The 49,442-nt window shown below is 62.7% G+C and carries 34 protein-coding genes; 19 read left to right on the top strand and 15 right to left on the bottom strand.

Annotated elements, in window-relative coordinates:
* The 5 genes from VHX65_09935 to VHX65_09915 form a co-directional block, all read left to right on the top strand.
* Window positions 1–198: hypothetical protein (locus tag VHX65_09935; protein HEX3998858.1), on the top strand; the 198-nt coding region annotated here is incomplete at its 5' end.
* A 1-nt stretch (window position 199) separates the two neighbouring features.
* On the top strand, window positions 200–1,051 hold the full coding sequence (locus tag VHX65_09930; protein ID HEX3998857.1) for a hypothetical protein: 852 nt from the start codon (window positions 200–202) through the stop codon (window positions 1,049–1,051).
* A gap of 13 nt (window positions 1,052–1,064) precedes the next feature.
* The gene (locus VHX65_09925; GenBank protein HEX3998856.1) at window positions 1,065–2,534 is read left to right on the top strand and encodes a formylglycine-generating enzyme family protein; all 1,470 of its coding nucleotides are present in this window, start codon (window positions 1,065–1,067) and stop codon (window positions 2,532–2,534) included.
* Between the two features lie 16 nt (window positions 2,535–2,550).
* Complete coding sequence (locus VHX65_09920; GenBank protein ID HEX3998855.1) at window positions 2,551–3,459, top strand: hypothetical protein; 909 nt, start codon at window positions 2,551–2,553, stop codon at window positions 3,457–3,459.
* An 86-nt stretch (window positions 3,460–3,545) separates the two neighbouring features.
* Complete coding sequence (locus VHX65_09915) at window positions 3,546–4,976, top strand: hypothetical protein (protein HEX3998854.1); 1,431 nt, start codon at window positions 3,546–3,548, stop codon at window positions 4,974–4,976.
* Window positions 4,977–5,396: 420 nt separating this feature from the next.
* Here VHX65_09915 and VHX65_09910 read toward each other — a convergent pair whose 3' ends face one another.
* From VHX65_09910 to VHX65_09900, 3 genes are all read right to left on the bottom strand, one after another.
* A complete protein-coding gene (locus VHX65_09910; protein ID HEX3998853.1) occupies window positions 5,397–7,196 on the bottom strand; it encodes a hypothetical protein in 1,800 nt (599 codons plus the stop codon).
* Window positions 7,193–8,035: an ABC transporter ATP-binding protein gene (locus VHX65_09905; GenBank protein HEX3998852.1), complete on the bottom strand. Its 843-nt coding sequence runs from the start codon at window positions 8,033–8,035 to the stop codon at window positions 7,193–7,195. Before VHX65_09905 ends, VHX65_09910 begins: the two co-directional genes overlap by 4 nt.
* Before the next feature lie 542 nt (window positions 8,036–8,577).
* Window positions 8,578–9,519 (bottom strand): hypothetical protein, encoded by a 942-nt coding sequence (locus VHX65_09900; protein ID HEX3998851.1) that lies wholly within the window; start codon window positions 9,517–9,519, stop codon window positions 8,578–8,580.
* Window positions 9,520–9,755: 236 nt separating this feature from the next.
* Between VHX65_09900 and VHX65_09895 the strand changes: the two genes are divergently transcribed.
* The 3 genes from VHX65_09895 (at window position 9,756) to VHX65_09885 (ending at window position 13,607) form a co-directional block, all read left to right on the top strand.
* On the top strand, window positions 9,756–11,579 hold the full coding sequence (locus VHX65_09895) for a methyltransferase domain-containing protein (protein ID HEX3998850.1): 1,824 nt from the start codon (window positions 9,756–9,758) through the stop codon (window positions 11,577–11,579).
* On the top strand, window positions 11,572–13,188 hold the full coding sequence (locus VHX65_09890) for a methyltransferase regulatory domain-containing protein (protein ID HEX3998849.1): 1,617 nt from the start codon (window positions 11,572–11,574) through the stop codon (window positions 13,186–13,188). Before VHX65_09895 ends, VHX65_09890 begins: the two co-directional genes overlap by 8 nt.
* Before the next feature lie 128 nt (window positions 13,189–13,316).
* On the top strand, window positions 13,317–13,607 hold the full coding sequence (locus tag VHX65_09885; GenBank protein ID HEX3998848.1) for a hypothetical protein: 291 nt from the start codon (window positions 13,317–13,319) through the stop codon (window positions 13,605–13,607).
* Between the two features lie 27 nt (window positions 13,608–13,634).
* On the opposite strand, the gene VHX65_09880 is transcribed toward VHX65_09885, so the two are convergent.
* The 4 genes from VHX65_09880 to VHX65_09865 form a co-directional block, all read right to left on the bottom strand.
* Window positions 13,635–14,453, bottom strand: a complete 819-nt coding sequence (locus tag VHX65_09880; protein ID HEX3998847.1) for a DUF480 domain-containing protein — start codon at window positions 14,451–14,453, stop codon at window positions 13,635–13,637.
* A 166-nt stretch (window positions 14,454–14,619) separates the two neighbouring features.
* Window positions 14,620–15,423: an SDR family NAD(P)-dependent oxidoreductase gene (locus tag VHX65_09875; GenBank protein ID HEX3998846.1), complete on the bottom strand. Its 804-nt coding sequence runs from the start codon at window positions 15,421–15,423 to the stop codon at window positions 14,620–14,622.
* Between the two features lie 140 nt (window positions 15,424–15,563).
* A complete protein-coding gene (locus VHX65_09870) occupies window positions 15,564–16,316 on the bottom strand; it encodes a DUF190 domain-containing protein (protein ID HEX3998845.1) in 753 nt (250 codons plus the stop codon).
* Window positions 16,317–16,466: 150 nt separating this feature from the next.
* A complete protein-coding gene (locus VHX65_09865; protein ID HEX3998844.1) occupies window positions 16,467–16,850 on the bottom strand; it encodes a CrcB family protein in 384 nt (127 codons plus the stop codon).
* A 403-nt stretch (window positions 16,851–17,253) separates the two neighbouring features.
* On the opposite strand from VHX65_09865, the gene VHX65_09860 reads away from it, so the two are divergent.
* The 8 genes from VHX65_09860 (at window position 17,254) to VHX65_09825 (ending at window position 32,393) form a co-directional block, all read left to right on the top strand.
* Entirely contained in the window at window positions 17,254–18,261 is a 1,008-nt protein-coding gene (locus VHX65_09860) for a MoxR family ATPase (protein ID HEX3998843.1), read from the top strand.
* Window positions 18,261–19,166 carry a DUF58 domain-containing protein gene (locus VHX65_09855; protein HEX3998842.1) on the top strand — a complete coding sequence of 302 codons (906 nt, stop codon included), beginning with the start codon at window positions 18,261–18,263 and terminating at the stop codon, window positions 19,164–19,166. Before VHX65_09860 ends, VHX65_09855 begins: the two co-directional genes overlap by 1 nt.
* Window positions 19,167–19,337: 171 nt before the next feature.
* Entirely contained in the window at window positions 19,338–21,530 is a 2,193-nt protein-coding gene (locus VHX65_09850; GenBank protein ID HEX3998841.1) for a BatA domain-containing protein, read from the top strand.
* Between the two features lie 62 nt (window positions 21,531–21,592).
* On the top strand, window positions 21,593–24,058 hold the full coding sequence (locus VHX65_09845; protein ID HEX3998840.1) for a hypothetical protein: 2,466 nt from the start codon (window positions 21,593–21,595) through the stop codon (window positions 24,056–24,058).
* 15 nt (window positions 24,059–24,073) lie between these two features.
* The gene (locus VHX65_09840) at window positions 24,074–26,935 is read left to right on the top strand and encodes a hypothetical protein (protein HEX3998839.1); all 2,862 of its coding nucleotides are present in this window, start codon (window positions 24,074–24,076) and stop codon (window positions 26,933–26,935) included.
* On the top strand, window positions 26,932–27,717 hold the full coding sequence (locus tag VHX65_09835; GenBank protein HEX3998838.1) for a DUF4159 domain-containing protein: 786 nt from the start codon (window positions 26,932–26,934) through the stop codon (window positions 27,715–27,717). Before VHX65_09840 ends, VHX65_09835 begins: the two co-directional genes overlap by 4 nt.
* A 214-nt stretch (window positions 27,718–27,931) precedes the next feature.
* Window positions 27,932–31,342, top strand: coding sequence for a HEAT repeat domain-containing protein (locus tag VHX65_09830; GenBank protein ID HEX3998837.1), 3,411 nt, complete (start codon window positions 27,932–27,934; stop codon window positions 31,340–31,342).
* 91 nt (window positions 31,343–31,433) lie between these two features.
* The gene (locus VHX65_09825; protein ID HEX3998836.1) at window positions 31,434–32,393 is read left to right on the top strand and encodes an SIMPL domain-containing protein; all 960 of its coding nucleotides are present in this window, start codon (window positions 31,434–31,436) and stop codon (window positions 32,391–32,393) included.
* A 91-nt stretch (window positions 32,394–32,484) separates the two neighbouring features.
* Here the strand turns inward: VHX65_09825 and VHX65_09820 are convergent, their stop codons facing one another.
* The 3 genes from VHX65_09820 to VHX65_09810 form a co-directional block, all read right to left on the bottom strand.
* Complete coding sequence (locus VHX65_09820; GenBank protein ID HEX3998835.1) at window positions 32,485–34,881, bottom strand: hypothetical protein; 2,397 nt, start codon at window positions 34,879–34,881, stop codon at window positions 32,485–32,487.
* Between the two features lie 252 nt (window positions 34,882–35,133).
* Window positions 35,134–35,520: a hypothetical protein gene (locus VHX65_09815; GenBank protein HEX3998834.1), complete on the bottom strand. Its 387-nt coding sequence runs from the start codon at window positions 35,518–35,520 to the stop codon at window positions 35,134–35,136.
* A 161-nt stretch (window positions 35,521–35,681) separates the two neighbouring features.
* Entirely contained in the window at window positions 35,682–38,948 is a 3,267-nt protein-coding gene (locus VHX65_09810; GenBank protein ID HEX3998833.1) for a hypothetical protein, read from the bottom strand.
* A 483-nt stretch (window positions 38,949–39,431) separates the two neighbouring features.
* On the opposite strand from VHX65_09810, the gene VHX65_09805 reads away from it, so the two are divergent.
* Window positions 39,432–41,102 carry an MFS transporter gene (locus VHX65_09805; protein HEX3998832.1) on the top strand — a complete coding sequence of 557 codons (1,671 nt, stop codon included), beginning with the start codon at window positions 39,432–39,434 and terminating at the stop codon, window positions 41,100–41,102.
* Window positions 41,103–41,122: 20 nt separating this feature from the next.
* Here the strand turns inward: VHX65_09805 and tilS are convergent, their stop codons facing one another.
* Window positions 41,123–42,079, bottom strand: a complete 957-nt coding sequence (tilS, locus tag VHX65_09800; GenBank protein ID HEX3998831.1) for a tRNA lysidine(34) synthetase TilS — start codon at window positions 42,077–42,079, stop codon at window positions 41,123–41,125.
* 323 nt (window positions 42,080–42,402) lie between these two features.
* Complete coding sequence (locus VHX65_09795; protein HEX3998830.1) at window positions 42,403–43,158, bottom strand: TIGR02206 family membrane protein; 756 nt, start codon at window positions 43,156–43,158, stop codon at window positions 42,403–42,405.
* A 344-nt stretch (window positions 43,159–43,502) separates the two neighbouring features.
* Between VHX65_09795 and VHX65_09790 the strand changes: the two genes are divergently transcribed.
* Together VHX65_09790 and hemW are read left to right on the top strand one after the other, a co-directional pair.
* Window positions 43,503–44,342: an MBL fold metallo-hydrolase gene (locus VHX65_09790; protein HEX3998829.1), complete on the top strand. Its 840-nt coding sequence runs from the start codon at window positions 43,503–43,505 to the stop codon at window positions 44,340–44,342.
* Window positions 44,343–44,422: 80 nt separating this feature from the next.
* On the top strand, window positions 44,423–45,616 hold the full coding sequence (gene hemW, locus VHX65_09785; protein ID HEX3998828.1) for a radical SAM family heme chaperone HemW: 1,194 nt from the start codon (window positions 44,423–44,425) through the stop codon (window positions 45,614–45,616).
* A 158-nt stretch (window positions 45,617–45,774) separates the two neighbouring features.
* Here the strand turns inward: hemW and VHX65_09780 are convergent, their stop codons facing one another.
* The 3 genes from VHX65_09780 to VHX65_09770 all read right to left on the bottom strand — a co-directional run bounded on the left by VHX65_09780 (window position 45,775) and on the right by VHX65_09770 (window position 49,212).
* Window positions 45,775–47,190, bottom strand: coding sequence for an NAD(P)(+) transhydrogenase (Re/Si-specific) subunit beta (locus VHX65_09780; protein ID HEX3998827.1), 1,416 nt, complete (start codon window positions 47,188–47,190; stop codon window positions 45,775–45,777).
* Between the two features lie 168 nt (window positions 47,191–47,358).
* Window positions 47,359–47,649, bottom strand: coding sequence for an NAD(P) transhydrogenase subunit alpha (locus VHX65_09775; protein HEX3998826.1), 291 nt, complete (start codon window positions 47,647–47,649; stop codon window positions 47,359–47,361).
* Window positions 47,650–47,964: 315 nt separating this feature from the next.
* Window positions 47,965–49,212 (bottom strand): DUF1559 domain-containing protein, encoded by a 1,248-nt coding sequence (locus VHX65_09770; GenBank protein ID HEX3998825.1) that lies wholly within the window; start codon window positions 49,210–49,212, stop codon window positions 47,965–47,967.
* Window positions 49,213–49,442: the final 230 nt, after the last annotated feature.

Raw genomic sequence — 49,442 nt, 5'->3', positions numbered from 1 at the left:
CGAATCCGACGTAGGTTTTTCGTCGGTGGAGCAGTGTCGCCTTATCTTGTCGCTCCGCCACCCACTTATCTGTTGCTGACCAGCTCGATATGCCGGCCGACGATCGTCTGCGAGAAGCCGGCGGAATGTTGCGCCAATTGCGTCGGTTCGCCGCCGAATCCGTTCGCCCTTTTTTTCCCTTCGATGATTTCCTCGTGATATGAACGATTCGCCGACCGCAGACAACACGAGCATCGCCGTTCGCGAGATCGCAGCGCCGGCAATCACAGCGCCAACAATCCCGGCCGTCGATTGGCGGCCGATCCAAGGATCGCTCGGCGCGTTTCGAACGGGCTATGAGGAAATCGAGCAATTCATCGGTCAGTTGCTCGACGAGATCGACACCGCATGGCAACAGCTCGAAGCCGAACGGGTCCGTGCGAGTGCGATATCAACACGAGTCGTCACTAACGACGGCTGCCCCGATGCGAATGCGGCTCGAGAAACCCGCGAGAATGCACATGATGACGACGCTCGCCGCTCCGCTGAGAATTGCAGCCTTGTTCCCTTCGACGCGCAAAGCCTAGCCGACGACTCCGAGCCGGCACGTTTTGCCGGAGCGGTTGCTCGCCGAATTTCGGAGTTGGAGCAGGATCGATTCGCGCTCCAGGCCGAGGTCGAATTTCTCCGCCGTCAGTTGACCGAGCAATCCGATCAAATCTCCGCCGAGCGCCGCATGGCGGCGGAGGAACGCACTGTTTGGGCCGGCGAATTGCGGCAGCTTCGCGAAGCCATTCATCGGCAAATGGAAACATTCGGTGCCCTGCCGCCGACGGCCGCTCTCACGGTTTCCGACGTCGCCCGCGCCGACACCGCCGGCGACGGAGCCCCTGCGGCAAGCGATCCCGTGCTTGGCCCGTTACTTTCGCAGATCAAGACATTACACCGCGATGCCGAAGCGCGCCGGCAGGCGCCTGCGTCCGCACAGGGCAGCCGAACTGGAGCCGAAGTGTCGAACAATATTCGCGTGCCGTCCGCGGCGCGCGCCGCGCAGCGCTGCACGGGGCGCTGACGGCATACGGAGTATGCCCCCTACAAACAATTCCCATTTCACTCGACAACTCGCCGACATGATCGCTTGGTTGCATAGCTTTCGCAAATGGTGCTGGCTTACCTTCGGTATCGGCTTTGGAGCGGCCCTATTGGGCCTGTTCGCGGAGGGGGGCAATCGTTTGCTTGTCGGCGCCGGGTTGGTGGCTATGATCGGCGTCGCGACGCTTATCGCAGTGCGCCGCTGGAACCACGGCCGCCGCACGATGCCATGCCGCGCATCCGCGCAAAATCGAAACATTAGCCCGCTCGTGATTTGCGAAACCGCCGAAAGCCATTCCGCCTCGGCCGAGGCCGCCCAGCCGGGCGGCCCTCAGTCGAACGACGCAGGCGATCAGCTTCCGGCTGCAGCCGCAGGTTCGCCGGAATGCCGGGTTCAGGAATTTATCGACACGCTAATGCGCGAAAGCCGCTATGCCCTGCTGTTGCGGCCGCAGATCGCGGGGAACCTCTCCCCACCGATGCTGGCCCCGGCTCGGCAACGCCTCGAGCAGCAGATGGCGCTGGTGCCCGAGGGAGATGTGCTGGTCGAGCCACATCTGGTGACGGAGGAGCCGATCAGCGCGGCCGAATTGCACGCGGCCGAAGGCGCCGTCGTCCGCGTCGGTGCGACCTATGTCGATCGCTTCACGGTGACCAACCGGCAATATCAGATTTTCCTCAACGCCGGCGGATACGACCAGATGCCGCTTTGGGATCCGGCAATCTGGCCGGCCGTCTTGGACTTCGTCGACGCCACCGGCCATCCAGGGCCGCGATATTGGCGCCATGGTCGATTTCCGGCGGGCAAGGCAGATCATCCGGTCGTCGGCGTGAGTTGGTACGAAGCGGCCGCTTATGCCCGCTGGGTCGGCAAGCGGCTACCGACCGATGCGGAATGGCTCAAAGCCGGGTGCTGGCCGGTGCAGCTTTCACCGACGAGCCGTGTGCAGAGAAAATTTCCGTGGGGCAACGCGATGGATCGCAGCCGCGCGAATCTATGGGGCTCGGCATCGGGAGACACGACGGCCGTCGATGATTTTAGCGCGGGCACAAGCGTCGGCGGCCTCAGCCAATTGATCGGAAATGTTTGGGAATGGACGGCCGCGGATTTCGAGCTACCGAGGCCGGCGCTTCGCCGCGATGCCAACGGCCAGGGCGGTGCTAACTGGCCGACCGGCGCCGCGGCGAACGCATCGCCGGCGGATCGAGCGCCAAGCCTGGCGAGACCGCCGCTCAAGACAATCCGCGGCGGCGCATTCGATACCTACTTCGACCAGCACGCCGCTTGCCAGTTCGCCAGCGCGGATAGCCCGTTGGCCCGCAAATACAACATCGGCTTCCGGTTGGCGCTCGGCGCTTGCGATTTGATTGCAACGAGTGAATGGAACGGCGACGCGGAGTCCGAAGGTGAACCTGAAGACTCATGCTCCACGGCAAACGAAGATCTGCTGCAACCCGCTTGAACCTGGCCTTTGTCGTATGCCTAAAGCTCTTGTGCCGCTCGATTCCCATCGGCTTGCCGAATATGCGGTGCCGTTGCCGTGTTACATTTGCCACGAGGAAAACTCGTGCGACGCCGAGCGATGCCGCCGTTGCGCTGCGCCGATGGCGCTGACGCATCAATCCAAAACGCAAAAAACTCCGCCGCGCATGATGGCCGTGCTCGGCACCAGCGGGGTCGGCAAGACCGTTTATCTCGGAATGCTGCTCGACATGCTTTCGCGCCGGCCCGAGCGGTTGCAGATCCTGTCGCGCGGAGCGTTTTCGGTGACGCTGCAACAGTCGGTGATCGGGGCCCTTGCCCGCGGCCAGTTTCCCGGCAAAACGCCGAGCGAGGCGGAGCGCTGGAATTGGGTTCATTGCCAACTTCGCACCGCGGCGCACCGCGAGCAGATCGAATTGATCATGCCCGATATGGCAGGCGAAGCAATGTTGGAAGAGGTCGACCATCCGCACATGCACGTCGGCATCCGGCGGTTTTTGCAGACATGCGCTGGCGCGGTGTTGCTGGTCGACGCGGCCGAGATGGACGATGGCTCGCCGGAGCAAGATCATTTCGCCATGAAAGTGCTCAGCTATTTGAACGAGCTGCAAGACGAAGGGCAGATGGCATGGTCGGGGCGTCCGGTGGCGGTTGTGCTCAGCAAAGCCGACCAATGCGAGAGCTGCTTCGAAGACCCGGCCGATTTTGCCCATAAACGGGCGGCCGGCCTGTGGCGGCACTGCGTCGAACGATTTCCGCGGCACCGTTTTTTTGCGGCCGGAGTCGCCGGCGCGTGCGCGACGGTGGAAATTCGCCGCGGCAACCAGATCGTCGTTCCCCTGCGCATCGAGCCGCGCGGCATCGTCGAGCCGTTCGAATGGTTGGTGCAGCAAATCGAAGCGTGAGGCCTGTCCCTAGGCGAACTGCCATGCGTTGCGGTAGTTAGCCCGTACGTGAGATTTACCGGGAGTTGACTTCGCGGATGGAAACCATGCTGATCGAACAGGCGGTATTCACGTCGGCGCGCACCGATCGGGGTCGCGGTTACCATTTGGTCGCCACGAGTCCCGGCATTCGGCCGGAAGACGCCCGGCAACTGACGGCTTGGGCGCCGGCCCACGGCTCGCTGTGCGACGCCGGCGCGGGGGGCCGAAGTGTCAATTTCCATCCGCTGGCGAGCGGCGCGCTGTGCGTTTCGCGAAGCACCGCGGCGGGAGCGGAGTATAGCGGCCGCTCGGGTCCGCGCGTGTACACGCAATTCTTCATCGTTCCCGCCGACGTGCTTGCCCGGTTTGCCAACAATCCGCTGGCATTGCTGCATTCGGCCCGAGTGTACGGGGCCCTAAAGCTGTATGACCCTGTGCCGCCGATTCTGCCGGCGTTCGATCTGCCCGGCCGGGTGGCAGCGGTTGACGAAGGACTGCTGGCCGAGTTTGCGGAGCGGTTGGGTCCACGGCGGATCGCCCGGCTCATGGATGCCGCTCTGCGGGCCGATGCATTGGTGCTCGTCGGTGCGCGACATTCCGAAGGGCTGCTGGCCGGTCTGCTGAACTGCTTGCCGGTCGAATGCCGCAGCGAAGTGTCGTTTGCCACCGGGTTGGCCTATTCACCGCGGCGGCCGTTTCGCATCAACGTGGTCGAAGTAGACGAAGCCGAACAGCGCCGCCTGGCCCGTCAGCCGGGCACGACGCTACTGAATCTCGCCGATGAGGCAGCGAGCGATTTTGTTCCGACGGGTTGGGCGGCCTATTTAGAACAGGCCATTCGCTCCGACCGGCTGACAACTCTGGCGGCCGAATTGCATCGCACGCGAGCCGGCCTTCGCCTTTCCGATTTGGCGTGGCTCTCCGACCAGTTGAAAGCTCGGCTGCATGCCGGCACACCGCTGCCCGATCCGCCTGCCATCTATGCCGAGCCGCCGGCCCCACACATCACGCGGCTGGCAAGCGCGTGGGGCCCGGCACAGCCGTCTCGCGAACCAGATGGAAGTGGTCCTGAAGCGAGCGAATTTCGCGGCAGCGACATTCTTCGTCAGCCACACGCCCCGCACCAACAACCTGCCCGCCCGCGCTCGAGCGGCCTCGATCCGCAGGCCCCGAAGACAAGTCACACCGCGGCGATCGCTGGTCCTTCGACGCTGTTGGGCATCACGTCAGTCGAACTCTTGGAAAAACTCGAACGCCTCGACGATCTCGTGTTCGACACGATCAACGGCTGCCGGCCAGCGCTCGACGAACTTAGCCAACTCTGGCCGCAGGCGATCGCCGAACTGCCGCGCGAGCTATGGTCCGAATCGCGCGAGCAATATCTCCGCTACGCGCTGGCACTGTGGGAGTCGACGACAAACGCCGGCACCCGCGATCCGCAATGGGCCGTCACCGCACTCGACGTGCTTTCGTTGCTGTTCGACGCGGCGATGTGAAGGTTTGGCGTTTGTCGCCTGCCTCCCTCGCTAGCGCTTCGGGCTTGTGTTGCGAAGGTCTGGGATCGTGGGCCGGCAAATCGTCGGGCGAGACGGTTTAGCGATACCGCACGGCAACACTAGCCCGAAGCGTTAGCGAGGAAGCGCTCCGTTGCGGGATCGCCGTCACGAACGCATTCATCCAATGCGCATGTCGCTTTGCCGCCCGCAGCGAGACGATGCCGCCGTTGCGGCGCTCCCTCGCTAACGCTTCGGGCTTGTGTCGCGAAGGTCTGGGATCGTGGGGCGATAGCGGGGCGGCAAATCGTCGGGCGAGGCGCTTCGACCATCCCAAAATCCAGCGTTGACGCCGCACTAGCCCGAAGCGTCAGCGAGGGACGAGCGGCGACAACGGGCTCATTTTCGTTGGTCTTCGCCGGATCACAGATCCATCTTCCGAAAAGCTCGCAGCCCGATTTGCATCGGCAAGATCGTCGCAATGGCGCCAAGCACGGCGGTCGCCGCGATTGCGATATCGATGGCGGTCGTGTTGCCGAGCCATCGCGTCAATCGCTCCGATTGCACTGCCGCAAGGCCATGCAAGCTCGACAAATAAAAGTGATACGGCACGGCCGTAAGCAGCACGATCACGACGATATACACGGCGCTGAGCACCAGATTCAAAGTGCCGCCGAAGCCGGCCGCGATCTTCGAAGGATTCTGCTCGCGCAGCTCGGGCATCTTTGCGCCCAAGCCGACGGCGATTCCCGACAGCCCCAGGCAAAGCGCGGCGCAGGAAAGTTGATGCACTGCGATGACCTGCCAACTGATGTCGAGCATCGCATCGCTCATCAGCATCAGCCCGCAGCAAGGCAACAGCGCCCCCCCGGCGGCAAACGCGAATTTGGTCCACACGACCGTGTCGCGCCGGACCGGCGAAAGTGCCAAAATCCAGAACCGGCGCCCTTCGAGGCTCAGCATCGGATAGATGAATCGCGTCGTAAACGTCGAAAGAATCAATCCCACGACGCCCAAATTCAAGAATCCGATCATCGCCGAATAAGCCACGTTGTAGCTGAATCGGCGGATGTTGAAAAAATAGAGCGCGAGCAATCCGAAGAAGATCAGCGACTGCGACCATTGCACCGGATCGCGGCGGAAAAGCCGCAATTCCTTGACCAACATCAATCGGAGGTGCGACGGAGGCCGGCCGCTGCCGCCGATGCGGCCAAGCATCAGCCGGTCGACGATCCCGATTTTCACTCTCCGCCGCGATGCCTGCTCGGTCTGCATTCGGCTGAAACTACCACGATACAGTCGCCGGGCAAGCCATAGTGCCAACAAGTGCAACAACAGCGCGTTGGAGATCAACAGCGCAAGAAATTTCACGCTTTCCGACCAAGGCTGATCCTCGGAGATTCCCGCCATCGGCCGGCGAACCGCTTCCAGCAATCCCGTGCTCAGCCACCAGCTCGGCAATAGCCGATTTTCGGTGAATCGCAACCGTCCGGACAATTCCTGAAACCATCGCGGCGTCAGCAAGTCGCTTTGATTGCCGCCCAACACCGACCAGCCAAGCCACAGCAGCCCCGCGACTCCGAGCACTGCCGCCCATCGCAAGGCGGCCCAACGCACCCGCCCCAACCGGTCGACCACGAGCAAGCAAGCGATCGCACCCAACGCCGCCGGAATATACAAGAACGACAACATGAACGGCAGCAGCAATGCGTAATAGTGCCATGGCGCCGCCACCACCACGCCTGCCGCCACCAACATCGGGCTACCCAGCAGCAAAAAACCCCAGCTCGTGAACCAAAGCGACTCTTGAAACATGTAGGCGAATATCCGCTCCGGCCGAGCCGGCGTGGTCAGCAAGAACGCCGCCTCGGGCGAGCGATATAAGTTCGTGTACATGATGATGCCGGAGGAACACAGCAGCATCGCCATCAACGAGATGAAAAACGCGTTGTAAAGCGATTCGATGACCGCTGGATACAAGCCGGCCAGCAAATCGAATCCGCTGTAGAACAAGAAATAGAGCGCGCACCAAAAAACGACGCTCAAGAGAACAATCAGCGTGGCCCGCAGGCGCGCGACCGAAATCAATTGCCGCAGCGATGCCCACACCAGGCGTCGACGCAACGACCAGAACACCTGCGCTTCGCAGTCCGACGAGAGCAAATCGCCGCCGGCCGATTCGAGCGGCATCGCGATCCCGATGGTCGTGCCGAGCGAGCTCATCGAGCCTCTCCTTCGCCGCTCGCCGCTTCGCAGCCATTTTTCCCGGCAGTAGCCACGGTTGGCGCAACCGCGATCGTCGCAGCCGGAGCAGCGCTCAAAGCCGCCTGGCGATCAGCGTCGGCCGTCGTCAGGCCGAGATACAATTCTTCCAGCGACGTGTGGCCGTGCGCCGCCTGCCCGCGCAGTTCGGCCAGCGTTCCGAAAAACTTGAGCCGGCCGCCATCGACAATGCCGATCAAATCGGCGATTTCTTCTGCCAGGGAAAGTGAATGCGTCGACATGAACACGCTCATGCCGGCGGCCGTGCGCTGCTGCAAAAGATTCTTGACCAACCTCATGCTGCGCGGATCGAGCCCCACCATCGGTTCGTCGAGCACCAGCACGGCCGGCTCGTGCACAAGCGCCGCGGCCAGAGCCAATCGCTGCTTCATCCCGTGCGAATAGGTCTCGCTGCGGCCATCGATAAATGCAGCCAATTCGAAAGCATCGATGTGCGCGGCGATCCGGGCGGCGGCGTCGCGGCGATTCAATCCATGCAAATCGGCGACGAACTCCAAAAACTCGCGGCCCGATAGCTTTTCATACAAAAAAACTTCGTCCGGCACGAAACCCACGAACCGGCTCGCCTCGCGCGATTTCCGCACCACGTCGTGCCCGCAAACCCGTACGATTCCGGTGCTCGGCTGCAACAAGCCGACCAACATTTTGATCGTCGTCGTCTTTCCGGCGCCGTTCGGCCCGAGCAGCGCGAAGCGTTGCCCCCTGGGTATCTTCAAATTCAGGCCGGCGACCGCCAATTTCTGGCCATACGTCCGCGCGACATCTTGAAATTCGATCATGCGAGATTCCGCGGGCTCGGCCCTGATTAAAATTGCCTCGATTGCGCTAGTCGATCGCAGGGCGCCATGCCCACTGGCCTTGAGTGGGTATGTGCATCGCTCGCGCCGACATGCCCACGCAAAGCCGCTTAGCAGTACCGACAATATTCACCCGGGGGCCACGTGAACGGTCTCGGCCTGAAAGGCCGATTTCTGCCAGCCCAGGCCGAAGCCGCGCGAGCGGCGGAGGCCTGGGTCAACCGCCCGCACCACGCGTCGGCCCTGACAGGGCCGTTCAAAGGCAGCCCGAATTGTAGAACGGCCCCCCTTCAGGGCCGAACCAACGCGTTGCACCACATTCCCAGGGCTACGCCCCTCATGCGGCTGCGCCCTGGGCTGACCCAATAAGCCCTTCAGGCTCAAGTTTCTGTAGCTCGTGAAGATTATGGGTAATCGTCCGCTCAAGGCAGCCGGCGCAGCACCCATCGATCGCCATTACGGGGTTTGCTTGTCAAATTGCATAAAGGATACGAAGCTTCCGTTCACAACCCTGCTGCCCTCGTTCAGCGAACATTCGGCGGTTCATTGGCATCGGCGGCGTGGCGGCCCGGCGGCCGCGCGATCAGCATGTCGTCCAAGCCGGCCGTCAATTTGGCCGATTCGCCGGGCGATAGCCGCAAGAAGGTCAGCCTCGAGCCGAAGATCCCTATTTCCTGTCGCAAGACGGTGCCGTCGTGCGCGACCCACAGCTTCCCGTGCGGCGTGCGAGATGTGCCAAGCGCAGACCCTGAGTCGCTTTGATAAATAACCGTCAGCACGTCGACGGACTGCCCGTCCCACCGCATGCTTTCATGCCCGCGAACCGTTGCCTCCAGCACTTCCAACGGTCCTTCGGGATGCAGGGGATTGTAGACCGGCACCGTCCAAGTCTGGCCGATGTGCAGCCCGACGAGAGTGGCTTGCGGCGACAGTTCGTCGCCCACCAGCGCATCCGACGGCAAATAGTGGTCCGACGGCGGGCAGGTCACGCCGCCGGCGTCGACATGCAGCTTCAGCCGCTTGCCTTCGACGCTCCCCTCGATCACGATCGCCTGCTGGACTTTTTTGATATGGATCGTCGAGCGAAAGCCAACGAGGCGGTTGAGCGGGTCGATTTCGATCCGGTTGAAGGCATCGAGTTCCAGGCCGCCGAACGAACTGACGACGTCGCGCAAGGCAGCCCGCAGCAAAACCGGCAGCATTTCTTCCACGGGCCAACGCGCGACGTGCAATCGGCTATGCACCTCGAACAGGCCCGAACTGTTGCGCAGCACGCGACTTGCTGCCCAGCCGATCGGCCGATCGTTCCAGTCGACCGTCCAACTAATCGGCGGGGCCTGAGGATCCAGATTCCCATAAACGGAACGAAAGGTCGGCGGATCGCCCCGCTCCAGCGGTGGCAACACTTTCGCCACCACGAGCCACGACATCGTCGCAATCCAAAACAGGATAACGATGCCCTTCATCCAGCGATGTTCCATGACGCCACCGGCCAGCCAAGGTAGCCTCTCCCCTGTCGCTGCCAATTATGTCCCAGACGCCGGGAAAGGGCAAACTTCGATTCTCCCTCGGCGCTGCGAAATGCAAGCATCACGGCCGACAACCGCGGCCGCGCGGTTGACCTGCCTATCACTTTCGCCGACACTGCAAAATTCCGATAGCAACAGAAATATAGGAAACTGGCCGGTCTGCCAGCGATGTATTGAAGCCATCTGCCTCGAATCCTGAGTTGGATGTTCTCGGCGCGGCCATCGATTCGGCTGCACCGCTGGCGACCAGCTACGACGAGATTCCGTACCCGCGACTGGCGTTTCCCTATACCCATCCGTCGCATCTAGCCACGATCGGCCGATTGCTCGGGTTGCGTCCGGCCCCGGTAGACCGTTGCCGAGTGCTGGAACTGGGCTGCGCCAGCGGGGCGAATTTGGTCCCCATGGCGTATGCTGTGCCCGGCAGCACATGGGTCGGCATCGATCTTTCCGAGCGGCAGATCGCCGAAGGGAAACAATTCGCCGATGCGCTTGGGCTAACCAATGTCGTGCTGGAGCAACTCGATATTTGCGAAGCCGAGTCGTTGGCGCAACGATTTGGGCTCTTCGACTACATCATTTCCCATGGCATTTATTCGTGGGTGCCCGACGCGGTGAAGGAGGCCATGTTGGCGGCTTGCCGGCGATTGCTCGCCCCCGAGGGGATCGCCTATCTCAGCTACAACTGCTATCCCGCTTGCCAACTGCGGGAGATGATTCGGCACATGTGCCGGTATCACGGGCGCCGGGAAACCGACCCGCGATCGTTCGCCGCCAAGAATCGCGCGTTGCTGCACTCGCTGCTCGAGATCCTGCCGCCGAGCGACGATCCGTATCGGACCGCGCTGCGCGAACAAGCGAGCAGCCTGCTTGCCGAGCGCGACGCGATCATCTTGCACGACGATCTCGAACGAGACAATGATCCGCAGCTTTTGCACCAGTTCCTCAGCCAAGCCGCTCGCCACGGACTGCAATATCTGGGTGATGCCCATTTCGGCCAGATGTTCGGGATCGGAATCGACACCGCCGGACTCGACCTGATTCGCCAAGGGGGCGATGTCACCGACTTCCAGCAATATCTCGATTTCCTCTATGGCCGAGCGCTGCGCACGACGCTCCTTTGCCGCGAAGAGGTTTCGGTTCGGCACCATTTGGTTCCCGAAGCGGTTCGCGATTTGTGGGTGGCTTCCGCCGCGCTGCCCGTTTCATCGAACGACACCGCGCTATCTCGCCATCAAATCGAGCAGATCGATCTTCGCGATCCGGCGCCGCTGGTGTTCCGGGCCGACGACTGCACGACATCCCTCGTGAGCCGTGTCGGGCGGGCGGCCATGCTCGAGCTTTCGCAATCGCATCCGAAACCATTGCCGTTCGAGTCGCTTGTCGAGCGTGTGCGGATTCGGCTGGCGAATGCGGGGCTGGGCGACGAGCAAGCGATCGCCGAGCAATTGGCCCCGATGGCGATGGAATGGTTCGCAATGCGGTTGATCGAATTGCGGGCCTTCGACCCGCCGATGGCAATCGAACCGAGCGCAAAGCCGATCGCCAGCGCCGTGGCCCGCTATCAAGTCGCAAATGGCTGGGGCGCGGCCGACGCCGCGCCATTGGTTCCCTCGCCAGTTACTCCCGCGGCGGGCGCCATCCCCACGGCTCTGCGTGGGCATGCTATCGGCGAAAACGGCGGTTCCACCGCGTCGAATGATGTTTCTCGCGCTCCGGCACGGCACCAAGTCACGAATCTGCTCCATCGCCGCGTGCATCTCAGTGGCGAGTTGGCAGGCCAGGTGCTATCGATGCTCGACGGGCAGCACGATTCGGCGGCAATCGTCGAATCGCTTTCTGCGCCGATGTCGCGCGGCGACGTTGAAATGCGAGTGCAAGGACGTGTGGTCCGCGATCCCGCAGCAATTCGAACTTATTTGACGGAACGCGTCGCGGCTTGCATTGCCGATTTTGCCCGCAACGCCCTTTTAGTTCGTGAGGTCGGCGATGGCTAGCCGCGATATTTCCAACAGCTACGATCAAACGCCTTATCCGCGCCACGCCTACGGATTCAGCCATCCGGATCGCCTTGCGACACTGGCCACGCTGCACGGGCTCGAGCCGCCGCCCCTGCGAACCGCGCGGATTCTCGAAGTCGGCTGCGCTCGTGGAACCAACCTTGTTCCGATGGCTTACGCGTTGCCCGAGGCGGAATTCGTCGGCATCGATCTTTCCGAACGGCAGATTGCCGAAGCACGGGAATTTGCGGCCGGTGTGGGATTGAAGAACATCCGGTTCGAACAGCGCGATCTTGCCGCGCTCGACGATGGCATTGGGCGGTTCGACTATATCATCGCCCACGGCGTGTATTCCTGGGTGCCTCCTGCCGTGGGGCAGGCTCTGCTCGAACTCTGCGGCCGGCGGCTGACCGACAACGGCCTGGCGCTGGTGAGCTACAACGCTTATCCAGGCTGCCATCTGCGGCAGATGGTTCGCGCGATGGGCCGATTCCACACCCGCGCGATCGACGAACCACGGCAGCGCGTCGAGCAAATGCATGCGCTGATGCAGCTTCTTGTGCGGTTTTCGCCCGACGATGGCAGCGCCTACATCCGCATCCTCCGGAGCGAAGCCGATCGACTGGCGCGATTGAGCGATGAGCTCGTGTTGCACGATGTACTGGAAGAGGCCAACTATCCGGTCTACTTTCATGAATTCGTCGACCGCTGCCGGAATTGCGGTTTGCAATACATCTGCGAAGCGTTACCGGTCGATCGACGTCGCTCCGGAATCGCCGCGGACGTGTTGGCGAAGCTTGCCAAGCAATACGATCCGATCGAACTCGAACAGCAGCTCGATTTTCTCGAGGGGACATCTTTTCGCCGCTCGATTATTTGCCGCAGCGGCCAAAAACGAACCCGCGATGCGTTGGCCGACGCCAGCCTTGCCGACGAAACCACGTCGAGTCGCGACCCGCTCAAGCGGTTGCTGCTTGCCACGGCCGCCCAGCCTTTGTCGGCCGCTCCCGAATTAAGCGGCAATCGTCCGGAAGAATTTGTCGCCCGAAAGGACCGCGTCACGGCCTCGCTGCGCTGTGACCAGCCAATCGAAAAAATGTCGCTTGCCGTGCTCGGCGAAGTCTATCCGCGGACCATGCCGTTCGACGAGTTGCTCGCTGCCGCAACGGGCCGCCTCGGCCGCACGCCAACGCCTCAAGACCATCGTGAATTACGGGCACTCGTCGCCGGCGGATTTCCGATCGGCGCCATCGATCTACACAGTTGGCAGCCGCCGGCGGTCAACACCGTGAGCCGATGCCCAGAGGCCAGTCCGGTCGCGCGCTACGAGCTTGCCCACGGTTGGGCCGCCACGACGCTTTGGCACGATCGCTTTGTGGTCGACGATTTATTATCCCGGCAGTTGGTCATCAATCTGGATGGGCGGACCGATCGCGGGGCCCTGATCGACCGCCTGACGCGAGCATCGGCGGAGCAGCAAGCGTCGCCGCTTCGGCCGGCGTCGCAAAGCCCGAGTTGGCTTGCTGCCGGGCTGCAAGACCAAGTCGCGTCCCGCTTGGACGCGGCCCTCAGCGACTTGGCCCGCTCCGCAGTGTTGATCGCATAGTGGCGAAGATTGCTCCCTCTCGCGTTACGATGCACACTAGCCCGAAGCGTTAGCGAGGAACGCCCGCTGACAGACGAACACCTAATAAACCGTTTCCCTCTCCCACCGCTCGACCCCGGAGGCTCCGCATGTTACGCGCAAGAAGACTTCATCGATCCGCCGTCGCCGAACTACCCCGCGTCGGGCGCATCAAGCGGCTGGCAATCGGCGCTCAAGCGGTGGGAGCGCTGGCCGTGGGAGCCTTTGCCGTTGGCGCGGTGGCAACCGGCGCATTTGCGATCGGCGCGATGGCCGTCGGGCGGCTTGCGATCGGCAAAGCTCGAGTCGGACGGCTGGAAATCGATGAGCTGGTCGTCGGCAAGCTGCGCGTTACCGAGAAGCTTGAAACGCCCGAACGAAATGAGGCATCGCCGCAATAGTGCGGCGGGATCGTCCGGCGAGTTTACTTATCCGCCGAGAGCGTTTTTCATTTCGTGAAGATCGTCTTCGTTGCGTCGTTGGCGTTCGGCGAGTTCTTCGAGATCGCGGCGCAGTTGGGCGACTTCGGCGCGCAATGCCGCGATTTCCCGCCCGACGGCTTCCGCCGCCTCGGCGACCGCGGCCGCCGGATGTGTCGCCGCTGGTCGTTCGATCGGCCCGCCTTGCGTGGGCGCACGCGGAGTGTCTGCCGGAGACGGTGCCGCGGCAGCGTCATGGGCCGTGGGACGAATTACGACAGGCTCTCCCGATTGGCTCGCAGCCGCCGTGTGTCCGGCAAAATCTCTGCGCAATTTTTCCGACTCCTGCGGCTGATATAACGCGTGGGTCAACACATGGCCGCGGCCTTGCGGCGTCAGCGATTGAATCAGCCCCTTCGCCGTAAGTGCATTGAGGATCGGCCGCAAGGCGGCAAGATCGGCGATCGGATCCATGCGGGCAGCGCGGCCGCGAAGTTCGCCTTCGGTTTGCGCGCCGCGCAACAGCAGTTCGGCCATGACGCTCAGTTCCACCTTCTCGACGCCGAGCCATTCATACATCATGTGACGGTATTTCAGCGTCCGCCCGTTCCCCTGCACTTCGGTCACCGCTCCCAAAGAGCGAAGCCGATCGAGCGATTCGGCCACGTCGTCGGCATCCAACTCCATCTGCGGATAGCGGTTGCTCTTCTGGTTCGCGCCGGTGACGATCGCGTTCACCGTCAGCGGATATTGCTCGGGGGTCGTCTTGGCCTTTTCGACCAGAACGCCGGCGACACGGCGATCGATGGCGGAGAGTGGTTTCCACATATGCGAGATTCAAGCAAATGCGTTGCGATTGCGTTCAGAACGCATGCCATGATAGCAAGCAGCCGGCGAAGCGGAACTCGGGATCTGGCTCATTTTTCCGCCCAATCCAGGTCCGAACCGCCGCCGGGTGCGAAGCCGAAAAATGTGTCCGACCCCCCGATCCCCACTATGCGATCGATTTCACCACACCGCCGTCGGCTCGGAGGGCGGCGCCGTTTGTGGCGGACGCCAACGGGCTGCAAACATACGCCACGAGATTGGCAATTTCCTCCGGCCGCTCGAATCGCTTGAGCAACGACGATGGCCGGGCGGTCTTGAAGAAATCTTTCTCGAAATCCTCTTTCGATTCGCCCTGCTTCGAGGCCAACCGTTCGACGAAAGTTGTCACGCCTTCCGAGGCCGTCGGACCCGGCAGCACGGAATTCACTGTCACGTCGCTGCCCGCCGTCAGCTCGGCCAAACCGCGAGCGACGGCCAATTGGGCCGTCTTCGTCATCCCATAGTGGATCATTTCGGCGGGAATTTGCAGAGCCGATTCGCTGGCGATGAACACGACCCGTCCCCAATTTTGCTTCAGCATTTCGGGAAAATAATGCCGGCTCAGACGAATGCCGCTCATCACGTTCGTCTCAAAAAACCGAAGCCACTCGTCGTCGGAAATTTCTTCGAACGGCTTCGGCTCGAAAATGCCGGCGTTGTTCACCAGAATATCGACCGTCTGCACGGCAGCGATCAACTTGGCAACGCCCGCGGCCGAGCTGACATCTGCATCGACGCCGGACAGCTTCGCTCCGGCTGCGGGTTGCGCCGCTTGCCGAATCCGCTCGATCGCTTGATCGACTCGCTTGGCCGTTCGACCATTGACGACCACGTTCGCCCCTTCCATGGCCAAGCGCGATGCGATGGCCAAGCCGATGCCCGCGGTCGAGCCGGTGATCAACGCCGTTTTACCCTGAAGTTGCAAATCCATGTTTTTTCCATTCTCGTAGGTCAAGCTTTCCAGCCTGAGGGCGTTTTCGTGTTTCTCGCTAACGCTTCGGGCTGGCGCACGCTAGCCCGAAGCGTTAGCGAGGGACGGCGAAGTAACGCGCCTTCCAGTCCGACGATCCATCAGCCGGGGCTGTGACGATAGAACAAGATCACCACGTGTTCCATGGTGATCATGCCTTCTTGAACCATCGTTTCCAGGTGCGGAAGCAGGAGCTTGATCTTCTGCTCTTCATCGACAATCTCGACGATGATCGGTAAATCGGTCGACATCCCAAGCACCGTCGAGGTGTGGACGATGCTGTTGGCCCCGAATCCTTCGCAACCGCGGAGCACCGTCGCCCCGGCCAGTCCAACGTCGCGGGCCTTTTGCACGATTGCCTCGTAGAGCGGCTTGCCTTCGTAGCGGTCGGAATCGCCGACAAACACTCGCAGCAGCACGCCAGTTTCGTTTGTTTGCATAGATCCCCTCGGCGAAATTCGCGGCACGGTCGAAAGCGGATCCAAAAGCGCGCCGAGATGAAAATGGTTCGGCTTGTCTTGTCCGCGATGGCGATACATCATCACGTTGGCACGTTCGAGCGTGATCATGCCCCGCCGCATAACCAGTTCTGCGGGCCCGTCGATGAATGCTTGCACCCGTTCCGCGGAATCGACCACTTCGAGAATCACCGGCACATGCTCGACCAGCGACCATTTCGATTGGCCGATGGTTCCCTTCGATCCGAAGCCCAACATGCCACGCAGCACGGTGACGCCGGCCAGGCCGAATTTGCGGCCGGCGCGAACGAGTTCTTCGAACGTCGGGCTGTGCGGCGGCCGATCGGCGCTGTCGAGATAGACGCGCATCAAGACTTGTTCGCCGTGAATGCTCATAGTGAATCTTAACCCCCGGGCCAGCCGACGCGCGAAACCGCAAGCGAGCCTTATCGCCGTCTCGAGTTGGAATCGCGCTTGAGGTTTCGCGCTCGCGGAAGAGGCAGGGTGAGGGGTTCAAAAGGCGAAAGCCATTTTTCGGCCCGAGCCTTAGCGGCCGGCCAAACGCATTCCCAACCGCGCGGCAATGAGCCCGATCAGCACGCTGCCGAGAACATTGACGGCAAATTTATTGTACGCGGCGCCTTCCATCAGGCGCATCGAATCGACGCAAAAGGTCGAAAATGTCGTGTACGCGCCAACGAAGCCCACTCCGATCGCCAGCTTCAGCGCTCCCGGCAACACGATCCGCGCCTCGGTCACGACGACAAACCAGCCGAGAAACAAGCTCCCGGTGATATTGATAATCATCGTGCCGACGAAGCCGTAGCTGACGCCGAATGCCCAAACGGAGAGCAACGCGACCAGATAGCGAACCATCGCGCCGAGAAATCCCGCGGCGCCGATCGCCAAAAAATCGATGCATGTCTTCATGGCGGCTCCGAAACGAAAAAAACCCGGTCGACCGTCGAGGCCGCCAAGGTTTTATGCACGCCATGTGCCGAGCAATGTCGCCCGACGGCTGCGCAATGTCCCTCGCGGACCATCGGCCCGTCAGGAGTCATTGGCTCGCATGGCGAGCGGTTGATGGCGGACTCCACCGCCGCCGAATGGCCGCTTCGGCCGTTGTAGCTTAGCCTTCGCGTTCGCTCTTTTGCAAGCAAGGGCACGACAGCAATTGTGGAAAATCACTCTCCAATTGTTTGCAGCCGCAATTTCAGACGGATAGAATCAGCATCGTCGATGCCGCAAAGGCATTCGCCTTGCGTGGCGAGCGACATTCATCTTTCGACATTCGTCATTCGGAATTCGTCATTTCCCGTATGGTAGGTGCCCCTTGAGTACGCTCGCAGAATCGGACGTTGCTACTCGTGAACTGGATGTTTTTGCGCAGCGGCTGAAGCTCTTGCGCGAAAGCCTGCATCAAGTCATCTTCGGCCAGGATGCGACGATCGACCTGCTTTTGATTTGCGCGCTCACCGGTTCGCACGCCCTTTTGGTCGGCGTGCCCGGGCTGGCGAAGACGTTGATGGTGAAGGCGCTCGCCGGCTGCTTCTCTTGGAAATTCTCTCGGGTGCAATTCACTCCCGACCTGATGCCCTCGGATATCACCGGCTATGAACTGTTATCGCGCGACGGCATGGACGGCAACGGGTCGACGTCGATGGTGTTTCGCCACGGCCCGGTGTTTGCGAACCTTGTGCTGGCCGACGAGATCAACCGTGCCGCGCCGAAGACGCAATCGGCGCTGTTGGAGGCGATGGCCGAGCAGCACGTTACCGTGGGCGGCCGCACGTATCCGCTCGAGCCGCCGTTCCTCGTCGTGGCGACGCAGAACCCCATCGAGCAGGAAGGGACCTATCCGCTCCCCGAAGCGCAGCTCGACCGTTTCATGATGGAAATCCGCTTGGATTACCCAACGCCGGACCAGGAAGAAGAGATCGTGATGAAAACCACCGGCCGGGCAACGCCGCTTCCCGAGGCGACGCTCGATCGGGCCGCCTTCCTGCAACTGCGCGATCTGGTGCAGGCCGCGCCGGTGCCGCGGACGACCGCATCCGCCGCCGTGACGCTTTGCCGCGCCAGCCGGCCGGCCGATCGCCGGGCCGGAAAATTCATCACCGAATATGTCCGTTGGGGGGCCGGCCCGCGCGGTTCGCAAAATCTGGTGCTCGCCGCCAAAGCGCGGGCCCTGTTGATGGGCCGAACGGCTCCCACGGTCGAAGACGTGCGCGCGGTGGCGCTGCCGGTGTTGCGACATCGAATCATTCCGAACCATCGAGCCGTTGGCGACAGCGTCGACACGCGGCAGATCGTCGAGCGATTGTTGGCGGAGAACGCTTGATGAGCCCGACCTCCACCGGCACGAGCCGCTTCCTCGATCTGCGCGCTCTTGCGTCGCTGGCCAACATGCGGCTGGCCGCCCGCCATCGCACCGAGGGTCCCTACAGCGGCCGCTATCCGTCGCGGCAACTCGGCGGGGCCGGCGAATTCGTCGATTATCGCGAATACAGCGACGGCGAAGACCTCCGCCGCCTGGATTGGAAAGTGCTCGGTCGCAGCGGCCGGGCTTATATCCGCTTGTATCAAGATGAAACGAATCTGTGCTGCACTTTCGCGCTCGATTCGAGCGGTTCGATGCGCTTCGCCGGCGCCAATCGGATGTCGAAGATCGATTATGCAAAATATCTCACCACCGCGCTCAGCTATTTGATCGCGCACGGGCAGGATCAGGTGGCGCTGGCAATTTTGGGCGAGCGGCTTATCGAACATTTGGCCCTCGGCTCGACGACCGCGCAGGTAGCCCGACTGCATGCAGCGGTGGAAGAATTGATGACCGCTCCCTCGCGGCGAATGGCGGCGGCGCTGCGCGAGCTGTTCGAACAATCCACGCGCCGCGGCGTGTTGATCGTCGAAAGCGATTTCTTGATGGACGATTTGGACGACACGTTCGCCGCCTTGCGGCTATTTCGCCGGAGCGGTTGGCGAGTGCAGATCTGGCACCTGGTTCATCCCGACGAGGAGCGGTTGCCCGAGGGAGTCGCGTTTCGTTTCGAGGGATTGGAAGACGACGGCGGCCTGTCCTGCTCGCCGGGGGAAATTCGCGCGGAATACGAGAAGCGATTTGCGGCGCACCTCGCCATGGTTCGCTCCCAGGCGCTGGCCGGCGATTGTGATTACCGGCTGCTGTCGACCGCAATGCCATATTTGCAAGTGGTGCGAAGTTTCTTGGTATCGCGGCAGGGTTAATTCCGAGCGTTCAATCGAAGCTTATGCAACTTCCATTCAATTGCGGTAATCGATCGATGGGCGCCACGCCCGCGGCTGTGCGTGGGCATGCTTCCTGAGCGGCGCACATGCCGGCTTCAAGGCCGCGGGCAGGGCGCCCAGCGGCAAGGTTGAAAGGCAAACAGGGGTCGCATGAACTTCATCCACCTTTGGCCTCTTTACGCGGCGGCGGGCGCGATCGCGATCCCGTTGGCCGTGCATTGGCTTACCCGGCCGCGGCCAAAGCGTTATCCGCTTTCGACATTGCGTTTCGTTCGCGAAGCGGTCGAGCAGCGAAAGGCCCGTCATCGATTGCGCGACTTTTTGATTCTCGCCGCGCGAACGGCCGCGATTTTGTTGCTGGCGGCGGCGATGGCTCGCCCGCTCTGGTCGGATCGGCCGTTGGTCGATGCCGAGTCGCCGGGGGATACGGCCCGCGTCGTGCTTGTCGACACGAGCCAGAGCATGGCCGCGATCAGCCAGGGAACGGCGGCATATGAACGGGCGCGAGCGAAGGCCGCCGATTATTTGGCGTTTCGCCCGGGCTTGCATGTGAATCTGCTGCTTGCAGGCGCGGAGCCGCATCGTTTGTTCGACGGATTATCGACCAATTTTCAGGCGATGCATGACGAGTTGGCGGGCAGCGGCCCGTTGCCGCAGCGGCTGAACCTCGCGACCGCCCTGCGCCGAGCAGGCGAGATGCTCGCGGCCAGCGCCGCCTCGGTGCGCCGCGAACTGGTGGTCGTCAGCGATTTTCAGCGAACGAGTTGGGAATCGGCCGATTTCTCCGCCATCCCGCAAGATACGCGAATCGAATTGGAATCGGTAGCGCCCGCCGAGCCGCCGGCCAACTTGGCCGTGCTGCGGGTTTCCGCGCCCGAGCAGATCGTGCAAGGCCGCCCCGGCCGAATCGAAGTGGAGGTTGGCAATTATTCGCCCGCTTCGCGGAAGCTGCGCGTCGCGCTCGAGATCGAGGGAACCGATAGCGAAGCGGATGCGGCCGCGTATCAGCTCGCCGGAATTTGCGAGGCAAACCAATCCATTACGCTGAGCCAGGAAGTCACGTTCGCGCGCCCGGGATGGCGTGCCGGGCACGCGCGGCTGCTGGACAACGACGACGCGCTGAAGGATGACGACGTGCGCCGTTTCGCCCTCGAAGTGCGCCCCGCGCCGCGCTATGCACTGGTGAGCCGAGAAATTGCCTCGCGCACCGACAACTCGAGCTTCTATCTCGAGCGGGCCTTGGCTCCGTTCGCGGCTCGGCAGGCGGAATCCCACCGCCCGGCGGAAGAAACCCTGTTGGCACGTTTCGATCCGGGGCAGATCGACGATCAGGCCGTGGCGGCGAGCGACCTTATCGTACTCGACCATCCCGGCAAGCTCAGCGATCAAGCGCTGCGCCGGCTGTGGGGATTGGTCGAGCGAGGGCGTGGCATCTTGTATTTTGCCGCCGAAGCGGTTGACGCTTTGAACTTGAAACAGCTGGTCAGCGATTCCGGCGGCGGTTTGCAATTGCCGGTCGAATTCATGCCCGCGTCGGCCAGTCGTCCGCGGCGCGACTTGTTCCTCTCCGACGTGCGGCGCGACGAATCGCCGTTTTCCGTATTCGGCGACACACTGAAAAAAACGATTTCGCCGTTGCGGTTCTCCGGCGGCCTTGCGAGCCGGCGGCTGGAAGCGGCGCCCCCCGATGAATTGTTGGCCAGCTTCAACGATCGTTCGGCCGCACTGGTGTTGAGCCAGACGTCGGCCGGCTCGATGGCCGTCTTCAACGCCGATTTGGGCGACTCGAATCTGATCGGCTCCAGCGCGTTCGTTCCGATGCTGACGGAACTTGTCGATCGGCTCACGAACCGCAACGATCGGGTCGCTCCGCAATACTGCGGCGAACCGCTCGCGATTTATCTGCCGCCGCAGGCAGGGCTAGCCGCCGAATTGTCGCTGGATCGCCGCGATTCGACAGCCGGATCCGCCGTGGCCACAGCCGGCGCCGAAAGCACGGCGATAAGTCCGGCGGCCGGTTTGGCGACGGTTGGGAAATTGACGGACGAAGGGGCCGGCGTGATGTGGCGAGCCGCCGCCGTTGGGTCGCCGGGCGTGTACGAAGCGCGGCGGCAAGGCGAGCCGGTGTTCATGTTTGCCAGCGAAATTCCTGCAGAGGAAAGCGATTTGCGGCCGCTCGACCCGTCGGTTCTCAAGACGCGGCTGGCGGGCGGGCGAAACGTCGATTTCCGCACGGCCGACGCCGCCGGCCATTCTGCCGACGATGCGTGGACGTGGCTCGCCGTGGCGTGCGTTGGTTGCCTGCTATCCGAATTGGTCTTCTTGCGAATCTTTCGCGTCTGACGGTGAGCCTGACGGCTTTTGTTTTCCACCCGACGCTTACACCAAAAGCTGATTGCCATCCGATGAAAACGCTGGTCCTTCAACCGCTGATCCCGACGTCGCTGTGGCTGGCGATGGCGCTCGCGGCCGGGGGATTATTGACGTGGTATGCATGGTCGAGCCGTCGCCGGCTGTCGCGCGGCCGATGGATTGCGGCTACGTTGCTGATGGGGATAACCGTGGCGCTGCCGTTGGGATTGCTTTTGAATCCGACGTGGCTAGAACAGCTTCCTCCGCCGGAAGGCAAGCCGCGGCTCGTTGTGCTGATCGACGCCTCGGCCAGCATGCAAACTCGCGATCAGCCGCACGACCGCAGCCGCTTCGACGAGGCCGCCGCGATCGCCACCGCCCTCGATCGCCAGCTTGGCGAGCGGTTCGACGTGGCTCTGCGAACCTTTTCCGGCGCGAGCGGGCAAGTGCAGCCCGTCGATGCCGGCCAACTCACGTCGACCGAGCCGACCGGCCATTCCACCGATCTCGCACTGGCAATCACGTCGAGCCTCGATCCCGATCGGCCGCAAGGCGAGGCGCTGCTCTTGCTGAGCGACGGCATCGACAACGCCGGCGAAGAATCGCGAGTGCTCGAGGCAGCGCAAAAGGCGAAGGCCATTGCGGCGCCCATCTACACGCGTACGCTCGGCGGACAGGCCGCGGTGCGCGATTTGGCGATCGAGGCCGAGGTGCCGCAAGACGTGGCATTCGTGGGGCAGAAAGTGCCGATCCGTGCCCGGCTCACGGCCCAGGGTTTTGCGGGGGCTATCGCCAAAGTGTCGCTCGTCGCCGATGGCAAAACCATCGACGAGCGGGAAGTCCGATTGAGCGGAGAAGCAGCGCATGAGGTGCAGTTTCAAACGCAGCACGAGCGGAGCGGCGTTTTTCGCTACGAGCTGCAGGCCGATCCGCTCCCCGGCGAAGCCACGACGGTCAATAATTCATCGGCCTATGTGCTCCGCGTGCTCGACGAACCGATCCGCATTTTGCTGCTCGAGGGAAAGCCGTATTGGGATGCCAAGTTTCTCACCCGTACGCTGCTCTCCGATCCGGCCGTCGAACTGACGAGCGTCGTGCGGCTTGCGGAAGGCCGGTTCTTGCAGCGGCAATTTCAGCGGCCGGCGGCAGACAGTGCGACCGTTCCGGCGGCGGAGCCGGCCAAGCCGCCGAAAGGCACTGTCGAGGCGAAGACAGCGTCGTTCGCCAGGCCGAGTACGGCGGACAAACCGACATCGCTTGCGACCGAAGTCCGCGCGACGGAAGGCGGCGCAACCACCGCCGACTCGACCGGTCCTTCTGCGACCCGCGCTGAACAATGGTCGATCGTTCACGACGGCGGACACTGGCTTGCCGATCCGAAGGCGTTGGCGGCGTATCAGGTGATCGTGCTCGGGCGCGATGCCGAAGCTTTCTTGACCGACGAAGCGCTGGCCCAACTCCGCCGCTGGGTGTCTCGCGATGCCGGATCGCTCGTCTGCTTTCGCGGACCACCGGAAGCGCAGCTCAGCCAGCGATTGGCGCAGATGATGCCGGTCCGCTGGACCCCGTCGCACGCCGCGCGCTTCCATCTTAAACTCACCGCCGATGGCGAAAGCATGCATTGGCTCGGCGATCGGTCTGGCAATTTACAAGGCGGCAGCTCAAACGCCGATGGTCGCGCCGCTCATCCGAGCAGCGATCCGTTGGCCGGGATGCCGGCTCTGGCCTCGACCGAGCAACCCTCGGCCGCGTTGCCGCAAGCGATCGTTTGGGCCACGGGTCAATTCGGTGGCGGAACCGCCGACACACCCGTCGTGACCGCGCTTCCCTACGGGACCGGCCGGGTTGTCGTGGTCGAAGGGGCCGGCATGTGGCATTGGGCCTTCCTTCCTCCCGCGCAACAACAGAACAGCCAAATCTATGCGGCGCTCTGGGGCAGCCTGACGCGCTGGCTTGCGACAAACACCGGACTGCTTCCGTCGCAATCGTGGCTCCTGCGGACCGATAAGACCGAGTTCACCAGCGGCGAATCGGCGGCGGGCGTGCTCTTGGTGCGCGAATCGGCCCTCGGCAAAACCGCGCCCGGCGTCGAGCTTGTAAGCGACCGACTGCCGAAGCCGAAAACAGTTTCCGCCGTCGCCAGCGGCGACGAGCCGGGAGCATTTCGCGTCAGCTTCGGCCGGCTCGAGCCGGGCCGCTACACCGCGCGCGTGGTCGGAGCCCCCGCCGGCGATCCAGCCGCGATTGCCGCGTTCGAGGTTCGACCCGACGTGCGAGAGGTTTTGCAACTCGACGCCGATTCTGCGTTGATGAAGCGGTTGGCCGAGGAAAGCGGCGGCGCGGCATTGGTATCGGCATCGCCCGAGGAAGTGAGCCGCCATTTGGAGCAATATCTCGCCGCGAGCCATCCCGAGCAGGTTCGCACGACGACGGCTTGGGACCGCTGGTGGGTGCTTGCCGCAATGCTCGGCACCTGGGGCACGACGTGGATCGTGCGGCGCAGTTCCGGACTGGTTTGAGAACGGAAATTCCACATGGCGACCGTCGAACAAGAACTAGCGGTGCAACGTGGCGGCCGGGCCGAACCGCGGCTTGGCCGGCAATTGCGCGGCCTTCGGCGACGCATGCTGGCGATTCGCACGGCGGCGGGCCTGCTGTTCGGCATCCCGGCCGCGGCTGCGGTCGTCGCCCTATGGATTTGGCTCGATCTGCTGTGGGAATTGTCGCCGGCAATGCGCATCGCCGGCGATGCGCTGGCGATCCTGGCCGCGGCGGTAGCACTGGCAATCGTCGTCGGGCGGGCCGCGCGAGCCGCGAACCGCTCGGCCATCGCGCGAACGCTCGATCGCGTGGGCGACACCGGCGGACAGATTCTCAGCGGCTTCGACCTCGCCTACGGCAGCGGATCGGTCGGCCGCTCAATACCGGGTTCGCGCCGCGAATCGCCTGAGGGGCTGGAGGACGGGTTGGCCCGATTGGCCGTCGATCGGGCCGGCAAGCTGGCGGGCGGAGTTGCCGCCTCTAGGGCGGTTCCATTGCGGCCGCTGTCGGTCGCTGCCGGCTGTGCCTTGGGAACGATTGCGCTGGTGGGCATCTCGGCAATCGCGATGCCGCGGCTGGTCGCGGCGGAATGGTTGCGACTGGTCGATCCGCTGGGAGACCATCCGCCATTTTCTCGCGTGCAATTGTCGATCGAGCCGCAAAACGCGAATGTCGTTTACGGCGGTTCGCTCGACGTTTTTGCCACCGCGGCAGGCACACCGGTCGAGCGCGTCGATCTCGTGCTCGTGGATCCGGCGAGCGGGACGGAAGAAGCGCTGCCGATGTTTCCGGAAGCGGCGGACCGATGGCGGACCGTGTTGAGCCGCGTCACGCTGCCGCGCGAGTATTTCGTGCGCTCCGGCCGGGCGCGCAGCCGGCGCTATTCGCTCGCCGTCATCACCACTCCTCGGATTGAAGAAGTGCGTTGCCGAGTAATGCCGCCCAGCTACACGCATCTGCCCCCCTACGAAGGCCCGATACCCAGCGGTGGTTTGAGCGGCCTGCCGGGAACGAACGTGCAAATTTGGGCGACGAGCAATCGGCCGCTCCGAGAGGGCGCGGTGCGAATCGTGCCGAGCGGCGGCAGACCGCGAGATGTTCGGCTTTTGGCGGCCGTGGCTCCGGAAGAGGTTGCCGGCTCGTTCGCGATTACGGCTGCGGGAAAGTTCGAATTGCAAGTGACCGACACGGACGGCACGCCCTCGGAAGAACCCATGGCGGGCGTCATTCATCTATTGCACGACGATCGGCCGTTCGTGCGAATTCGGCAGCCGGCCGCCGTGTCGCTGGCGACGCCCGATGCTTTGCTGCCGGTGGTGGTGTCGGCCGAAGATGACTACGGCATTTCCCGCGTGCAGCTGTATCGCAGCCTGAATTCGTCGCCTGCCACGCCCGTCGATTTTCCGCTGGCGTCGATTCCGCCGACGCGGTCGGATCCGCAAGATCGGTTGCCGTTGGCGTCGTTCGGCCTTGCGCCGGGGGACGCGATTCGCCTGTTTGCCCGCGTTGAAGACAATGATCCGGCCGGGGCGAAGGGGTCGGAAAGCCCGGCCGTCGAAATCCGCATCATTTCGCAGCAGGAATTCGAGCGGATGCTGCGGGCCCGCGAAGGGTTGGAGGTGCTGGCGTCGAAATACCGGCAGGCTCGGCGGCGCATGGAATCGCTGGCGAAAGACGCCGACGGATTGCGAAAGAAGGCGAAATCCGCGGGCGACAAGAAACTCTCTTCCGCGGAGCGTGCCCAGCTGCGCAGCCTGGCCCAGCGACTGCAAGAAGCCGCCGACCAACTCGACGCCGCGGCCAAACATCTTTTGCCCTACGATATCGATCACGCATTGAGCCAGCACCTTCAGCGGCTCGCGCGCAAGATGCACCGCCATGCCGCCGATCTCGATCAGCTTGCATCGCAATCGAATCTCACCGGCGCCGAGTTGGAACAATCGCTCGACGACTTGCAGCACGCGCTCGACGGCGAGGAAGCCGATTTCGACCACGAGGCGCTCGCGCGGATCGAAAATATCGAATTGCTCTATCCGCTGATCGAAGACGGAGCGAAATTCGTCGAATTGGCGCGGCAGCAGAAAGATTTGGCGGAGCGACTGGCGTCTCTCAAAGGACGCGACGGCGAAGACAGTCCGCTGCTCAAGGGCCGGATGCGCGATTTGGAATTGCAGCAGAAAGACATCCGCGAGGCGCTTGCAAAACTGCTCGACGACATCGAAACGCACGCCGCCAAATTACCCGACGATAAGCAGTTTGCCGAACTGCGCGCCGCGATCGGCGCATTTGTCGCCCAGGTGCGCTCGAGCGGCGCGAGCGACGCGATGACCGAGGCCGAAGCCGGCTTGGCGGAATTCTCCGGCACCCGCGGCCACGCGGGAGCACAGAAAGCGGCCGATATTCTCGACAAATTCTTGAGCAAGATGCAATCCGTGTCGGTCAAAGCCAAGGCTGCGCTTGCGCTCATGCCGGGCTTGACCGACCTGCTGGGCAACACGATCGAGCAATTGCTGGGCGAAGCCGGCCTTTCGCCCGGCGAGGGAAGCGGGGCATCCGGCAGCGGCGGGATGTCGTACCGCCGTAGCACACTCGACAACGTCGGCTTGTATGGCCAGATGGCCGGCATGGATCCGACAATGTCGGGCGGGCAAGACCGCGATCGGAACGTCGCGGGTGATGCGACCGGCTCGATCGACGCCAATCGCTCGCCCGACAGCGCCGCCGCGGAAGCGGCGCTCCAGGCCAGCGGCAGTGGCGCGGCGCCGGTTCCACCCGGATATCGAATCCGCGTGGGCGCCTATTTTCAACGAATCATCGACGACCGCGACCAACCCGTGCAGGAGAAATCTCGATGAGGACTTGGTATTGGCAACTTTTGCGATTGTCGTGCGCCGGCGTTGTCGCCCTCGCCGGCGCTGCGGGCCTATTTGGAGCAAAAACTTTGCGGGCGGCCGATCCCCCCGCGGCCGCCGCGAAATCGGCAGCTTCGGTTGAAGTGCCGGCCGCGAGATCAGCTCCGGCCGCCGATTCGCTGCAAACAGCCGACGAACCGGATAGCGTCGTGCAGGTGGCCAATCTGGTTTATGCCGGCACCAAGAGCAGCCAATGCTTCGCCGATCATTTTTTGATTCAAGCCGAAAAGGATTCGGCCATTTCCACCAGCCGGCGATTCCACGCCGTCAAACTCGGATCCGACGAACTCTACAACTTTCCGCTGGTGATCATGACGGGCGAAGGGGCCTTCGACCTGACCGATCGCGAACGCCAGAATCTCACGAAGTATGTCCAGCACGGCGGCTTTCTACTGGCATCGGCCGGCTGTTCGTCGCAAGAGTGGGACCGGTCGTTTCGCAAGGAAATGTCGCAGCTTTTTCCCAAAAGCCCGCTGAAAGCGATCGAAATGGATCATCCGGTGTTCCACACCGTTTACGACATCCACGAATTGCAAACGACGCACGGCGGCAGCCCGCATGCGCTGGAAGGGATCTCGATCGGCGGCCGGCTGGGTGTGCTCTATTCGCCCGACGGATTGAACGACACCGCCCATGCCCACGGTTGCTGCTGCTGCGGCGGCAACGAATTGGGCAACTGCGTGCAGATCAATGTCAATATTTTGGCGTACGCGCTGACGCATTGAAGGCAGGGGTCGGGGAGAGCAGAGGTCGGGGCCCAGCAATTAAGGCTCGGCCGAAAAATAACTTCTCCTCAGACCCCTCTCCCCTTGCGGAAGAGGCCAGCGTGAGGGGGTTCGAAATGCTCCTCAGACCCTCTCCCCTTGCGGGAGAGGGAAGGGTGAGGGGTTCGAAAAGCTCCACAGACGGTGGGAACGGACCGGGATTGGGAGGCTGGCGATGAAACGGATTCTCTTCGTTGCGACTTGGATGCTTGCCTCGGCGGCGGCCGCGATCGCTGTCGAGCCGCAGCCAGCGCCATCGAGCAAGCACGATAAACCGTCGGCTGAAAGCCCTTTGGCTGAAAAATCTTCATCCGACGCGGCAGCGGCGGATGCTGGGCTGACTTGGATCGACGGCTTGACTGCCGGACTGCATGCCGCCCAGCGAGATAATCGCACGTTGTTGGTCGTAGCCGGTTCGGTCGATTGCCCTTGGTGCGAAAAACTGGCCATCGAATTTCACAAGCCGCTCGTGGTCGGCAAGCTGAAATCGCGCGGTTTGGTGCTCGTGCACGTCGACATCGACGCCGAGCCGGCGGCCGTGCGCTCGCTGGCGGTTGGGCCGATCCCGGCTCTGCGGCTGATGTCGCCCCGTGGTTCGATCAGTGCGTCGCATGATGGCTTTCTTTCGGCCGAAGAGTTGGTCCGTTGGCTCGACGACAATTTGGTGCGTTTCGCGAGTGCGCCCCCCGCAATCCTGACCGAAACACAGCCGCCCGATCCCAACGAGGTGTCCGCGCTGATCGACGAATTCAAGCAGCCGGATCCGTTGGTTCGCGAGGCGGCATCGCGGCGGCTCGCGCCTTATCCCAAGCTGGCCGTGGCAAGCGTGTCGGCCGCGTTGGAAAAGGGCAATCTGGCAACGCGGCTCTCGGCGCTCGAACTGCTCGGCCAATGGCATGCGCCGCTGGCGGGGCTGGATCCTTGGCACCCGGAAAGCTTTTCGGAATCGCGCCGCAAAGCGCTCGACGCGTGGTCAATGACGGTCCGGGCCGCCGGAAAATCGGCCGCCGCGCCGCCGCCGACGCAAGCGGAAATCGACGCGGCAGCCGCTGAAATGGGCCGGCTCGCCGATCTTCCCGAGCGCGATGCCGAAGCGCTTTGCGAGCGGCTCGCCCGGTTCCGCGCGGCTCTGTTGCCTCGGGCAATCGCGGCCTGGAAAGATGCCACAAGCGACCGGGCGAAGCAGCGGCTTCTTACGTTGCGCTACCGGCTTGTCGCTTCGGATCTGGTGATGCTCACGTGGCCGGGTGGATTGGCCCGGCTCGCCTCGAGCGACCCGACGATCCGGCACAAAGCGGCGGAAGAACTGGTCGAGCGTGCCACGCCCGACGATCAGCCGCTGTTGTTGGAACTTTTCAAAGACCCCGATCCGCTGGTGCGCGAGATCAGTCTGCGAGGATTGCAACATGTCAGTCCCGGCGAAACCGGCGGGGCATTGGCCGCGCTGTTGGACGATCCGGATCCGAACGTTCGGGCAGCCGTGCTCAAGCAGCTCGCCGAAGATCCGTCGGCAGATATGGCCGCCAAAGTGGCCGCATATGCGGCGCGCGAGAAAGATCCCGATCTGCTGGTGCATGCGTTGCGATATCTGAAGGGCATGCCGCGGCCGGAGAGCGTGAAGGCGGCGATGGGGTTGTTGAAGTCGCCGAATTGGCAAGTGCGGGCCGAGGCCGTTGACGCTCTCAGCCGATTGTCGACCGACGACAGTCTGCAAGCGTCGCTGCGGGCGGATGCGTCGGCCGCGTTATCGGATTTGATGGACGATCCGGAGCCCTTCGTCATCAGCCGCGTGTTTCATGGGTTGATCGACAACCGCATCGACGTGCCGGCCGAACGGCTTGTGAAAGCCGCCCACAAGCATCCCGAATTGATGGCCGACGTGGTGAGCTTGCTATTGGGCCGCTGGCATTCCACATCGCCGAAAGACATCGACGTGCTGCGGACGTTCTTCAAGCAGCCCGACGCTTTGATTCGAGCTTCGATCCTGTCGGGGCTGCGCGGTCCGAACGCCGAGGCGTTTTCGAGCGAAATCATCGATTCCCTTTCCGACAAATCACCGACCGTGCGCGCGGCGGCAGCAAGGCTGCTTTTCAAAGCGGCCGGCAGCGTGTTGGAAAATGCTCGCTCGAACCGTGCCGCTCAGCGATCCGGCGGCGAGGCGGCCGCCGCCCCGCCGCAAGAAGCGCCGAGCGTGCTTGCGCAATTGCTCTCCGCGCTCGGCAGCCCGAAAACTGCGAAAGACAAAATCAAGCCGACGGCGCCGGCCGTTCCGCCGGATCCATCGCAAGAATGGCTGGCCGGCTTTCGGAAGTGCAGCGGCGTAAATGCATGGATGCGCGAGGCGCCCGGCCCGCTGACAAAAATGCTCGACGGCACTTCCGGCGAACGGCTGGCTGCCGCGACGGCCTTGGTGGCTCTCGGCGAGCATGCCGACCGCACGCTTCCGCTATTGAAGCAGATGGTGCGCGGCGATCCGGAAGCGATCGAAACCGTGGCAGAAATCCTTCCCTGGCTGTCGTGGGAACAGCGGCAAGATTGGTTCGACCTACTGGTGTCGTCCGACGCCGGCCACGACGATTTGCGAACGATAGTTCAAGAACTGGTGATCTGGCCCGACAGCCGCGCCGCCCCGCTGCTTTGGAAGCAGCTCGCGCTCTACAACGATGCCCCGCAATCGGCCGCTGGATCGCCGCGCCATCGAGCGCGGCGTTCGACCGCCGATAGCCACATTGACGCCATTTACTACGCTTTGCGATCGCTTTATCCGCGGGAAAGCCCCGACCCGGATAGTGCTGCTTTCGACGAAGCGTTGCCCTTCGGCGCTGCGACGGCGATGCAACGGCTGGCGGAACTGAAACAGCGGGCCGAACATGGTTCGTCGGCGGCCGAACGTGTGGTGGCGCTGGCGATTTTGTGCGATCAGGGTGCGCCCCAGACGGCAGCCGTCGCGGCGACCGTCGAGGCCGATCCGAAGTCGTCGGCCGAGTTGCGCGAGATAGGTCTGAAGGCATTGCTCTTGGCCGGGGCAGCCGACGTTGCCGTGCCGGCGGCAATCGAGGGGCTCAAGTCGGCTGACGAAGGCATCAAGCGCATCGCGGTGCGATACTTGGCCCAAGGCCCCGCAGCCCTCAGTGATTTTGGCTATGGCATTTTTATCTACAAATCGAGCTTGGCGAGTTTTCGCGGCAGCGAACAGGAGCTTGCTCCCCAGCCCCCAAAAAATTTGACGGCCGACGCCGTTCGTCCGCTGTTGAAAGACGACGATCCGGATGTGTCGGCCGGCGCCGCCTATTTGCTGGCCCTGATGGGTTCGCCCGACGGGCTGGATGTGCTCGTGCGGCGATGGCGGTCGGCCGATGCCGACGATACGGAGTGGCTAATGCGTGTCGCGACGGCTGTTTCCGCGCTCGACGATCCGGCGAAAGTTCCCTTGCTCGAAGAAATCTACAAGAAGCTGTCGGCGATGCGCAACGAATCGTCGGCCATCCGCCAATTCTACTGGACGATCCGTTCGATGCACGGCGCGGAAGTGCTCAAGCTTCGCAAGAAAATTCGCGACGAGGTGGGCATGGATAGCCTCCGCTGAGCGCGACAATTGACCGGCTACCGATTTATCCGTTTTTTTAGCGATTCGCTGCCAATCCCACACCGATCTGAAACTCGAAGAGGACCGAACCATGAAGCGATTTCCTTTGTTGCTGGCGCTGACGTTCGCCGCTGCTATTTTTCTCGCGGGAGGCGCGCACTCGGCGCTGGCCCAAGGCGCCGCCAACAGCGTCGAGCAGGCAGTCGTGAATCTCGTAGGGCAGGGGACGGTGAGCGGCTCCGGCGTCGCGGTCGTGAAACGGCAACCCGAGTTGATGCGGATGCGGCTCGATGTAACGGCGAGCGGCAAAGACCTTGCCGACGCGCTGGCAAAGCTGAAGGCCCGGCGAGAGGCGGCGCTAAAGGTTTGTTCCGACCTGGGCGCCGCGCCGGCGACGCTCGTGGCCGGCGCTCCGCACATCGCCGCCGAAAATCCGCAACGCAAACAGATCATGGACATGCTTCGCCAGCGGGCTCGCAACGGAGGCCGGCCCGCCAAGAAAAACGAACCGGCACAGATCAATGTGGCGACGACGTTGACCGCCGAATGGCCGCTCAAGGGGAGCGACGGCGAGGACCTGCTCGTTGCCAGCCAATCGCTAAGCGACAAGATCAAATCGGCCCTGGTCAAGTCGATGCCGAAGGAAGAGCTCTCGCCCGAGGAAGAAGAGTTGCAAGAAGAGGCAGCCCAAGAAATGCAAAATTACAACAACAATGGTCCGAAGCCTGGTGAACCGGCCTTCATTTTCGTGGCGAAAGTATCCAAACAGGACTACACCAAGGCAGCGGCCAAGGCGTTCGCAATCGCCAAAGACCATGCGCAACGGCTGGCTGCGGCGGCCGGAAGCTCGCTCGGCGAGCTAAAGAGCGTTCAGGGCAACGATCAGATGATGGCGCTCGGCTTGCAGCGACAAATGTATAACTACAACGGCATGCAGGACGACGACTCGGTCGAGCAGCAATTCGAAAACAACGACGAAGCCATCGGACTCAATCCGGCCGAAGTGCGATTGACGATCGGCGTCAGCGCATCGTTCGTGCTCGGCAAGTGACGGCGAAATTGGGGCCGCGAACCGCATTTTTCGGCGATTGCCCCAAACACTAGCCCGAAGCGTAAGCGAGGTAGCCTGACGGTCGGGGCGTTTAGCGATGCAGCGTGTCGTGCCGCGCTGCCATTTCGGAATACGAGCGGGCTTGTTCCTGATGGCCCATTTGGCGGTGCATGGCCGCCAGATTGCTGTAGGGAACCGCCAACGCGCCGTCGTCGAGCAGCTTCATGGCGACCGCCTTGGCCACCAGATCGGTGCCGTGCTGCGTCAGCCGCAATGCCTCTTCGCGATGGCCGGTTTGCCAATACGAGATTCCCATGCTGACCAATAGCTGACCGTTACGACCGATTCGGGACGCGGCCGACGGGGGCAATGGCCGATCCAAAAACGGCACGGCCCGGTCGAACCAAAGCACGGCGGTCGTGTGATCGCGCTCGACGACCGCATGGATCACGCCGATCTGAAAATACGCGCGGCCGAGGATATACGTGGTCTCCGCGGTTCGCTGGCGATATTGAATTCCCGATTGGAGATATCGCAGCACGGCCATGGCGTGGGCCAGCGATTGCGCATTCAATCCGGCCGTGCGTTGCACTTCCAGGGCATCGAGGAGCGCCGCTCCGAGTTCCCATTGCAATTGTTGCTTGCGGAGCGGATCGTCGGCGTCGGCGATCAGTTTTCGGCCCGTGTCGAGCGATTGCTGCAACCAGGCGCTGGCGTCCCATTTCCCGTCGGTTCCGGCGGAAGCCGCGACAGCTCGTCGAGCCACCTCCAATTTCAGTTGCGGGTCACCCTGTTCGTGGTCGATCAGGTCTTGCGCCAATTGATCGGCCTGCGAGATCCACCGGGCGACGGTGGTCGATTTCTTTTGCCATACGCCCCAAGCGATATCGCTCGCGGCGCCCAAATGCGCTTCGAGCAACAGATGCTTCGCCAAGCGGCGGATTGCGACGTGCTCGTCGGCCGCAAGCGGCTGGGCCGCCATGATCGCCGACATGTAGAGCTCGATGGCTCGCCTGTCGCTGCCCGCCGGCCCCGCGGTGAGTTCCGCGAGCTGGCAAAGAGCCTCGGCCTTCAGTAGCTCTGAAGTATCAGTTCGATCGGCGACGCTCTGCGTGAGCCGCAGAGCCTCCTCGCGATGGTCGAGGCGGGCCAGAATGGCAGCTTTGCCCAACAGGTATGTGGCATTGCCCGGCGAGAGGGCGACCGATCGATTTTCGGCTCGCAACGCTTCGCCCGGCCGGCCGAGCGCCAGCAGCAGTTGGGCCCGCAAATCATGCGACGAGGCATGATTCGGATCGAGCCGCAATGCGTAGTCGATGTCGCGCAAGCCCCAACCCGGATGCAAACTGGCTTCATAGGCCGCTCGGGTCAAAAATGGTTGCGGATCGATCGGCTCCAACAGCATCTGCGAAACCAGCTTCGTGCCGGGATCGTAGCTGAAGAGCGTGCCCCGGTCGGGAAAAGATTGGCCCAACAGTTGCCCCGCCTCGTCCGTCACCGGCACACTGCTGTCCGGATCGAAATGCAGCCGCCGGGCCAGTGTTTCCGGCTCGGTCGGCTGCTCCAATTGCACATCGACCGCCAACACCCGATGGTGCTCGAGCGAGACGCCAACGCGCGGGTATTGATCGAGCCGGTAAACGCGCTCGACCGTGCCGTCTTTCCGATGCTGCAATTTGCCTTCGCCGAATTGCCGGATCAATTCATCGGCGGTGGTTACGCCTGGCTGAATCTGTTTGAATCGGGCCGCTTCCACTTCCAAGGGCGGAAGGCCGGGCAGATCATCGGGCGATTGACTGGCGGCGACGGGCGACCCGGCGGACGTCGTGTCGGGAATCGCAGCGCTGGCCGGCGTTACTGAATCTGTGTCGGCTGACGTTTTTGTTTGCCAGTCCGGCCGCGCGGCGCGCGGCGACGCGGTGCTCAGCGGTGCCCAATCGTTCAGCGGAATCACATCGATATGCAACGATCCGCGCGAATCGGCCGATTGCTCTGCCGGTCCGGGAAGCGCGTCGGGCGACGACAATTGAATCGGCGGCGGAAGCGTAATCGGCGGGGCGCCGGTCGACAGCGGCGCGGCTCCCGAAGCGGCCGACGTGGCGGCGCCAAGGTCGGGCTGCGGAAATGGAGGCGCCTTTGTCGCGGTCGATGTCGCAGATGGCGCGGTTGCCGCCGTCGTGGACGCCCCCCCGAGTTGTGGCGGAACATCGTCGTCGCTGGCGATCGTCGATGCGGCCGTGGGCGGCGCAGTCGGGACCTGTGCGCGCTGCACGGGCGGCAATGGCGTCAGACCGGATGGCGCCGGTGAAACAGCGCCCGGCGTTGAGGGCACTGCGGAGTTCGTGCGGTCGTCGGCTTGCAAGCGCGACAGCACGAGCATGCCGAGCGGCAGGGCAATCGCTCCAAACAGAACCGCCCGCGGTAGCCATTGCCGGCGCGCTTTCGGCAAACCTGAACGGAGTTGTCGCTTTCGAAGATCATTGCCCATTGCCTGTTCCTCCTTGAACAGTACGGCGGCACTCGGAGATCCGGCATCGTGCCGAGAAATCGAGAAAGTAGATCATCCCGGCATATTAACCGGGGTGGGCAAGGTAGCGGCGAGCGCCGGGCGGGTCCAGAGCAATTTGCGGAAAAAATCGGCCGTTTGAGTGAAAGAATGGGGACGGGCACCTCGCGGAATCCGTTTTTTTCGGGCCCTGTCGACCGAACTCGGAGCCCGTCGCCAATCTTTCACAAGCTTTCAACCCATTAAGTCGAGTTGGTTTCCGCTTTCACCGGACGCGTCGCGGTTGACATGCGAAGGATGGGAGGCAGACGCGTCGGCGGCTGCCGGATCCATGCTTTCCTCGGCGTCGGCGTTGTCGCCGGAGCCCGGGGGCTTTTCCCACAGGCGGCGGCCATCGGCATCGCGCTCGTTCGATTCGTGTTCTTCGGCGTCGGCTTGGCCGACTCCGGCGGCATTTTCAGCCTTTGTGCGGACGTCGGTCTCGCGTGCCTGCTGGGCGACTTCCTGGGCTGTACGATCGATGTCGCTGGCTTGCGACTGGGCCAGCGGCGCGGCCAATGCGCTAGTTTGCGGAGAGGTGGCGGCGATGATGCTATAGAAACCCGCTGGTCCGATGCTCATGTCGGCATCTCCGCAAACTCATGGGTCGCTGGCGGATTGGTTTCGGGGGCACCCAGGGAAGGCCGGGAGAGCGATGTGCAAGTGGCGGACGCGCCGCGGGCCTTCCCTGGGCTTGGGGAGGGTGGTTGCGCCTCCCGCTTAAGTGTAGCTCATGTTGCCGGTCATCGGGTGACGGGGCGGTCGATGGATTGCACTCCGCTTTGCACCTCTTGCAGGGCTTTATTTACGCCGGGAAGTATTTCGCGCTTCATCTGCGGGTCGCCAAGCGTGCCGTCGACGTGGATTTGCATGAGCTGTCCGCTGGCGGCGCCGAGAACGCTCTTCACCACGGGCAATTGCCAATCGCTGCGTCCGACGAGCGCCCGGAACGTGAGCTTGATGGCGGTGTCGAAACCCATTTCGCCGGCGCCATCGAGACTGATCGCATCGCCGATCAGCGCGATCTTGTCGAGATAAACATGGTCTCCTTCGATGCGATAATCGATGTTCGAATTCGTGAACGCCGAGGTCATGCGCGCATTGTTCGTGTTGGCTGCTCCGGCCGACGCGGGTGGCTTGATGCTGAGCACCTTCAGCAAGGCCACCATGAACGGCAGCTCATAGATATCCGCGTGCGCCAATCGCACATAGCCGTTGCCCCGCAGCCCGTGAATGCCCGGGCCGGTGACAACGGTTTGCCCGTTCGCCGCGCGATACCAATTGGCGAGTTGGGCGCCGGCCTGAAGGCGTCCGTCGAGACGGCCTTTGCCGGCCCCGAACGCGAGCGCGATTTGCTTGAGATCGGCGGTGCGATCGATGCCGTCGCGATCGTCGCGCCCCAGGGCGAGCACGAGCGAATACGTCGGCACGTTGCCATGCGCCGGGTCGCCTTGCTCGATCGAGCCGTCGGTTTCCAAGCGGCCGCCGAACAATTGGCCGGTGACACGATTTCGCGGCGGCGCTTGGCCCGGCTGCGGCGGCGCTCCGGCGGGCGTGCCGAACAAGAATCGTTTGTTGTCGAGCCAGATCGGCCCCTGCACGTGCGTTAGCTGGATGTCTTTGAACGTCAGCGAATCGAGGGCCAGCGAGCCACGGCAACCGAATTCCTGTCCCTCTTTCGTGGGCGATTCGCCGCCCAACCGGATCGTGCCGTTGATGTTTTCCAATCGCGGGCCTACTTGCAATCCGACCTGATTGACATCAAGCGACAGGTTCCACACTTTGCGCAGCGGCGCGTCGACATTCGGCGTGCCGAAAATATCCACCGATCCGGAGAGGTTCACGGTGCCGCTTGGACTTAAATCGACGATCGTCTTCTTGATCCGCGCCGGAAGCGCCGCCACCAGATCGCGATCGGCCCGCAAACGGTCGACCGCCACGCGGTCGAGATTGAGATGCCAGTTGCCATCGTCGTCGAAATCGCACGAGCCGTTGGCGGAAAACGGCGTCCGGTCGTGAATGGCTCGGATATTGCCCAGGTCGATATGTCCCTTGCGATAGACGAATTCGCCGCGCACTTTTTCCAAGCGATAGGGAAATGCCGCGGGCAGGAGCGAACAGGTGTCGCCGACGGGTTCGGCCCGAACGTGGATGTCGGTCGTCTTGGCGGCCGACACGTAGCGCACGTCGGTCACGAGATCGATGGCTCCCCGCGGCTGCAATTGCTTCCACAGCGAGGCCGACTGGGCGGACAGGCAATCGCGCAATTCGTCTTGCAAGGGAATATTGACGCCCGTGATGTTCAGGCCGAGTTCGATGCCTTTTTCTTCTCCATTGAGCGTCGGATTCATGTAGCCTTCGAGACGGATGCGGCCTGGGCCATTGCTCCCTTCAAGGTTGCGAAAAGTCCAGTGGCCGTCGGTCATCACCAATTCGCCGCGGATGTTTTGAATCGGATAGGGAAAACGATCGTATTTCACGGCCGCCTGGTTTGGCGTGACGACCAATTCTTCCGCCGGCGGCCGATCCGCGACGGTGCGATCCAGCCGTAGAAAGAAATTGAACGTTCCGCTGGGATTCAGCGACCGCACCACGTCGCCGCCCTTCTGCGGCAGCGCGGCGATGAGATTCTGATCGAAGGGGAGATTCTCGCCGGAGATATCCACGCGGCCGGTGAATTTCGGGCCCGGATGTTGAAATCGGCCGACGATCGTGAGCGGCTGGCTGGCGGCATAGGCCGTCAGATCGGCGGTCAGGAGATCGTTTTTTAGTTCGAGCGTTCCGCTGGTGCGATCCAAGCGGTACGGGAATTTGAAATAGGTAATTGCCACATCGAGACAATGCACGGTCACCTCGGGCCGCCAATGCTGCCCGTCGAAATCCAATTTCAGATCGGCGCTGATTTCGCCGGCCGGCTTGAATCGCTCCCACTCGGTGAGCAGCGGTTCGGGAATGACCGAGTCCCAATGGCGGCCGATCTCAAGATGCTCCGCTTTGGCTACGATCGAAATCGGCGAACCAGGCTGGCAGCCGTGCATGCGAGCCGCGAGCTGCAACGTGGCGGAGCCGGCCCGGGCCGTGAGCTTGTCGACGGTGGCGCCGGCGTTGTCGGCATGGAAATCGGCTTTCAAATCGCTGAGCGGGTAGGGAAGCCGCGGATCGTCGAACCGCCCGCCGGTGAGTTGTCCGTTGACTTGAAACGCGAATCGCACCGCGGCGGACGGGTCGTCGTGGACATGAAAGCCGACACGCACCTGGCCGCGCAGCGGGGCCAGTGGGGCCAACTTTTGCCCGATACGGGCCGGCAGCGAATCGCGCAACTGCGGCGACATATCGAGACCGGTGAGCACGCCGGCTAAATCCGCGCCTTTGGAGTCGGCCTCCAGCCGGCCGGAAAATTCCACCCGCTGAAAATGATCGCCATCGGAATACCCGCGCACGTCGGTGGCCCAATGGGCCGCCGGACCAGAATCGGGGATCGGCTTGAATTCGACGTTGATGTCGCGGAGCGTCAGCGTGCTCGGCGGATTGTTGAGCGGATCGAACAGTTCGATCGTGCCATTCTCGACCGTGGTTACGTGCGGAATATCGGAAAACTTTGGCAGCGGCAACATCCGCTCGACGCTCCAAGAACCATCCGGTCGATGCGTGGCATGGATCGTCGGCCGCCGCACGAGCACGCGCGTGATTTCCGGATCGCCCTTGATCAATTCGCTAAGGCTCGTTTGGCAGTAAACAACCAGTTCGTCGAAATAGGCCAATTCGCCTTGGGGGCCGGCCGCATGCGGATCCAATAGCGTCAGGCCGCGAATTTCGATCCCCTCGCCGTCGACCAACTGGGCCGAGCGAATGCTGACCTGAAGATTCTTGTAATGCTTCTGCCACAGCACGAGCACATGCTGGCGGATCTGATCGTTGACGCGGCTGTAGAAATAGAATCCGAGCCCGACGGCGGCCATCAGCGCGGCCAGCGCGCCCCACTTGAAAACAAACCAGCACGTGTCGACCAAGCGATTGAAGATGGGAGGGCTTCCTTGCTGCTCTCTTAGACCGCAATTCCAGTGCGGCGTTTGCGCCGCGGAAGCGGCGAACCGCGGGCGTATTGCGGCGAAAATAGGGGGGTATGGTATGCCGTTGGGCCGATGCCGGTCAAGGCGGGTTGGCGGGTTGACTGTCGGTCCCGAGCCCGCAGCGCTAGCAAGCGAATGTGGGATTCAATTTTTGGGGTCGCGTTCAGACGACAAAGCCGTAACTCCCTTGCTAGCGCTTCGGGCTCCAGTGCGAGCCAAATAGCTGGCATTTTGGCGAAGCGGGGCGAGGACGGCCGATCTTGCGCTTTGCGCCGGATCGCCGACCGAAATTTACCTAAATCCGGCATATCACCTCGGTTTACATTCGATTTCCCTTGGCTATACTCAAGCAGTTTGCGGGGTTTCTCGGCGGCCGATCTCCGGCCTTTCTGCTTTCTTCGGCCTTAGGTGGAGCACGATTCGATGAGTGACCAGATGAATCCGTACCGCGCGCCAGCATCGACAGGCACGGCGCCGACCGCCGATCGCAGGCTCTTTTGGGCCTGCTTCATGGCGATGATCACGACCGCCTTCGGGTTCATCATCCGCGCAATGATTATGAACGACTTGGCCCTGCAATTTGGTCTCGACAAAACCCAAGTCGGAGAAATCCTCGGGGTCGGCTTGTGGCCCTTTGCGATCAGCATCGTCCTGTTCAGCCTGGTGGTTGATCGGATCGGGTATGGCCGCGCGATGGTGTTCGCGTTTTTTTGCCACATCGTTTCCGCGATCGTGACGATCTGCGCTCCGCTGGTGCTGGCGCCGGCCGGTTCCGACGCCGCCGCAGTTGCCCTCGGCCATAGCCGCGGCTACTGGATGTTGTACGTCGGCAACCTGATTGTCGCGCTGGGCAATGGCACCGTGGAAGCGGTGGTGAACCCGGTCGTGGCCACGATGTTTTCGAAGCAAAAGGCGAAGTGGCTGAACGTGCTTCACGCGGGCTGGGCCGGCGGGCTGGTGCTCGGCGGAATCCTCACCATCTCGATGGCCACCACCGGCGTCGTCGGCAGCCACTTCATGGAAGCCATCAGTTGGCAATGGAAAGTGGCTTTGATCTTCCTGCCCACCATCGCCTATGGCTTGATGATGCTCGGCCGACGATTCCCCCAGAACGAACGCGTGACTGCGGGCGTTTCTTACCGGGCGATGCTGCAAGAGGTGGGGGTTCTGGGCGCGCTGCTCGTCGTCGCCTTGATCGTGCGCCAAGTGGGAAACGTGTTCGACTCGCCGTTGTGGCTTGAAATCGCCGTAGGAGCGGTGCTCGTTTTGGCGTTCGGGGCCTACGTGCGCACGTGGGGCCGACCGATGTTCATCTTCCTGCTGCTCATCATGCTTCCACTGGCCACCACCGAGCTCGGAACCGACAGTTGGATCACCGATCTGATGACGCCGGTGATGAGCAAGATTGGCTATCAGGCGGGTTGGGTGTTGGTCTACACGTCGTTCATCATGATGATGCTGCGGTTGTTCGCCGGATCCATCGTGCATCGGATATCGCCGCTGGGATTGCTCGCCTGTTCGGCGGCCATCGCATGTTGCGGCTTGATCGCGCTCTCGTATTCGGTGGGTTGGTTTATTTTTGCGGCCGCCACGCTGTATGGTTTTGGCAAGTCGTTCTTCTGGCCGACGATGCTCGGCGTCGTGGCGGAGCAATATCCGGAGGGAGGCGCGCTGACGCTCAACGTCACCGGCGCCGTGGGCATGTTGGGCGTCGGAGTGATCGGCGCCGTACTACTGGGAAATATCCAAGATAAGCAAGTCTATCGGGAATTGAAGGCCAATGACCCGACGATTTTTGCCGAAGTCCAAGGCTTGCCGAAAACGAGCGTCTTCGGCGAATACAAAGCCGTCGATGAAACGAAATTGGCGGCCCTGCCCGTGAAGCAAAAGGCCGTCGTGACGAGCATTACGGACCAGGCGAAAAAGAGCGCCTTGGCCACCGTCGCGATCTTCCCCGCCATCATGTTGATTTGCTATCTGATTCTGCTCGCCTATTTCCGCAGCAAGGGAGGCTACGACGCCAAAGTGCTTTCGGGCCACGCGGCAAAAGATGCGGAATTCACCGGCGGAATACCCGGGCCCGCCGACATGTGACCCGGCTGCGGTGGCCTCGCCTATTCCAGCGAAGTAAGCGAAATCATCGCGCCCGCCCGTTCCGCCACCACCGCCCCCGGCAGGTTGTGTCCGTGGCGAATCGGACTGGGCGGAAGCGGCGCCGCCAATGCCACGTCGGCCAATCGGTCCCAATGTGCGAAAGTCATCGCCTGCTGCGGCCAACCTTGACGCCGCCAGATGGCGACGAACAGCTCTCGCACCAGATGCCGATCTTCGCCTGCCAGCCGATCGCAATCGACGCTTGCCCGGCAGCGACCCGCAAACGAAACGGCACTTTCGAGCAATTGGCCGACGAGGCGGTCGATGATCCGCTGCGCGTCGCCGGCCGCGGCGCCGAGGCGCAACAGGGCTGATCGCACGTCCCGGTTGTAATCTGCCGCAAGAAGCGGCAGCAGTGAATGCCGAATTCGGTTTCGCGTATGCGCATGGCTCGCATTGCTCGGGTCGTCGCGATAGGGCTGACCGAGCTCCGCGAGATACGCCAACACGTCCACCCGGCCGAGCCCGAGCAGCGGGCGAATCAAGCTGACCGCATCGCTCAACCGCCTGCTGCGCCGCATTCCCGCCAAGCCGCCGATGCCGGTGCCGCGAAGGATCCGGTGCAAGATCGTCTCGACCTGATCGTCGGCCGTGTGGGCCGTAACGACGTAGCGCGCGCCGATTCGCTCGGCCGCGGCTTGCAGGAAACGGTACCGCTCGCTCCGCGCCGCGGCTTCGAGGCCATCGCCGGTGGCTCGGGCAGCGGCGGCCGTGTCGGCCTCGCCAATCTCGCATTCGAGATGCAACCGCAGCGCGAGATCAGCGACAAATTGGGCATCCTGGCCCGCGTCGGCCCGCAGTCGGTGGTTGAAATGAGCGACGGCAAGCCGGCCGCCGCCCGCGGTTTTCAAGGCCACGACGGCCCGCAATAGCGCGACGCTATCGGCACCGCCAGATACGGCGACAAGAACCCGCATGTCTTGCCAATGGCTCGGTGGCCAGGCCGCGGCGAGAGCATGTTCGAAGAACTGAAGGTGGGTCGACAGTTTCGTGCCCTATGATCGTAAGCACAAGGGCCGGACCGGTGGCAGCATCTCCCTTACCGTCGTCGATCGCTCCCTCGTACGCCCGCTGCCAGTCTCAAGATAGTCCAATGTGGCGGCCCGAACAAGCCGACCGAGCATCGGGCGAATTGCCGGACCGAAACTTTTTGAGTTTTGACTCAAGTCGGCAGTAACAAATCCGCCGCGATCACGCTGTGCTGGGCTGGGGGGGAAGACGAAAGCAGCACGGAACGCGACTACGGTCGTTCCCCCGCGACGGAGCGACGAATCTTGCCGCGGCGGGCGGCGAGCAATTGCCACGGCCAGGTGAGCGCGGCCCAGGCCGATAGCGCGATCAGCGCGCTGACGAGGATATACATGGGATACGGACCAAAATAATCGAGCATCGTCCCGGGGGCCGGCTTGCGGTTCACGCAAAAATAGTCGGTGCCGAGCAAGTCGTTCACGAAATAAATGCACACCGCGTAAACGATCGTCACGAGCGCCGTGAAGCGATACAACCGCCAATCGGGCCGCAGGCCGACTCCCCAGCAGAGATAAATTGCCGCGGCCACGACCGAGCCATGCCCGAGGTAGAACAGCAAGAAATAAAAATGCGGAAAACCCTGTTTCAAATCGGGCGTAAGCATTGCCAGCACCGTGGCCGTCAGGCCCCAATAGTAGACGACCGCGAAGGCCAGGCGGCGATTGGTCCATAGCGCGTAGATGGCCACCATCCAAGCCAAGTCGCAAATCTGCAGCGGCAACGATCGGCCGACGACAAAATGCTCCGGCAGCAGCATGATCGCTTGCGCCGCCCCGACCACGATGAGCATGATCACGGCGAGCGATCGGCTGAGCAGTTGCTGAGCCGGCTGCCCGCGAACGGTGCGGCCGCGGAGCGCGCGCGCGGCAAGGGCCAAAAGAATTCCCGCGGCCGCCGACAGGCCGATGGCCGCGAGATGTGCCGGGCCGAACAGAACGAACGGCTTATCTGTCCACAGCCACGGCATAAGTTTACCCTTGGCTTGGCGGGCGTGAATCGTTCGACGCCTCAAACGCCGGCCGAAATTTTAGCATCGGCCGCACGGCAAGCAATGCGAGACGGCAGAACGCTCCGTAGCAGGCATGCTCCGCTTGCCGTCTGCGCTGCTTTGTGCGCTACGTCGCCCGGCGTGCCGTTGCCGCTCCCGGATCCGCTGCCCGCATTGCGCGGCGGACGGCCCACGGAGTGTGCCTGCTGCGATACGCGGCCCTTTCGGACGAAGCGCCTGAATTATAGACTTCAGGACCGCGGACCGGCCGACGCGCACCCACGGTTCACCCCTTCACGAAGCACCGACAGACACACTTCCCCATGGTCGACAATTCGCCGCTGCGCACGCTCGAATACAAGGGTCTGACGATCGAGGGCTACTCTCGGGCGGCGGTGCAAACCTATTGGCGAATTCCCGAGTTGAAAATCGGCTTCGACTTCGGCGCTCAACCCTGGTCGTTCATGAGCACCGCGGTGTGGTTCGTCAGCCACACGCATCTCGACCACATCGCGGCCTTGCCGGTCTATGTTGCCCGGCGGCGTATGATGAAAATGGAACCGCCGACGATCTACCTGCCCGAGGCAGCGGTGGAAACCGTCGAACGGTTGCTAAAATTGTTTACACGGCTCGATCGAGGCCGAATGCCTTGCCGCTTGATTGCCACCCGGCCGGGCGACGTGATTGAATTGTCGCGCGAGCATGTCGTCACCGTCTCCGCGACGCGGCACACGATTCCCTCGCTGGGCTATGTGGTGTGGGACCGCCGCCGGAAGCTGAAGCCCGAATTTCACGATCTGCCCGGCGATCGGATCCGCGATTTGCGATTGGGCGGCACCGAAGTGACCGAGGAGATTCGCGTGCCGATCCTGGCCTTTCTCGGCGATAGCGCGCCGGAGGGGCTCGATGAATGCCCGGCGATGTACGAAGCCCGGGTGCTGATTACCGAGCTGACGTTTGTCGCTCCGTCGCACCGCAAGGATCGCATCCACAAATTCGGACATACGCATTTGGACGACCTGGTCGAGCGCCGCGATCGGTTCAAGAATGAAGTGATCATCCTATCGCACTTCAGCACACGGTATGTCGACAGCCGCATCCACCGCCTCGTCGAGCGAGCGTTTCCCGGCCTCCTCGGCGGCCGCCTGCACGTGTGGCTGTAAGCGCCACTGGGGCCTGGCCATCGGGGTTTGTTCATTGGGGTCTGGCTCATTTTTCGGCCCACCGCGGCCGGAACCTGCCGATGTTCGTACCGCCGAAAAATGTGCCTGACCCCCTCGCGCCGCGGCCTGCTTTATCCGCCCCGCCGCGCGCCGTCTATATCCACGTCCCCTTCTGCGCTCATCGCTGCGGATATTGCAATTTCACGCTCGTCGCCGGCCGGCTCGATCTGGCGGACCCCTATCTTTCGGCCATCGAATGCGAATTGACGGGGCTCGGCAAACCGTGCAAGCCGCAAGCGGTCGACACGCTCTTCTTCGGCGGCGGCACGCCGACGCAGCTTCCGCCCGCGCAGCTCGCGCGGCTCTTGGCACTCGTGCTCCACTGGTATCCGCCCGCGCCGGGCCATGAATTCAGTGTCGAAGCCAACCCGGCCGACGTCACTGCGGAATTGATTGCCGTGTTGGCCGAACACGGCGTTACGCGCATCAGCCTCGGCGCCCAATCGTTCCAAGAGAAAAAGCTTCGCACGCTCGAACGCGATCATTCACCGATCGATATCGAGCGCGCTGCTCGCTTGGTTCGCCGGTCCGGCATGCAACTCGCCCTCGATTTGATTTTCGGCGTACCGGGCGAAACGCTCGCCGACTGGCGGGCCGATCTCGATGCGGCATTGGCCCTCGCGCCCGATCATGTTTCCACCTATGGGCTCACATTCGAACGCGGCACCACGTTTTGGAACCGCCTTTCGCACGGCCAACTCTTCCGCGCCGAGGAAGACCTCGAGCGATCGATGTACCTCGAAGGCATCGATCTCCTGACGGCCGCCGGGCTGGAGCACTACGAAGTGTCGAACTTTGCCGGCCCGGGCCGCCGTTGCCGGCACAACGAAGCCTATTGGTCTGGCGAGCCCTACGCCGCCGCCGGCCCCGGCGCGACGCGCTATATCGCCGGCATCCGCGAGACGAACCATCGCAGCACGACCACGTATATCAAGCGCATCCGGGCCGGCCAATCCCCGATCGCCGAGCGAGAACAGTTGCCGCCGGAAGACCGAGCCCGCGAATTGCTGGTCTTCGCCCTGCGCCGCATTGCGGGGGTCGATCGCCGCTGGTTCGCCGAACGCAGCGGCTTCACCGTCGACGCCCTCGTCGGCCCGGCCTTGCGCCGCTACATCGATCTCGGCATGCTTGAAGACGACGGCAAAACACTGCGACTAACGCGCGAGGGCCTGTTGGTGAGCGACGCCATCTGGCCGGAATTTTTACGGCGATAGGCGGGTGGTCAAACGGCATGTGTGAATGCAACCGCCGATGACGTGGCGACGCATCTGCGGTCGGCCCACCGCCAGCCCCGTTGAACGGGGCTGGCCCCGCGGCAAGCAACACGCCAAAGCGTGCACTCCAAACTGTTCTCTGCCCGAGCCCCTTCTAGTCACGCCGCTTTTACGGCGGCGACGAGTTTCGCCAGCGAGCTTTTTGCGTCGCCGAAGAGCAGCGCGCATTTGGGATTGTAGAAGAGCGCGTTTTCGATGCCGGCGAAGCCGGGATTCATGCTCCGCTTCAGCACGATGATGCTTTGTGCTTGATCGGCATTCAGAATCGGCATGCCGTGGATCGGGCTCGAAGGATCGGTGCGGGCGGCGGGGTTCACCACGTCGTTGGCCCCGATCACCAGCGCCACGTCGGCCCGGGGGAATTCGCCGTTGATATCGTCCATTTCGCACAGCTTGTCGTAGGGCACGTCGGCCTCGGCCAAGAGCACGTTCATGTGGCCCGGCATTCGGCCCGCCACCGGATGGATCGCGAACTTCACCTCGCCCCCGCGCTCCTCGATCTGCTCGGCCAACTCGCGCACCTCGTGCTGCGCATGCGCCACGGCCATGCCGTAGCCCGGAATGACGATCACATGCCGCGCGTAGGCCAATTGAATCGCCGCGTCGTCGACCGTAATGCTGCGGACGGTTCTTCCTTCGCTCGATTGGGCGGCCGCCGGTCCGCCGGCCGCCGCTCCGCCGAATGCACCGAAGAGCACGTTGCCGAATGAACGGTTCATGGCCCGGCTCATCAGGATCGAAAGGATGAACCCGCTCGCGCCGTCGAGGGCCCCGGCGATGATCAGAACATTGTTTTGCAGGGCAAAGCCCGTGGCCGATGATGCCAAGCCGGCATACGAATTCAACAGCGAAATCACCACCGGCATGTCGGCCCCGCCGATCGGCAACACGATCAGCACGCCGACAACAATCCCCACCACCACCATCAGATAAAACAGCACCGGGTGAATTGCCGCCGTGGAGGGCACCACCACGAGCGTAATAAATAGCAGCACGGCAACGCAAAACAGCCCGATATTCGACTGATTTTGAAATTTGTAGGTCATCGGCGCGCTGGGAATAAAACCTTGCAATTTGCCGAAGGCCATGAAGCTGCCGGTGATCGTCAGCGAGCCGAACATCACTTCGAATCCCAGCGCGGCCATCTCGACATGTGATAGGCCCTCCTGAAGCTGCGCGAGATGGTAGTGGTAGTGCTCGATGCCCACCAGCGTGGCGGCCAGGGCGCCGAAAGCATGCGAGATGGCCGTGCGCTGCGGGACGGCCGTCATCGGCATCCAGATCGAAATCGCGGCCCCAATCGCGCTGCCGGCCACGAGACCGACGATGATCCAGGTAAAGCCGATGATCTGGGCGTTGAGCAGCGTGCCAATCACGGCCACAAGCATTCCCAACGCGGCGAGCCCCATGCCGCCGCGGGCCTTATCCGGCGCCGTCATCCCCTTGAGCCCGAGAATGAACAGCACCGAGGCAACCAGATAGGAGATCTGGATGAAAATGTCGCGGGCGTCCATTGAGGCAAGCGTGAGGATGAGGGTGGCGGGAGGAAAAAAATGACGCAGGTCTAATGACGAATTTCTAAAGAATGACTAATGACGAATGACGTATGCAAAAAAGGACTGCCATCGGTGCCGCGAGTCGTCATTCGTCATTCGGGCTTCGTCATTCGTCATCATCGGTGGTCATTTCTTGTTTTGGCGCTTAAACATCTTGAGCATCCGGTCGGTGATCATGAAGCCGCCGACGACGTTGATCGTCGCCGCGGTGACGGCCAGCACGCCGAGCGTCGTGCTGACGGCCCCCCGGCCAGCGCCGGCGGCTACGAGCGAACCGACGAGCGAAATGCCCGAGATCGCGTTGGTGGCCGACATCAGCGGCGTGTGCAACAGCGCCGGCACGCGCGTGATGATCTGATAGCCGAGAAAGCCGGCCAGCAGAAACACATACATTTCAAGAAACGGCGTGTTGGCCATCGCAAGCGATCGAACCTGGACCGGACCTCGAAAACGAGGCTGGAAAACGTTTCGAGAATGCTAACCTGCGCTGGAGCGCAACGCAAGTACGGCGCGGGAATGACAAAACCCGAATGACGAAGGGGCCGCTTGGGCGCTGAGCCTCCGTCTTAATCGCCGATGGGCACACTAGCCCGAAGCGTTAGCGAGGAAGCCCCGCAACGGCGGCATCCTTTCGCTACGTGGCGGCAAAGCCGGATGCAAAATCGGACTAGAACGGAACCCGAAATGAAGCGCATCCTCGCTAACGCTTCGGGCTAGTGTTTGAGCGAAAGCCTAATAAGAGTTGCCGGGGATTGGCAAGTTGTCGTTCGACAACAGAAGCTTGTCCCACACGCCGAGCGTCGGCTGAGTGCCGGTCGGAGTGTTTGCCAGCGCGGCGATCGTCGATCCTTGGCTGGGCGAGCCGACTTCGATCGAATCGGTAATGAAGTGTACGCTTCCGTCGGCGAAGCAGACATTCACGCCGCCGTTGTGCAGGCTGCGGGCAGTTTGCTGATCGAGGCCATAACTGCTTTGCGAACACGACATGCCGATCTTGATCAGTTGCGTCGCGCTACCGACGGCCGATTGCACCGCGGAGCAGTTCGGGATCGCATCGCCGCCGCTGGCGGTGGAATTCGGACCATCATCGGTGCCGACGCAGCCCTCGGCCCAAAGCGCGCTGGAACTGCCGCTCATCGCCCAGCAGCCGCGCGGATCGAACGAGGTCACTCCGGCTCGAATTTCGGCGAGCAGAATCGTGCTGCTCGTGCCGTCGCGAATGTCGTCGATGCGGCTCGATGTATTCGCGCCCATGATTCCGCGGACCCAGCGGCAGCCCCAGTAGGTCGGATTCGCGGCCGGAACGGTTTGCGACGTGTAGGTCATGAAGCCTTCGGGGGCGGCGTTGGCGGCGTAATTGCCGCGAGCCCAGGGCTGGCCCGCCGCGTTCATTCCTGAAACGGTCTTCGACGGATCGGTGGTGCCGTCGAAGGGCGTACGATTGAACGAATCCGAAGGGCAGAGCAGCGCCGCGAGCGATGTCGCCCTGGCCTGTGCGGTGTTCTGGGCAGCGCCGCCGGCTCCGGTGCTCGTCGCGCTGCTGCCGATTGGCTGCGTGATGTTGTTGTATTGGTCTTGAACGAACAAACGCCGCAGATTGAGTTGGTCGAGTTGGGGCAAGATCAAAATGATCCAGTTTTCGTAGCGCGTTTCCGAGTTGCCCGACTGGCTTTCGATCGCCGAGGTGCTGAGCGCGGGCGGCGTGGTGCTGCCGCCGGTTCGCCACACCGAACTGGGCGGGAAGACCTTGAAGGCCGCCTGATATTGAGTGCAGGCCAGACCCAATTGCTTGCAGTTATTGGCGCATTGCGCCTTGTGGGCCGCCTCGCGGGCCGCGTTTACCGCCGGCAACAAGAGCGACACCAAAATCCCGATGATCGTGATCACGACCAGCAATTCGACGAGCGTGAATCCACGCCGGTCAATGGCCGATCCGGCTGCGGCGCGGACACTTCCGGTCCGAATGACTCTGGCGAACATAATTTCCTCTCCCGATGTCCCCCGACGAAGCGCATCCTAGCATGAACGGCCGGGAAAGAAAACGAAAAAAGCTGCGACCGCGACCGGCAGTGTGGGCATCTCGAAAGTGGGTGGAAAATCTGCTCTGATAGAGGTGGCGTCGCAAAAGGGGGGCGAACTTGAAGCCGTGTTGAGGTGTGTGATGCGTGAGTTGAAGGACGACGGGTTGAACTTGACGGCGGAACAGGATG

Source organism: Pirellulales bacterium (genome assembly GCA_036267355.1).
Lineage (GTDB): Bacteria > Planctomycetota > Planctomycetia > Pirellulales > DATAWG01 > DATAWG01.
The sequence above is the reverse complement of the archived record's forward strand: the minus strand, read 5'-3'. Positions and strand labels throughout refer to the sequence as shown.

Coding starts and splice junctions, on each gene's coding strand:
- VHX65_09930 (HEX3998857.1), top strand. CDS start 200: ATGAACGATTCGCCGACCGCAGACAACACGAGCATCGCCGTTCGCGAG.
- VHX65_09925 (HEX3998856.1), top strand. CDS start 1,065: ATGCCCCCTACAAACAATTCCCATTTCACTCGACAACTCGCCGACATG.
- VHX65_09920 (HEX3998855.1), top strand. CDS start 2,551: ATGCCTAAAGCTCTTGTGCCGCTCGATTCCCATCGGCTTGCCGAATAT.
- VHX65_09915 (HEX3998854.1), top strand. CDS start 3,546: ATGCTGATCGAACAGGCGGTATTCACGTCGGCGCGCACCGATCGGGGT.
- VHX65_09910 (HEX3998853.1), bottom strand. CDS start 7,196: ATGAGCTCGCTCGGCACGACCATCGGGATCGCGATGCCGCTCGAATCG.
- VHX65_09905 (HEX3998852.1), bottom strand. CDS start 8,035: ATGATCGAATTTCAAGATGTCGCGCGGACGTATGGCCAGAAATTGGCG.
- VHX65_09900 (HEX3998851.1), bottom strand. CDS start 9,519: ATGAAGGGCATCGTTATCCTGTTTTGGATTGCGACGATGTCGTGGCTC.
- VHX65_09890 (HEX3998849.1), top strand. CDS start 11,572: ATGGCTAGCCGCGATATTTCCAACAGCTACGATCAAACGCCTTATCCG.
- VHX65_09885 (HEX3998848.1), top strand. CDS start 13,317: ATGTTACGCGCAAGAAGACTTCATCGATCCGCCGTCGCCGAACTACCC.
- VHX65_09880 (HEX3998847.1), bottom strand. CDS start 14,453: ATGTGGAAACCACTCTCCGCCATCGATCGCCGTGTCGCCGGCGTTCTG.
- VHX65_09875 (HEX3998846.1), bottom strand. CDS start 15,423: ATGGATTTGCAACTTCAGGGTAAAACGGCGTTGATCACCGGCTCGACC.
- VHX65_09870 (HEX3998845.1), bottom strand. CDS start 16,316: ATGAGCATTCACGGCGAACAAGTCTTGATGCGCGTCTATCTCGACAGC.
- VHX65_09865 (HEX3998844.1), bottom strand. CDS start 16,850: ATGAAGACATGCATCGATTTTTTGGCGATCGGCGCCGCGGGATTTCTC.
- VHX65_09855 (HEX3998842.1), top strand. CDS start 18,261: ATGAGCCCGACCTCCACCGGCACGAGCCGCTTCCTCGATCTGCGCGCT.
- VHX65_09850 (HEX3998841.1), top strand. CDS start 19,338: ATGAACTTCATCCACCTTTGGCCTCTTTACGCGGCGGCGGGCGCGATC.
- VHX65_09845 (HEX3998840.1), top strand. CDS start 21,593: ATGAAAACGCTGGTCCTTCAACCGCTGATCCCGACGTCGCTGTGGCTG.
- VHX65_09840 (HEX3998839.1), top strand. CDS start 24,074: ATGGCGACCGTCGAACAAGAACTAGCGGTGCAACGTGGCGGCCGGGCC.
- VHX65_09835 (HEX3998838.1), top strand. CDS start 26,932: ATGAGGACTTGGTATTGGCAACTTTTGCGATTGTCGTGCGCCGGCGTT.
- VHX65_09830 (HEX3998837.1), top strand. CDS start 27,932: ATGAAACGGATTCTCTTCGTTGCGACTTGGATGCTTGCCTCGGCGGCG.
- VHX65_09825 (HEX3998836.1), top strand. CDS start 31,434: ATGAAGCGATTTCCTTTGTTGCTGGCGCTGACGTTCGCCGCTGCTATT.
- VHX65_09820 (HEX3998835.1), bottom strand. CDS start 34,881: ATGGGCAATGATCTTCGAAAGCGACAACTCCGTTCAGGTTTGCCGAAA.
- VHX65_09815 (HEX3998834.1), bottom strand. CDS start 35,520: ATGAGCATCGGACCAGCGGGTTTCTATAGCATCATCGCCGCCACCTCT.
- VHX65_09805 (HEX3998832.1), top strand. CDS start 39,432: ATGAGTGACCAGATGAATCCGTACCGCGCGCCAGCATCGACAGGCACG.
- tilS (HEX3998831.1), bottom strand. CDS start 42,079: ATGCGGGTTCTTGTCGCCGTATCTGGCGGTGCCGATAGCGTCGCGCTA.
- VHX65_09795 (HEX3998830.1), bottom strand. CDS start 43,158: ATGCCGTGGCTGTGGACAGATAAGCCGTTCGTTCTGTTCGGCCCGGCA.
- VHX65_09790 (HEX3998829.1), top strand. CDS start 43,503: ATGGTCGACAATTCGCCGCTGCGCACGCTCGAATACAAGGGTCTGACG.
- hemW (HEX3998828.1), top strand. CDS start 44,423: ATGTTCGTACCGCCGAAAAATGTGCCTGACCCCCTCGCGCCGCGGCCT.
- VHX65_09780 (HEX3998827.1), bottom strand. CDS start 47,190: ATGGACGCCCGCGACATTTTCATCCAGATCTCCTATCTGGTTGCCTCG.
- VHX65_09775 (HEX3998826.1), bottom strand. CDS start 47,649: ATGGCCAACACGCCGTTTCTTGAAATGTATGTGTTTCTGCTGGCCGGC.
- VHX65_09770 (HEX3998825.1), bottom strand. CDS start 49,212: ATGTTCGCCAGAGTCATTCGGACCGGAAGTGTCCGCGCCGCAGCCGGA.